The following is a 51,122-nucleotide window of genomic DNA, read 5'->3' as shown; positions in this document are numbered from 1 at the left end:
GCCCCGGCTGCAGTTGCCCTGGCAACCCCAACTCCAACCCCTCCACCCAAGCCCACGCCTACCCCAACCCCCGCTCCCCCTCAGCCCACCGCGACCCCGACTGCGGCACCGCCCCCTCCCACGCCTGTCCCCAGACCTACTCCGACCCAAACTCCACCGCCTGTGGCGGCTGCTCCCTCCCCAAGGCCCACTCCCCCGCCAACTGCAGAGCCCTTGCCCATACAGCCAAGCGAGCGGGTTTCGGATCCCAGCCAATTGGCTCCCGTTCCGCCCGCTCCGCAACCGGTGACAGAGGTTCTTCCCGCCCAGCGGCCCTCTGATTCTTCCCAGTTGGGACCTCCGGTCAGTGCTTCTGCTCCCAGCAATGGGGCCGGGATCCAGGGCAGTGGAGCTAGTGGATTGGCCAACCCCACCCAATCCGCTCCCAATCCCCCCAGTGTGGCAGCGCGGGCCGATGTGGATTGGGGCCCCTGGCTGGCCGCTTTGCAGCGGAAAGTGGAGCAAAATTGGATACCTGGGCAGACCGGTACCTCGCGCCGCACGGTGGTGATCTTTACAGTGGGTCGAGCTGGCGATCTGCAGAGCATTCGCCTGGGGCGCACGTCTGGCAGCCAACAAACAGACGATGCAGCGCTGACGGCTATCCAGAGGGCAGCTCCCTTCCTGCCGCTGCCTGAGGCTTACGAGGGCAACTCGGTGACAATTAATTTCACCTTTGATATCAACGTGCTGGGCCAGTTGACTGTAGGGGGATCCGCCAAGTAAACTACCCGACCCTGACTGCTTCGCGGTACAGAGTAGGCTTTTAGTAGCCCTGCAGTTAGTAAATTAACCACGGACCTCTGGGATGGTTTACGACACCCCCAATCGACCGTTACCAGTGCCTTAAACAACCGTTTCTGGTGTCCGCAGTATTATTATTGTATCACAAGGCAAGTGAAGTTGTGTATTCCTCCCGATACTGACTTAATCTGCGCTGGTGCTGCTTTAACCTCCTTTCGCTGCGTCTGAGAAACTTTGGACACTCTACAGAGTTGCCGTTCTGGTCGGTGTAGAAAGCCTTCCAGCCCAAGTCAATGCCAATAACATTGCCTGTGTATTCTCCCTGCTCCTTGCGCTCCACATCCAAGCAGAACTGGGCATAGTACCCATCTGCCCTGCGTATCACCCGCACCCGATTGATTTTGGAGTTTAGGATATGGTGTCTTGCCTCACCATTGCAGTACAAGGCGAATGTTCCTGCGTTGAAGCCGTCGGTGAACGTGATGGACATGCCGTCAGGAGACAGCTTCCAGCCGGACAGCTTGTACTCGACCGACCGACAGTTCTTCTTGAACTGCGGATAGCCTTTCCTTGGCTCTTTGTTCTTGCAACGGCGGTAGAAGTTGGAGAGGGCAGACCAAGCTCTTTCGGCACTAGCTTGACGGGCGGCAGAATTGAGCTGGCGGGCGAAGGGGAACTCTTTGGCCAAGTCCTTGCAGAGGGAATACAGAACCGCTTTGGTCGCGCCCCGGTTATCCATCCAGTACCGTAGACACTTGTTTTGCACAAACTGCGCAGTGCGAATGGCTTCATCCAGAGCTTGGTACTGCTCTGCTGTGCCGTTGAGCAGCTTGGCTTCTCTGACCAACATATTGCTATTTTAAAGTGCTACGCACCGCTACCGCGAACAGCGTTCCTGAAGGGATAAAACGGTCTGCGCCTTACATCCCTGCCCTCAAGGGCAGGGCTTTACGGCGTTTTTTCGGTAAAACCGCAGGGAGCGCTCCAGGTTGCCGACGCGGATCATAGTGTGGAGAAGGCGCATGGCACAAGCTCCGAGAAATGGGCGATGCTGCACTTATTTTAGTCTTTGACCTTTTAGTCTTTAGACCGCTGAGGATCCCTTGATGAGCCAAACGCCTCTGCAACGCACCCCCTTGTTCTCCCTTCATCAAGCTTTGGGGGCGCGATTTGTCTCTTTTGCCGGCTGGGAAATGCCGCTGCAGTATCGGGGAGTGATAGCAGAACATCGGGCAGTGCGGGAGAGGGTGGGGACATTCGACATTTCCCACATGGGCAAGTTCACCCTCTGGGGGCCGGAGCTGGGATCCCACCTCAGCCGTCTGGTTCCCAGCGATCTGAGCGCCGTTCCTGTGGGATCCGGTCGCTACACCGTCCTGCTCAATCCACTGGGGGGCATTTTGGATGATGTCATCTTCTACCGGCATCCACCGGAGGGTGAGCTGGAGCACTGGAGCGTGATCGTCAATGCAGCTACCCGGCAGAAGGATTGGGATTGGCTCAACCACCACTTCCAAGGGATCCCCGGAGTCAACCTTCAGGATCACTCCGACACTCGGGTCTTGTTGGCGGTGCAGGGGCCGGCAGCCGAACAGGTTCTCCAGCCCTTTTTGGAGGGATCCCTGAAGGCTTTGCGCCGGTTTCAGCACGGTCGGTTTGCCACAGCAGCGGGAACCTCGGGAGAGACTATCTTTGTGGCCCGCACCGGCTACACAGGAGAAGATGGCTTTGAAGTTATGCTCAGCCCCGAAGACGGCATCCGCCTTTGGGAGCAACTAATTCAGGCCGGCGTACAACCCTGTGGGCTGGGCTGCCGCGATACCCTGCGCCTGGAGGCTGCCTTCCATCTTTACGGGCAGGACATGGACGAGAGCACCACTCCCTTAGAAGCCGGCTTGGGCTGGTTGGTGAACAACCCAGGGGACTACATCGGCAAGCCCGCCATCGAAAGCCAACGGCAGCAAGGGATCCCTCGCCACCTGGTGGGGTTTCGCATGCTGCATCCGGCCATCCCCCGCAGCGGCTATGCCATCTACGCTCCCAACTCCCCTGAGCCGATCGGACGGGTAACCAGCGGCACCCATTCTCCCAGTTTGGGCTACGGCATCGGCTTGGGCTATGTCGCTCCGGCTTGGGCCAAGGTGGGATCCCGGCTGGAAATTGAAATTCGGGGACAGCGCCAGCCTGCCGAAGTGGTGAAAAAACCTTTCTACAGTGCTGCGCACCGCTGACGCAAACGGTTACAGGTTCCCGTTAACCCAGGGTTTGGCAGCTTTGGGCGTGGAGTATTCCTGTTGCAGCCGCCGCAATTTCCGCAAGGCCCGCCGCTCAATTTGTCGGACTCGCTCTCGCGAAAGGCCGATGTGCTCCCCAATTTCCCGCAGCGTTAGGCCCCTCGATCCATCCAGCCCATAGCGAGCCACGATCACCTGTCGTTCTCGTTCACTCAGTTGGCCCACCAGCGCGCGGACTTCCTCTCGACGGGCAAGCTGGGTTAGGTGTTCAACAGGGTCGTTGTCTTCATCTGGGATGAAGTGCTGCAGCTCGGTGCCGTCTTCATCCCCTACCCCCACATTCAAGGAACGCATCTCTGCCATGTGGCGGGTGATCAGCTCCCGGTAGTTATCGCCAATATCCAGAGAATCAAAAACTTCTTCCGCTTGGGGACGGGATCCCCTTTCGGCAGATAACTCGCGGTAGCGCCGCTTCACCTGGGAGACCTTTTCGTACATGTGGGCCGGCAGACGGATCATCCGCCCCTTGTTTTGGATGCCCCGGTTCACGCTTTGCCGGATCCACCAAGTGGCATAGGTGGAGAACTTGTAGCCACGGGTGGGATCGAACTTTTCCACGGCGCGGGTGAGGCCGATGGTGCCTTCCTGAATCAGATCCAGAAACGGCAAGCCTCGATTGCGATAGCGCTTGGCAATCGACACCACCAAGCGGAGGTTACACTCCACCATTCGTTTCTTGGCTGCTTCCCCCTGCCGCAGGATCTGCTGCAGCTCTGCTAAAGGGATCCCCAGCCGCTGGCTCCAACCTTCCACAGACTCATGGGGCTGCCGTTGCTCCAAGAGCGTCACCATCCGCTGCACCTGGTGAGCCAGGCGGAGCTCTTCTTCAGCGGTGAGCAACGAGTAGCGGCCAATCGTCTTCAAGAAACGCCCCACCGCATCTTGCAAGTCAAGACTTTCTGACATATCAAACCCCACACCATAAATTCATGTCCTGTCAGAATCTCTACTTCTCCTGCTGCATCGGGCCCTCTTCCTACACACGAAGCTGACCTTTCTGCAAACAGCACCTTATTCATACCAGCGCAAAAGCCTTTTCGTAAAGGCTTTGACTTCGAAAAATCTAATCCAGAACTCGGTGTTTGACTCACTAAATTTATTGAGTCTGGCTCACTAGACTCTATTAGGAGCGTCTAGCTGCCCATTTTGTTGATTAAAAACTCTACTAAAAGGGTGGCCGAGAAATTAACCATTTCATAAGCCTGGATTTAAGGCTTAGGAAAGTTACGAAAGATTGTTCTAAACAATCAACAAGTTTTTGATGCCAAATCAGATTGCTCATAAGCTAAGAAAGCAAATTTTTTCACTCATTTTGTTAGAACTAGAAATGGATATTTCTGTTTGCAGAACTATCGGAAGGGCTTGCTCGGCAGGGAATAGAAAGGTTCATCAGCAGGTTTTTGGAATGCCTTGAGGTGAATTTGGCACGTCATCGCCGGCAATTCCAGCCGGAGACAGACGAGAACAGATCCCTGTGGGACAGATTTTTGCTGCTGCCTCCAAACATAGTGGAGACTATCGTCAATTCTTGACTTTAGACGCTAGATGTAGATCCAAGATTTCTGTGTTACCGAACACGCTAGGCGCGGATGCCTCAGCCTCGGTGCTCCGTACCGCTATCGCGAATGCCGCAGCGCGCGCCTACATAAGAAGGCAGGTCAGGCCAGCCCAGCGACCCTCCAGGCCCAGGTGTGTTGCACTCCTGCGGGAGAAAGGGGGAGCTGCGTTCCGCTCGCTCGACCCACCGCAGGATGGTTTACATTTCTTCCACCACCCCAAGGGCGCTTTATAGTGAGGATCCGGTCTCCATCGATCAAAGGATTGGAAGGGCCATGTCTCACTTCACCACCCTGCAAGTGCAAATCAAAGACGCCGATCTCCTGGAAGAGACTCTGAAGGAATTGGGCTACGCTGTGCAGCGGAATGCCAGCCTGCGGGGCTATCTCTGGAACCGCACCCGTGCCGACTTGGTGATCCGGCAAAAGAATGGCTTCGACATCGGGTTTCGTCGCAACGGGGATCACTACGAGCTGGTGGCCGATCTGTGGGGGGCGGGCATCGATCCCAAGACCTTTCTGGAGCCGATTTTGCAGCGCTACGCCCACAAAAGTTTGCTGCGCTCAGCCCGTGAGCAGGGCTATACCATCGAGGCCGAGGAAGTGCTGGAGGATGGCACCATCCGCGTGGTGGTGGGGCGTTGGCTATAAGCCAGGTTCATCGGGATCTGCCCATGGTAGGTAAGCCTCAGCCGGCTGTCAGAACTGGCCAGGGATCCCGGCCCCAACCTTGGGATCTGGTGTTGGGGGGGCAAACGGCAACCGGGAGCGCCCCGGCCCATGCCTTGGTGTTGGGAGGTATCGAGGGGGCGCGGAGACGACTCACCCACAGCGATGAAGCCGTGCGCTTGGCCACCCTGCCCCAGTTGCTGCAGTACGGGTCGGCGGGCCTGGCCGAACTCATTGAAGCCCTCGCCGGCAATAGCTCTTGGGCAGTCCGCTTGGCAGCTTGGCGGCTGTTGTCTCAGCTAGGCCAGCCGGAGGCAGAACGGGCCTGTTGCACCTACAGCCCCTTTCGCCCGGTGGGGGGAGCGCAAGGGGTGATCGTGGCCTATCGGCGGGGGGAGCGGAACTTTGCCTACGCCGACCTGGAGGGAGTGGATCTGCAAGAGGCGCGGCTAGGGGGCGTTAACCTCTACGAAGCCAATTTGAGAAAGGCCAACCTGCGCCTTTGCAACTTCAACGGCGCCCACCTGCGCCGGGCGGATCTGCGCCAGGCCAATTTGCAAGAGGCCAAGCTAAGCGGCGCCGACTTACAGGGAGCCGATCTGCGGGGATCCGACCTGAGGGGGGTAAAAGTTAGCGGCACCAGCCTGCGGGGATCCCGGCTTTCGGAAGAGACCCACCTAGAAGAACGGGTGCGCCACATCTGGCAGTTGCAGAACTGGGGGGGACAGGGACAGGATTTCTCCGGCCAAGACCTGAGCAAAGCCGATCTGCGAGAACTGGTGCTCTGTCAGATCCGGCTGAGGGGAGCGGATCTGAACCGGGCCGATCTGCGCGGATCCAACCTGGAGGGAGCGGACTTGGGGGGAGCCAACCTACAGCGGGCGGACTTGCGGGGGGCCAACTTGCAAAATGCCGACCTGGAAGGGGCCAATCTCAGCGGCGCCGAGCTGCGTCAGGCCCAGTTTCAGGGGGCTAACCTGCGGCGGGCCGATGTCAGCGGGGCCAACCTAACCCAAGCCAACCTGGAAGGAGCTCAGATCGAAGGGTTAAAGCACAGCGGATCCCGGATTGCCGGCCTGATCTTTCCCGACGGCACCCCGATCAAGCCCTGGTGGTGGTAACAGGTGCCTACCGCTCACCCAATGAGCCAAATCCAAAGGAATCCCAAGATCCCCCGGCAATTGGGCAAACCCGGATCACCATAGGAGTAGAGATACCTATGGGGTACAGCTATGGTTCTGGCAGAACAGCTCTCGACAAAACCGCTCACCGCCGACGAGCTTCGCAAAATGGATGCCTACTGGCGGGCCGCCAACTATCTGTCGGTCGGGCAAATCTATTTGATGGACAACCCGCTGCTGCGAGAACCCCTGAAACTGGAACACGTGAAGCCGCGCCTGCTGGGGCACTGGGGCACCACACCCGGGTTGAACTTCATCTACGTGCATCTCAACCGCATCATCAAACGGGAAAACCTCAATATCCTCTACATCACCGGCCCCGGCCACGGTGGCCCTGCTCTAGTGGCCAACACCTACTTGGAAGGCACCTACAGCGAGGTGTATCCCAACATCGGCCAAGACGCCGAAGGCATGCGCAAGCTGTTCAAGCAATTCTCCTTCCCCGGCGGCGTGCCCAGCCACGTGGCTCCGGAAACCCCTGGCTCCATCCACGAGGGGGGAGAACTGGGCTATGCCCTGGCCCACGCCTTTGGGGCTGCCTTTGATAACCCCGATCTGCTGGTGGCCTGTGTGGTGGGGGATGGAGAAGCGGAAACCGGCCCCTTGGCCGCTTCCTGGCATTCCAACAAGTTCCTCAACCCCATCCACGACGGAGCAGTGCTGCCGATTCTGCACCTGAACGGCTACAAGATCGCCAATCCCACCGTTTTGGCCCGCCTCAGCCGTGACGAGCTGCAAAATCTGTTTGTGGGCTACGGCTACAAGCCCTACTTCGTAGAAGGCTGCGAGCCGGCAGAGATGCACCAGTTGATGGCCGCCACTTTGGACACGGTGATCCACGAGATCCAAGAAATCCAGCAGCATGCCCGCAGCAAAGGGGATCCCACTCGTCCCCAGTGGCCGATGATCATCCTGCGCACCCCCAAAGGCTGGACCGGCCCCAAAGAGGTGGACGGCAAAAAGGTGGAAGATTTCTGGCGCTCCCACCAAGTGCCCCTGGCGGATCTGGCCAAAAAACCGGAGCACCTCAAGGCTCTGGAGGACTGGATGCGCAGCTACAAGCCGGAAGAACTTTTCGATGAAAATGGCCGTCTGCTGCCGGAGCTGCAAGAGCTGGCTCCCAAAGGGGAAAAACGCATGGGCGCTTTGCCCCACGCCAACGGCGGCCTGCTGACGCGGGAGCTGAAAATGCCGGATTTCCGCCGCTACGCTGTCCCTGTTCCCCGCCCCGGCACCACCGAAGCCGAGGCCACGCGAGTGCTGGGGCAATTTTTGCGGGATGTGATGAAGCTCAACCCCCACAACTTCCGCCTCTTTGGCCCCGATGAAACCGCTTCCAACCGCTTGGATGCTGTGTTTGAGGCCAGCGACCGCACCTGGGTAGCTCCCATCTACGATTGCGACGAGCACCTCTCCCCAGATGGACGGGTGATGGAGATCCTCAGCGAGCACGTCTGTCAGGGCTGGCTAGAAGGCTACCTGTTGACCGGGCGACACGGGTTCTTTTCCTGTTACGAAGCCTTCATCCACCTGGTGGACTCCATGTTCAACCAACACGCCAAGTGGCTGAAAACCACCCGTCACATTCCTTGGCGGCGGCCCATCCCTTCCCTCAACTACCTGCTGACTTCCCACGTGTGGCGGCAGGATCACAACGGCTTTAGCCATCAGGATCCCGGCTTTTTGGATCACGTGGTCAACAAAAAGGCCGAAATCATCCGCGTCTACCTGCCCCCGGATACCAATACTCTGCTCTCGGTGGCCGACCACTGCCTGCGCAGCCGCCACTACGTGAATGTGATCGTGGCGGGCAAACAGCCGGCCCTGCAGTACCTGGACATGGATGCGGCCATCAAACACTGCACCCAGGGCTTGGGAATCTGGGAATGGGCCAGCAATGATCAGGGTTCAGAGCCGGATGTGGTCATGGCCTGCTGTGGCGATGTGCCCACCATGGAAACCCTGGCGGCGGTGGACTTTTTGCGGCAGCACCTGCCGGAGATCAAGATCCGGGTGGTGAACGTGGTGAACCTAATGAAGCTGCAGCCGCCCAGCGAACACCCCCACGGCATTAGCGACAAGGAGTTTGTCAGTATCTTCACCCCCGACAAGCCCATCGTGTTTGCCTTCCACGGCTATCCTTGGCTCATCCACCGCCTCACCTACCGCCGTCCCAACCACCACAACCTGCACGTGCGCGGCTACAAGGAGGAAGGCACCACCACCACCCCCTTCGACATGTGCGTTCTCAACCAGGTGGATCGCTTTAACTTGGCCAACGACGTCTTGGAGCGGGTGGATCGCTTCAAGTACCGGCGGGATCACGTCCAGCAGCTTATCCGGGACAAGCTGGTGGAGCACAAGCAGTACATCTGCAAACACGGGGAAGATCTGCCGGAGGTGCGCAACTGGAAGTGGCCCTATTGAAGGGATCCCCACTCAACTAACTTTCGCCTCTGAGCTCTGGCAGGATAGAGTTTTTGAGGGTTTGGAGGTTGAGGGTGTGAGGGGTTCAGAAGGGGTGGATGCGGATACACTTCCCGATCTGGAGGTGGAAGAAACAGAGTGGGGCGGGATGGCGCTCTCGCTGGGGCTGGGTTTAGCCCTCTCGGCCCTTGTGATTGGGATCCGCCCCCAGGTGGTCGTTCCTTTTGGGTTGAGCGCGTTGGGTTCGGCCCTGCTGGGATCCCTGCTCATCCCCGGGTTGCGGCGCTGGAAGGCGGGGCAAGTGATCCGCCAGGAGGGGCCCCAATCCCACCAGAAAAAAGCAGGCACACCCACCATGGGCGGGATCAGCTTTTTGCCCGTGGGGCTACTGGTGGCCGGGATCTGGATCGGCTGGGATCCCCATTGGCTGGCTGTCGCGCTGCTCACGCTGGCCTACAGCTTTGTCGGCTGGCTGGACGATTGGCTGGTGATCCGACAGCAATCCAACAAGGGGTTGTCTCCCCAACACAAGCTGTTGCTCCAGGTGGGAGTTGCCCTTGGGTTTTGTGTCTACCTGGCCTGGCAGGGGATCCCGACCAGTCTGACCTTGCCGGGGATAGGCACCCTCTCTCTGGGCTGGCTGTTCTGGCCCTTGGCCCTGTTTGTGTTGGTGGGCACCAATAATGCCGTAAACCTCACCGATGGTATGGACGGCTTGGCGGCAGGGGTGGTGGCCATCCTGCTGGTTGGGCTGGGGCTCCTTCACAGGGATCCAGAGCTATCGGTGTTGGCTTTCACCCTGAGCGGTGCCTGCTTGGGGTTCCTGGTTCACAACCACCACCGGGCACGGCTGTTCATGGGCGATACCGGATCCCTGGGGTTGGGGGGCGCTCTGGCCGGGTTGGCGCTGCTGGGGGATCAGCTCTGGGCCTTGGCCCTGATGGGGGGAGTGCTGGTGGCAGAGGCGCTGTCGGTGATGCTGCAGGTGGGCTACTTCCAATACACCAAACGCAAAACCGGCACAGGCAGACGGCTGTTGCGCATGTCGCCCTTGCACCACCATCTGGAGCTGGGGGGCTGGTCGGAGGTGCAGGTGGTGGGATCCCTCTATGGGATAACGGCGCTGCTGGTGGGGCTGGGCTGGGCCTGGTGGCACTGGACCGGAATGTGAGTTCGAGCTGGGGATCCACCGGGATTCCAATGGGGGCCTGACCTCAAACGGGTTGTTCGGCGTGGGAAATGGCCACCGGCAGATCGGCCCCCACCCGCTAAGTCCCGGGATCCCTTCTGTTGTGAGGAAAACGCAAAGATTACTGACCGATGTTTGTTCCCTGTCAAATTTCCAACTGAATCTTTTACATTCACCGTTGCAGATCGGGGATCGCTGTAACGTATGGATATGAACTTAAGTTAACATTGCCTTCCCCTGTAACCCAGTTGGAGGCCTCTAAAAGGAGTGTAATCTCATGATGCCGAGTGGCTCCAAAAATTCCGATAGGCCAGCGGCACAGTCAGGGCACAGCGATTTGGTCTCCGACCCGCCGATGCAAGCGGCTCCTTCTCCGGCAGGTGCTGCTGAGCTTTCCTCTGCGCGGCCGTACGTGGTGTTGCACGGCCATTTCTATCAGCCGCCCCGAGAGGATCCCTGCCTCAACCGCATTCAGCGACAGCCGAGCGCCAGCCCCTTTCACGACTGGAACGAGCGCATTTGGGCGGAATGTTACCGCCCCAACGCCTTTGCCCGCGTTCTGGACGACCAAGGACGGGTGGTGCGCATTGTCAACAACTATGAATTCTTGAGCTTTAACTTCGGCCCTACTCTCCTCTCTTGGCTAGAGGAGCATGACATTGAAGTTTACCAACGCATTTTGGCCGGCGACCGCCTCAGCGCTGAGCGGCTGGAGGGTCATGGCAATGCCATCGCCCAAGTCTACAACCACGTCATCCTGCCCCTGGCCAACGAGCGAGACAAGTACACCCAGATCCGCTGGGGAATTGCCGATTTCCAACACCGCTTCGGGCGCCATCCCCAGGGGATGTGGCTGGCCGAAACCGCCATTGATGCAGCAACGGTCACGGCCTTGGTCGAATGTGGGATCCGCTTCGTCATTTTGGCCCCCAGCCAAGCGCAGCGCATTCGCCCCTTGGGACAAACGGAGTGGATCGATGTCAGCCAAGGCCAGATCGATCCCCGCCGGCCCTACCGCTGCTTTACCCCCGACCGGGAGGGGTACTTGGATATTTTCTTTTTCGATGGCCCCATTTCCCGTGACTTGGGCTTTGGGGATATCGTTTACAGTACTTATTCGCTGGCGGAGCGGATCCGTTCCGCTCTGCGCCCGGACAAAGAGGGGGAAGCCTATCTGGTCAACTGTGCCACCGATGGCGAGACTTTTGGCCACCACAAGCGGGGTGTAGAACGCACACTGGCCTATGCCTTTTGCGAGGAATTTCCCCGCCGGGGCTGGCAGGTGGGCAATTACAGCCATTTTCTCAGCCAACATCCCCCCACTTGGGAGGTGCAACTGAAACCGGTCACCGCCTGGAGCTGCGCCCACGGGGTAGGACGGTGGTCGCGAGACTGTGGCTGCGGAGCGGTGGGAGGGTGGCACCAACGCTGGCGGCAACCGCTGCGGGAGGCCCTCAACTGGCTGCGGGATCAGCTGGCCGAGATCTACGAGACGGAGGCCAGAGCCTACCTGCGGGATCCCTGGCTGGCGCGGGATCGTTACATCGAGGTGATTTTGGATCGGGAGCGCTGTGATGCCTTTTTGCAGGAGCACCAAAGCCACCGCCTCACCGCCGAAGATCGGGTGCAAGTGCTGCGCCTGTTGGAGATGCAGCGCTACAGCCAGTTGATGTTCACCAGTTGTGGCTGGTTTTTCGAGGAGCTATCCCGTCCTGAAGGGGTGCAGATCCTGCGTTACGCGGCACGGGCTATCCAGTTGGCGGCAGCAGTGGCGGATGTAAACCTGGAAGAGGAGTTTTTGCAGCGCCTGAGCAAGGCCCCCAGCAACCTCGACCTCTACAGAGACGGCAAGGGGGTCTATTGCGCCTTGGTGCGCCCCAGCTTGATCAGCCCGCAACGGCTGGTGGCTCAGCACGCCATGTTTTCCCTGTTTAACGGGATCCCCCGTTCCCAAGGATATGTGCTGGATCAAGTGGATCAAGAGCGCCTGACGATAGGCGGATCGACGCTGGCCATCGGGCGGGTGAAGCTCACTTTTCCCACCACCCGCGAAGAGCACGATCTAATCTACGCCGTGCTCCACCTTGGCGGCTGGGACTTTCAATGTGGCGTCAAGCCGTTTGCTGGGCGGCGCATCTACGAGCAGATAAAAGCGCGGCTGCTGGCCGGATCCCACAGTCGGATACAGATGATCCTGACCCTGCAAGACCTATTTGGGCCGGAAACCTTCGACTTGAACGCCCTCGACGACGAAGATCGGCAGCAGATGATGCGCTGGCTCACCCAAGATACCCTAGACCGCCTAGGCCAGCTCTACCGCCAAACCTACCTGGACAATTACGGAGTCTTGATGGCCTTTCGGGCCGACGGCCTGCCGATCCCGGAAGAGTTGTTGGCTGCCGCTCAGATCACCCTCAACCAACGCCTGTTGACCAGTTTGCGGGCGATGGAAATGGAAGAGGGCAAGCGGGATCACCTGCTGGAATTGCGGGCAATTGTGCGCGAGGCCGAGCAGTTGGGGTGTCAGTTGCGGCGGGAAGAGGCAGCCCGGGTTCTGGATCGGCTCCTACAGCGGGGGATGTGGCACCTTGCCCACGCTTTTGAGCCGGAGACCTTCGGCGAACAGCTCTACAACCTGGAAGAATGGCTGCAATTGGCTGCAGACCTGCGCCTGCCCATCAACTTGGATCGCCTGCAAGAGCTCTATCTGACAGCGCTGGAGCGTCAAATTGGCCCGCGTTGCCCAGCTTGGCCCCAAGAAGACTGCCGAGACATTTCCGCCGAAAACCTGCACCGCCTCTTACAGGTTGGGCAGCGAATTCGGGTCAACGTCAATGCCTGGCTGCGTCACCTACACCCCCAAAATTAAACCCCCAAGATTAAGTTGAGAGCTCAGTGAACTTTAAAGCCATCGGGATGACAGGATTCGAACCTGCGACCCCTTCGTCCCGAACGAAGTGCGCTACCAAGCTGCGCTACATCCCGACTGACAGGCCCCTTTAACCGCCCGCCGAAGCTCAACAAGTATAGCACGCCGGCTACGGACAATGAGGACAAGGGATCCCCAGCAGAGAAGGGGATCCGATCTGCGCTAAGCTGCAAAAAATCCCCCCTCTCGTCAGCCCGAGTATGAGTCAGTCTAAGGGTTTCCGCAAATCCAAGCCTGAGAAAAAACCGGCCAGCTCCAACACTGCCAAGCGTAAGGAAGCCGCCCAACGGTACGACGAGCTGAAAGCCAAGGGGATGCCGGAGTTCAACATCTTTGCCCGCCGTCGCCAGCCCGCGCCTGGCCAGCCCAATCCTTGGCTGCCGGTGGGATCCCTGGCAGTGGGACGTTCCAGCGCCATTCACCAGGCCATTTTCCAAAATGAGGAAGAACTCAAAAAAGCAGCCGTCAGGCTGTTCCCCCGTCTCGGCAAGGTGAAAGATGACCTGGAGTTTGGGTTTCGCCTCAAGGACAAGGACTTCCAAGACGAGCCGATCCAGGTGGCGATCCGTCCCCAGCCTTCACCCCTTCAAGTCTGGATGGCCAAAATCCGAGGTTGGTTGGGCCTCTCCGGCAAAGGAACCTCCAAAAAAGCTTAGACCGCCGCAAAGGCTCTGGGCAGCCAGCTCAAAATCAGAGGGTTGACCACCTCTGGGCGCTCGTCGTGGGGGCAATGGCCTGTATTGGGAATGGGCAAGAACTGGTAGTCGATCCCTTTCACGTGGTTTTGAAAGCCGCGACCCCGTTGAATGGGCGTCCAGGGATCCCCCTCTCCCCAGAGCACCAACAGCGGGCAGCGCACCTGAGGCAATAGGGCTTTGGGAGTCGGGCCGGGGGGAGCGGTAAGAATCGAGGCAAACACCTGCTGAGCGCCCACATCACAGGAAGGGGCATACAGAATCTCCACCAGCTCATCGGTAATGGCGGCGGGGTTACGGTACACCTGCTTGAGAGTTGCGCGGATACGCTGCCGCTGCCGCACCCGATCGAACAAAAACGGCCCCGTCACCGGAGAAGCCGCCAGAGCGGTGAAAACACTCATGAAAAGGCGGAAAATCGGGCTGAGCTCATGGGAGCGATGGTTCAACCCCCCGGCGCAGTTGAGCAGCACCGCCCCTGCTGTTAACTGGGGATGCCGGGCGGCCATCATCAAGCTGAGCAAGGCACCGATGGAATTGCCGATAAACACAGCAGGCTGCTGAATGTGCTGCTGCCAAAAATCCACCAGCAACTCCGCCCACAGATCCAAGGTGTAGGGGAGGGCAGGCTTGGCCGAGCCGCCAAACCCCAGCAAATCCAGGGCATAGACCCGGTATCCTGCCGCAGCCAGCACGGGGATGTTGTGCCGCCAATGGCCGATGGAAGCCCCAAATCCATGCACCAGGACCAGCGGGGATCCGGATCCCTGCACCACATAGCGAATGGCATGTCCGCGCCAGCTCCAGACTTGGGGAGCAAAAGGAGCAATGGCATCAACCGCAGAACCGGCAGAAGAAGCAGTCAGCACAGCCTGAAAACAGACCCAGTTAAAGATGTAGGTAGAAACTCAGAGCCATCCCTGTTCATCATAGCTTCGGAATGCCTTTGTCTCCCGTCTCTACTGCCCTGCCTGCTGCTGCAGTTGCGGGTTCAGGTGCCGCCGAGGTGGGGTTGGGCCGGTCAACATGGGACGAAAGCATGCTGGACTTCTTGGGATCCCCGCCCTTGGCTGGATGGCATAGCACCCGGGGATCAGCTTTCGACCTCATTTCGACCTCATTATTTTGTAGATTTTGTAGCTCGGCTGGGTTGAGCAGAAAGAGCGCTGGGAAGCGCAACCCGTCCAAGGAGGTCGGAGCCGGAAGCCAGTTGGACAGGTTAAGGTGAAGAGACTGTTAAGATTCTTATGGTTTTGCTGTTGCCAAGGCAACACCGCACCAACTAACATCTCGCTACACTGCGACCGCTCATGATTCATCCTCTGCTGCAACGGCTGCACCAATCCACCCTGACCCCGCTGCGGGATATCCACTGGACGCCGGAATTGTTCGGAATCCTCTTGGTGTACTTTGTGCAGGGGGCGGTGGGGCTGGCACGGCTGGCCACCAGCTTTTACCTGAAGGATAGCTTGGGCCTCAGCCCGTCTCAGGTGGCGGCGTTGATGGGCGTTGCCATGAGCCCCTGGATCCTCAAGCCCCTCTACGGCCTGCTGTCGGATACCGTACCGGTGGCGGGCTATCGGCGTCGTCCCTACCTCTTGTTGTCAGGGCTTCTGGGGTGTGGGGCTTGGCTGGGGATGGCCCTGTGGGCACCGACGGCTGGTCTGGCCACTCTGTGGATGGTTTTGGGATCCCTGGCGGTGGCGGTAGGGGATGTAATCGTAGATTCGCTGGTGGTGGAGCGGGTACACGGCAGTGACTGGGCGGGGACGGGCACGCTGCAATCTTTAACTTGGGGAGCAACGGCCTTGGGATCCCTGCTCACCGCCTATTTGGGAGGAGCGCTCTTGGCTCATTATCCGCCGCAGGTGGTGTTTGGCCTGACAGCCTTGTTGCCGTTGTTCATCGCTCTGGCAGCTTGGGTTATCGCCGATCAACCGGTGGTGTTGTCTCAGGGCTGGGATCCCTTGCAACAACAGGTGGGGCAGGTGTGGCGGGCGCTGCGGCAACCCAGCATTTTGCTGCCGGTGCTGTTTGTGTTCGTTTGGCAGGCCACTCCCAGCGCCGATGCGGCTCTTTTTTACTTTGTCACCAACGATCTCGGCTTTGGGCCGGAATTTTTGGGTCAGGTGCGCTTGGTTACCAGCATCGCCAGTTTGCTGGGGGTAGGGATCTTCCAGGTGTATCTGCGGCGGATCCCACTGCGGCCCCTGTTCGGCTGGATGACGGTGATCTCGGCAGGGTTGGGCCTGACCAGCCTCATCTTGGTCTATCACCTCAACCGGGATTGGGGCATCGACGATCATTGGTTTAGCTTGGGGGACAGCCTGGTGCTGACGGTGGCAGGACAAATTGCCTTTATGCCAGTGCTGGTCTTGGCCGCCCGCCTCTGCCCCCCTGGGATCGAGGCCACCCTCTTTGCTCTGCTGATGTCGGCCTTTAATTTGGCGGGGTTTCTCTCCCAAGAGCTGGGATCCCTGCTGATGCATGGGCTGGGGGTAACGGAGACCGATTTCAGCCGGCTGGGGCTGCTGCTGATCCTGACCAACCTTTCTACCCTCTTGCCCCTGCCGTTTTTGGGCTGGCTGCCGGAAGAGAGCATAACCCTTGGCGGAGCAGAACTGGAGGCGGAAGCTCATGCCTCTCTGGAATCCTTTCTGCGGGATGTGCAGGCAGAAGAAGCGGAGACAGCCTTGGCGATGGAAGGGGTCTCTCTGGCCGAAACCGACCCAACCTAAAGAGACTCTGTCTGGCCTCGGGAAAGGCATACAGCCTCGGTGTCCAGCCGCTAAGATGGAGGGATGAGCTGGGTAGCCCCCACAACTCACTCGGATCTTTCACTTCAGGAGGGGACCGTGCTTCATCGTAGGATCTATCAACTCAGCCGCGAAGGCAAGGATGTGTGGATCTATCTGCGGGATCAGGGACGCTGGCTGGAACGGGCCAAGATCCTCGATATCGAAGGGGACACCATCCTAGTTCGCTACGAGACAGAAGATGAGGAGGAGATCTGCTCCTGGGAGGAGATGATTCGTCTGGAAAGCATTGGAGCTGTTGCTCAGCGCCTTTCCACCATTCCCAAGGGGATGCTCAGCACGTCAGATTTGCTCACCTCAGAAGACTGCCCTCCGGCTGAATTGCTGCATCCGCCACTGTTGCCTACCGAAGGAGAAGATCATCCCAGCGGCGAGCGCCTCGTGGAGGATTACTACCTGGATCGGGAGGCTCCTGCCGAGCTGCCGGTGCGCTCCAGTGGGGAAGATCTCAAACGGGCGGATCGTGCCCGACACGATGCTGAAGGCACGGATTGAGTTCTCCGTTTGCCAGAGCGGCGCAGAAGAGCGCTTGACATCCTCAGGTTCAGACGCCAGCTCAGAAGCCTAGAGGTGGATGGCCCGGCCACGGCCAGAAAAGTTCTCTAGAGTTCACCTTGGCAGATGAAGGGGATCCCAAGGGCGGGATCTACTTTGCCAGGCCCTCAGTTGTGCAGGGTCGGATGGTCAGTGGGCCGTAGAACTCCTCTTGGCACAGCTCCACCTGAGAGCGGGCAGCCATTAGCAGCAATGACCAGAAGACTTGAATGGGGTGAATGGTCCCGCTGCTGCCGTTTTGATAGCTTTTTTGGCAAAAGTGTTGCTGGAGATCGACAAAGCTGATCTGGGTCAGACCCTGCTGCCAAAGCTGAGCCAGCAGAGATTCTAGCTCGGCGGTGGTTTCCAAAAGGTTTTCCGGGTGGGCTAGCTGAGTGATGGCCGACAGCGCTTGCTGGCGAGAAATCCGTTGGGCCAGCGGCTTTGGGGCAGCTTCGGGCTGGTGTTCCAGCAGGGTTTCCAGCTCTTGCAGGTGGGCGATGAGTTCTTTGAGGGTGATGGGCCGGGTACGTTGAAGACGGGGTGCTGCCCTGGGTTGCAACACGCGATCCAAGTGCGCCAAAGACCAGCTTGGCCAGGGATCCACTTCTACCTCCACCGGGCTGGGCTCACTTTCTTCTGCTTCTGGTTCTGCCAAAGCCATCGCCTTAAGATAGACCAACATGGCAGCGTGGAGCAGGGCTTGTCCCGACTCAGACAGGTCATGGCTGCTGCTGGTGGGAGCCATACGGGCCAGAAAGCGATCGATAACCTCGATGACCTGCACATCCCAGGGATCGATCTCGCCTCGTTCTGCCAAATCAATGAGCAGAGCAATTGCCTCTTCGGTCGGTGAGTAGGCCATAGCACCCCACAGCTCCCTGACCCTTACTGTAGCCCTCAGGCCGGATCCCGGCTATCTCTAGCCATCTCCCATGCCGATCCGAATCCTCTGGCTCAATCGCTGACGTGGTAATATAGAGATCCTGCTCTAGTCGATAGCTGCTAGAGTGGTATCTGCGGGCGGTTAGCACAGTGGTAGCGCACTTCCTTCACACGGAAGGGGTCACAAGTTCGAATCTTGTACCGCCCATACCCGCAAACCTGCTCCTGCAGCGAGCTTCAACAGTCCAAGTCCTTCTCCTGGAGGAGAGATACAGGCGGCTAGCAACGACTTTTTCCGCCCCGGGGTCTCCCTGAAGCGCGCCTTAGGGAGAGGGCTAATGGCTGTTGAGAACAACTCCGCTTGAGCTTCCAGCGTCTTTGCTGCCAGGCCAGTGGAGAAAGGGAAGAATGGTAGCCTAATAAAGGGTAGGGTTGAGGCCATGCAAGAATTTCGTCCCGCTAACGCGATCAGAAACCTTCGCTTCATACTCCTGGGCTTGTGGATCTTGAGCCTGCTCGTTCTCCTCATCCAAAACTGGGGATCCCCGGCAAGGGTTGTGGTGGGTGGGCAATCGGGATCCCCGCTTCCTCTATCGTTGGTGCTATTGGCCTCTTATGGGGCAGGGATGGGGCTGGGATTTTTGTATGTAGGCTCCTGGCGATTGCACGACCGGGTGTTCCAGCGACAGGCCATCCGTAAGTTAACTCAGTTGAGCGACCGAGTTCGCTTTTTGGAAGCCCAGCTGATTCCCCCCGACCACTATTTGCCCCAAGATCTGCCGGAGTACGAGCCGGATCCCCAAGCAGGCCGCTATTCCTATTCCAATATCCCGCCGGAACGCATTCGCGATCCCGCTCCTGAGGACGACGATGCGGCAGTAGCTCCCAACTGGCGGATTGTCCAGCGGCCCTACGCCGACGAGGAGGAGGAAGGATGGGATTCCTAAACTGGTGGAAATCGTCTGCCGCTCCTGCGTCTGAGCCCGACCCCCGCCCTGAACCGCGGGGACAGAACAACTATCTGCTCATCGTCCTAGACAGTTGCCGCTTCGACAGCCTGCTGGCGGCCAACCCCAAGCACTTGCTGAAGTTGGGCCCTCTGGAAAAGCGCTGGAGCTACGCTTCCTGGACGGCCCCTGCCCATTACAACCTGCTCATGGGCCTGCTGCCCCACACCAGCCCCATCCACGTTTTTGCGTCCGAGCACTACAAGCAAGATTATCTGCGCTACAACGAGCGGCTCGGCACCCGGCAACCCATTGAGTTCAAGCATCTGCTGCCTCATCTCTATTTGCCGACGCTGCTGAAGCATCAACTGGGCTACACCACCCACGCCATGGTCTCCATGCCGGTGCTCAACCCCAGCACGCTGCTGAATCGGGATTTCGATTCCTACCGCCTCATGCCCCAGCACAACGATATGGCGGCCATGGTGGAACAGTTGCGCTTCGAGCCGGATCGCCCCAGCTTTTACCTGTTAAACGTGGGCGAAACTCACTATCCCTACGCGCTGCCCGATGAGGATCCCAGCTTGTGGCCCCGCATCTCGGGGGTCAATGGGGTGTTGAAGCGGCTGGATGAAGGAGAAGAGGACGGGATCCCCTTTTTCGATTCGGCCCAGTTGGAAGAGCTACGGCAGCGACAGATCCAGGCGGTGCGCTACCTGGATGGGATCTTTGAACAGCTGTTCGACCTGGTTCCCAAAAACACCTACATCACGGTTACAGCCGATCACGGCGAACTGTTTGGGGAGGGAGGCTACTTCGGCCACGGCCCTATCCACCACGAAAAAGTGCTGGAGGTGCCTTTTATCGAGGGCAAGATTCGCTAGGATGAGGCCCTCACCCCCAGCCCCTCTCCCTGAGGACAAGGGTGGCCATCGATAGCCCAGCAACTGGGCTTACCAGGATTGAGCCTCTGTTTGCCTGCCGGTTAACGCGATCGCCTGAATCGCATGGGCAGAGCCTCTTCCCTTTTGGAGCAGCTAGATCTGCTGGGTCTCCGGCTTGGGCAGGGTAGGATCCCGGCGGGGTTCGCCGTTGGCGCTACTCGGACGGAGCCCTTGCGGGGATCCTTTTACACCGGAACCCAACCCATCTTCGGCGGCCAGGTCGGCAGAGCGGGCGATCTCGTAAAGGCTTTTCACCACACTGCTGAGGGGAATGGCGACGATCACGCCCAGGATGCCCCCCAGTTGCGCCCCCACCAACAGGGCAATCAAGATCCACACTGGATTTAGCCCGATCAGCTCTCCCATCAGGCGGGGGGCGATGACCCGATCCTTCACCTGCTGCACGATCAGGGAAACCAGCACCACTTTAAGGCTGAGCCAAATGTCCTGAAAGGCCAGCAACACCGCCGCCGCCCCAATGCCAATCACCCCCCCCACCAGGGGGATGACCTCCAGCAGGCCGATCAGCAGGCCAAACAGGAGCCCGAAAGGTACCCGCAAAAACCCAAAAACCGGCACCAGCATCAGGGCCATGATGAACCCCAACACCAACTGGCTGATGAGGAAGTTCTGAAAGCTGAGGGCTAGGGCTTCGCCAATGCGCGGCCCCCAAGGTTTGGGGAAGAGGCTGAGCAACCCCTGCCAGAACTGGCCCCCGTAGAGCAGCATGTAGAGGGCCAACACCAGCACCAGCACCAAGTCGATCACCTGGTTGAACGTACCCAGAAGGAGATCCAGGGATTGGCCGGCAATTTTCTCGGCGCTGGCCTGCAGGCGGTTGAGAAGGGTATTGACCAGCTCCGTCTGGCCAAGGTTGATGTTGCGCTCGGCGGCCCAAAGGCTAATCTGGTCGAGCCAATTTTGTAAAGTATCCACCCAATCCGGGATCCGCGCCCCCAGCTGCACCACTTGCTTGGCCAAGACCGGCACCACGGCGATCCCCACCAAGACCAGCAGCACCACCGAGAGAGCAAAGACCAGGGTGACCGCCAAACCTCGACTGACCCGATAGCGCCGCAGCACCTGCACCGGGTAGTTGAGCAAAAAGGCCAGCACCGCCGCTGTCAGGATGGTGGTGAGCAAATGCCCAAACAGCCGACCCACCTGTATGGCCAGCCAGCCGCTGATGACGATCAAGATCCAGGTGAGCAGCAACCGCTGCAAGGGTGAGAAGCGATTCATGCCGGAGCCATCCCCAAGGGATCCCAAAGCGCTTAAAAACCCAGGATGCTATACCCACTATCCACGTAGATCACCTGGCCGGTAATGCCGCTGGCCAGGTCGCTGGCCAGAAAAGCCGCCACATTGCCCACCTCTATTTGAGTGACATTGCGCCGTAGAGGAGCTTTCTCCTCCACAGCATGCAGCATGGCATGAAAATCGGAAATGGCCGATGAGGCCAAGGTGCGGATCGGGCCGGCAGAAATGGCGTTCACCCGGATCCCGGCAGGGCCCAGCTCGGCAGCCAGGTAGCGGACACAGGTTTCCAGGCCCGCTTTGGTGACGGCAGCCATGTTGTAGTTGGGCACCACTCGCACTCCTCCCAAGTAGGTCAAGGTGAGGACACTGCTGCCGGATCTCAGTAGGGGCTTGGCAGCCCGGCAGAGGGCAATCAGGGAGTAGGTGCTCACATCCATGGCCAGGGCAAACCCCTCCCGCGAGATATCGCTGAAGTTGCCGCTCAGCTCCTCTTTTTTGACATAGGCCAGGCAGTGAACCAGAATATCGACCTGACCCCATTTTTCGGTTACCCCCTGAAACAGATCGCTGATCTGCTGATCGCTTTGCACGTCGCAGGGGAGGAGAAAATCTGGCTGCAAGGGATCCGTGAGTTGCTGAACTTTGGTTTTGAAGCGATCCCGCTCGTCCGGCAGATAGGTAACCCCTAGGCTGGCCCCCGCTTTGTGCAGTTGCTGAGCAATGCCCCAGGCAATGGAGCGCTCGTTGGCAATGCCGGTTACCAAGGCTTTCTTTCCCGTCAGCTGTAGCATGGCAAAAAAAGTAGGGGTGTATTCCTTTCTATCCTCCCACAGGTGGGAGCTGGGGCTGGGAGAAGGGATCCCAGGCACTCCTGAACTCCCGTTAAAAAGGCCCGGCTTCCACAATGAAAGTCCTTTTGGTTGAAAAGGAATATTGTCTGCTGGATCTCCGCAGCCCTGTTACCCGTGCCGAAATCATCGAGCACCCGTGGTCGTTGGAAGATACCTCCCTCAACCGGGCTGATAGGTGGAAGCAACGTGCAGTTCCTTGAGCTGCTTCGCCTCAACGCTGGAAGGAGCGCCGGTGAGCAAACATCGCGCCTGCTGGGTTTTGGGAAAGGCGATGACATCCCGGATGGAATCTTCCCCGGCCAGCAACATCACCAGCCGATCCAGGCCGTAGGCAATGCCGCCGTGGGGCGGGGTGCCATACTCAAAGGCTTCCAACAAAAAGCCAAACTTGTCCCGCGCCTGTTCGGGGGTGAGGCCAATCGCTTGAAAAACCTGCTCCTGAATTTCCCGCTGGTAAATCCGCAGGGATCCCCCTCCTACTTCCACGCCGTTCCACACCAGGTCATAAGCCTGGGCCCGCGCCGTTTTCAGGTCGGCCAAGTCGTCGGGGTGGGGGGCGGTAAAGGGGTGGTGCAGGGCTTCCAGGCGATTTTCTTCGGCGTTGAACTCAAACATGGGAAAGTCGGTGATCCAGAGGAGATTCAAGGCGTTCTCTGGGATCAAACCCAGCTCCTGGCCCAGGTGCAGCCGCAGCCGGCCCAAAGACTCGTTCACCACTGCCGCCGGCCCTGCCCCAAACAGCAACAGATCCCCTGGCTTGGCCTGGGTGAGATCCAGCAACCGCTTCTCCTGCTCGGGGCTCAAGCTCTCTTTCAGGGCGCCGATGGTATCGAGGCTGTCGGGCCGCACCCGGATAAAGGCCAAGCCGCCCGCCCCATACTGGGTGACCAGCTTGAACAGATCCCCGCCTGGTTTGATGCGGGTGTTGGAGATCTTTTCATCGCCGCCGGGCACTGGCAGGATTTTGATCAAACCGCCCTCAGCCAGCACTTTGGCGAAGACTTTGAATCGGGATCCCTGAAACACCTCCGAAACATCCACCAACTCCATCCCAAAGCGGGTGTCAGGCTTGTCGGAGCCGTAGCGGGCCATGGCCTCGGCATAGGTCAGGCGCGGGAAGGGACGGGGCAGGTGGATCCCTTTGACAGTTTTGAAGATATGGCAGATCAGTCGCTCGTTGAGCTCCAGGATCCCTTCTTGATCCATGAAGCTCATCTCCATGTCCAACTGGGTGAACTCCGGCTGCCGATCCGCCCGCAGATCCTCATCCCGAAAGCAGCGGGCGATCTGGTAGTAGCGATCCACGCCAGCCACCATCAGCAGCTGCTTAAAGAGCTGGGGCGACTGCGGCAGGGCAAACCACTCGCCGGGGTTGACGCGGCTGGGCACCAGGTAGTCTCTGGCCCCTTCTGGGGTGGAGCGGGTGAGAATGGGAGTCTCCACCTCGACAAAGCCCTCCTCGTCTTCTAGGAAACGGCGGATGGCCTGGATGACCCGGTGGCGCAGTTGCAGGTTACGGGACATGCGCTCCCGCCGCAAATCCAGGTAGCGATAGCGCAGGCGGATCTCTTCTCGCACTTCCTCTGCTTCTTCTCCCGAGACGCTGAAGGGGAGCTGCTTGCCGACTGGACTGAGCACTTCCAACTGTTCGGCGTAGATCTCGACCTCGCCGGTGGCCAGGCGAGGGTTGAAGGAGTCGGGGGGCCGTTGCTGGACAGTTCCCGTTACCCGCACCACATATTCGTTGCGCACTTCCCCCGCCAGTGGATATGACTGCGGAGTTTTCTGCGGATCCGCCACCAGTTGCACAATGCCAGAGCGATCCCGCAAATCCAGAAAGATCACCCCCCCGTGGTCGCGGCGGCGGTCGATCCAGCCGTAGAGGGTGACGGTCTGGCCAATGTGGGCCGGGCGGACTTCGCCACAGTAGAGGGTGCGGGCCGGGCGATGGATGGCAGCAGGCATGGAAGAGGTGAGAGAACAAGGGTCTGAGCCCCTATCATACAAAACTCAGACCTCCTGCCTCGACTCAGCTTCTCAAGAGCAGTCAGGGGATCCGCCCAGGGCTACCACAATCGTGCAGGTGTTGTGGCGCATCATGGCAACGTAAGTTTCGGCGCCGCTGCCTGGCTCCCCCAAAGAATCGGAGTACAGCTCCTGTTCCGCTACCTTGACTCCCGCTTCAGCGGCCACCGTTTGGATCAGGGCCGGGTTGAGGGTGGTCTCGGCAAAGACAGCCGGCACCTGTAGAGCGCGGATCTCGGCCACCAACCGGGCCACAGTCTGGGCGCTGGGCTGTTCTTCGGTGCTGATCCCCAGCAGGGATCCCCCCATTTTCAGGCCGTAGGCTTGGGTGTAGTAGGCAAAGGCATCGTGAGTGGTCACCAAAACCCGGTTGGGAGGGGGGATGGTCTGAATTTGCTCCCCAATCCAGGCATGAAGCTCCTCCAGCTCTGCTCGATAGGCAGCAGCATTGGTTTGGAAGAAGGTCGCCTCGCCAGGCACCTGTTCCGCCAGCTCTTGGGCGATGCGCTCCACCATGCGGATGACGTTTTCCACATTGCCCCACACGTGGGGGTCGGGAGTGGGGATCCCGTCCTCCTCATTGGTGACGATGGGATCGAGGATCTCGGCCAAGGCAACCCGCCGCGCCTGTTGGGCTGTGGCCTCGATGAGACGCATCAACCCCGGCTCCAGGTTGTAGCCGTTGTAAAACACCAAGTCTGCCTGCTCTAGGGCCACCCCATCCGCCGGCGTTGGCTCGTAGACATGGGGATCCATTCCCGGCTGCAGCAGGCTGGTGAGCTGGATGCGATCTTGGCCCACCTGCTCTACCCAATCGGCGATCAACGTAGTGGTAGCCACAACGCGGGGACGCGCCCATCCCGAACCGGCCAAGGCCAGAAAACTGCCGTTCCCGTCAGCGAGACAGAGTCCTATTGCCAAGCCGAAGGCTGCTACCCAACGGCGCCGCCCCCAAAGGAAGACAAGACTTTTGATCATCGTTTCATGGTTTAGATGTCCCTTTAGGGTACACTGGACTTACCGAAAATGAAAACAAAATGAAAAAGCAACTTCCTCCTCTCCCTCTTGGTCCGGCCAGGGGATCCCTGGTGGTGCGGGATCTGACGGTGCGTTACGGCAGCCTGCAGGTGCTGCAAGGGATCCAAGCTGAAATCGCGCCGGGCCGCCTCACGGGCATCCTTGGGCCCAACGGAGCCGGCAAAAGTACGTTTCTCAGAGCGCTGCTGGGGTTGGTGCCGCTGGAACGGGGGGAAGTGCGCTACGGTGGGCAAGCGCTGTGGGGAGAGCAAGTGGCCTATGTACCCCAGCGCTCGGCCATCGACTGGTCGTTTCCCGCCACGGTGTGGGATGTGGTGTTGATGGGGCAGGTGAGAGCTGCTGGCTGGTTTCGCCGCATCGGGAAAAAGGGGCAGCAGCGGGCTGCTCAAGCCCTGGAGCGGGTGGGGATGGGGGCCTACCGGGATCGCCCCATTGGAAAGCTGTCGGGGGGACAACAGCAGCGGGTGTTCCTGGCGCGGGCCTTGGCGCAAGAAGCGGAGATCTACGCCCTTGACGAACCCTTTGCCGGGATCGACCAGCCCAGCGAAGCTATTTTGTTCCAGGTGTTGCGGGAGCTGGCAGATGCCGGCCACATCGTGATGGTGGTGCACCACGATTTGGGGCAGGCCCGGGCCTACTTCGACGAAGTGCTCCTCCTCAACCGTGTCTTAATTGCCCAGGGATCCCCGCGGGAGGTGTTGCAGCCAGCGGTGTTGCAGCGGGCCTATGGCCGAGCCCTGCTGCTGGACTCAGCTGCCTAGGGAGAGTTTGAGGTCAACAACGTTATGGAATGGCTCTGGCACAGCCTGGCGGATCCCTTGAGTTTTGCCTTCATGCAACGGGCTCTGCTGGTGGCGGTGGCCGTCGGCATTCTCTGTGCCGTGGTGGGCAGCTATCTGCTGGTGCAAAGCTTGGCCCTCCTGGGGGATGCCATCAGCCATTCGCTGCTGCCGGGCCTGGCCATTGCCTACATGCTGGGCCTCAACCTGTTTGTGGGAGCCTTTGTGGCCGGTCTCCTCAGCGCCCTCTTAATTCAATGGATCCGCTCCGCCAGCCCCCTCAAGCCGGATGCAGCCATGGGGATCGTCTTTTCGGCCTTTTTTGCCTTGGGGATCCTGTTGATCACTTTGATCCAACGGCGGGCTCGCATCGATCTCAACCACTTCCTCTTCGGCAACCTCCTGGGGGTGAATGCTGTCGATGTGCTGACAGTGGTGGGCATCACCCTTTTGGTGTTGGGTTTGGTGGCCCTCTTCTTCAAGGAATTGACCTTTTACAGCTTCGATCCCTTGGGGGCCAAAGCAGCCGGCCTGCCTACCGAGCGGCTGGGGTGGGGGCTGATGGTGCTCACTTCCCTGACGTTGGTGGCCAGCATGAAGGCAGTGGGCGTGCTCTTAGTGTTGGCCATGCTGATCACGCCAGCGGCAACCGCCTATCTGGTGGTGCCTCGATTGCACCAGGTGATGCTGTTGGGATCCCTATTTGGGGTGAGCGCCAGCCTGCTGGGGATGTACGCCAGCTACTACCTCAATGTGGCCTCCGGCCCGGCCATCGTCCTGGTGGCCTCCGCCTGGTTTAGCCTGGCCTTTCTGGGCAGAGTGTTCTCAGGAACGCGCTAGAAACCAGGGATCGCGGGTTGGGATCCCTGGCTCAAACCTCATCTGAGAAAGGGTAGATGCATGTTAACTCAAAAGCGGGAAGAGCGGCCATCCCGACCGCCTGCGCTGGTCTGCCGAGGCAACGCCTTGTTGACCCTCAGATCCCGGCCCATCCAAGTAGCGCCATCCAGCTCGTCGATGGCCTTTTGCTCATCGGCTTCGTTTTCCAGTTCCACAAAGGCAAAACCTCGCTTACGGCCAGTCTCCCGATCCACCGGCAGCTTAATTTGCTTAACGGTGCCGTATTCGGCGAACACAAGTCGCAGGTCTTCTTCGCTGGCCTTGAAGGACAAATTACCTACAAAAATGGTCATGGTGTAGCAAACTCCGAACCTTACCCTTTAGCGTTCAGTTCGGAGGCTCACCTGGTTAAACCATTCGCTCAATCCGAACCTCATGCCAACCACATCTTAGTCTTCCCAATGGCATTTGCAAAGCTATTCTTGCAGCTTTTTGTCCGAGAATTGGGAGAAGCTTTTGTAGCAAGATGGAAACTCAGGATCCTAACCTTCATGGGCGATTGCTTTGGCCCAACGGTTGGCGTTTGGGAGTGCCGGGAGAGCGGGGATAAGGAGGCGGCGTGGGGGCTACTTTCTCCAGCAGTAGGCAGTGGCGCACCCCACGGCTGCGGGGTGTGGTGAAGGCTTCTACATGGATCAGTTTTCCGCCCAGGAGCTCAAGGGCCTGCTCCAAAGTTTGGGCTTCTGCCTCGGTCCAATGGCCGCGATAGAGGATGGCGCGTCCCCCCACCTTGAGCAGAGGCAGGCAATACTCGGCGCAGGTCTCCGCCGAGGCCAGGGCCCTGGCCAGAGCAATATCATAGCTGCCCCGTTCCTGCGGGTCTTGCCCCCAAATTTCGGCCCGCTGAGCCACTGCCCGCGCTTGGGTGAGGGAGAGCCTTTGCAAGGTGTCCTGTACAAAGGCAATCTTGCGTTGGGTGCTGTCCAGCAGGGTAAAGCGGGTTTGGGGCAGGGCAATTTGGGCCGGGATCCCTGGAAACCCTGCCCCGGTGCCGATGTCGATCCCCCGCCAGGGCTGAGCTTGGATTGCCTCCCAGGATCCCAGCAGGCGTAGGCCCCGCAGCGAATCCCACAGGTGTTTCTCCCAAAAGTCGATGGGATCGGTGATGCGGGTCAGGTTCTGGGTTCGGTTTCCGGCCATCACCAGCGGATAGAGCTGTTGCAGTTGTTGCTGCTGCTGTTCAGAGGGCTGCCAACCCAGCTCCGCCAGCCAGCTTTCCCACAGCGTCTTGAGCTGTGGGGGCTCAGAGGAAGAAGCGTCAGCCTTCTTCATCCCAGGGATCCCAGTTTCAATCCAGCGGGGATGGCTCTGTCGGCCCAGCCTTTCAGCTCTTGGGTCAAGCCCTGCAAAGAACGGTCGGTGCCCAGCAGCTCTTGGTTTAAGCAAACCAACTCCTGCAAATCCAGCTCCTGACAGCTGGCCCAATCTTCCGCCAGCAAGTTAATCGGCTGCGGCTGAGCCTGAAGCAACTGATGAGAGGCCAACTCCAGCTCTACATTCAAAAGCACCTGCTCCAACCGCTCTACCCGCTCCTGCATTTGCGCCAGCAGGGCTGCCAACTGCTGACAGCAATGGTGAACCCGCTGAGCATAGACCTTGAGCGGCAGGGTCAGCGGCAGCAACGACTCAGACAACAGTTGAATCAGGTGCTGGGCCTCCAGTTCTTCCAGTTGCAGGTCTTGCCAAATGGCGTGGTAAAGATGGAGCGAAAGACGACAGGTTTCCAGGCGCTGGTAGCAGGGCTGTAATACAGAACCGCGCAGCTCCTGCAGATAGTCGGCCCACAGTTGCCCAGCCTCTACTACCCAACCTGTCTGGAAAAAACTCCACCCCTGGGCCAACAGCCAACTGATCAACAGGCCCGCCAACAATTGGTTTTTTTGTCGCAACAGGAAAGGCGAAAGGTGCTCTCCCCAAACGGCTAACCCCAGCCAGATCAGGGCAGCCAAAGTCAAATGGGGCAAGCTGATCATCTCGGCCAACAGCTGGGCAGACCAGCGCTGGCGCAGCATCCAGATCACCCCGGCGCCCAAGCTGTACAGCCCTCCCCCCAACAGCGGGATCAACACCAGCCACAGGGGTTGTCCCCTCCACAGGTGCGATAGTGACCCATCTTCGCCCAGCGCATCCCAACTGAGCAAGTACAAAGCCAGCAGAGCCAAAACCACGACCCAGCCCTGCTGTCGCTTGAGACGGCGGGCTAGAAGACGACGGCGGCGGCGCAGATAGGTTTGAAAGGACTCGGCAACAATCGACATAAAAAAATGGCACTGCGGATCCCTACCAATACCCCCACCGGCCTGGAGCGCTCCTTCACGATCATAAGTCTTAACTTTGCTAGGTCATCTGGCTTCTGTATTGCGTTGTTGGCGGGAGTCATGCCCAGCCGGTGGCCAGCTTTTTCAGGGGCTCATCAGGCGGTTTTTCGGCGAGACTCCTCCGAGAAGCGCTGTTTTCTCGGCAAGCCTGACAGAGGCTTTTTAGAGCAGGCAGCCGCGTGCAAGCTCTCCACCCCTGTTACCATGGAAGAGCCCTTAATGTTTCTTTCGTATCCATCGTAGCCATAGCCAAGCTAGTCTCTTGGACCGGCTTTTTTATTGTGCACTGTGCCAGGTTTTGTGATCCCTTCTGCATCTCCTCCCAGTTCCGGCCTTTCCCCCCTCGAAGTGCAGCGCCAGATGATCGTCATTCTCGATTTTGGATCCCAGTACTCTGAGCTGATTGCCCGCCGCATTCGCGAAACCCACGTCTATTCGGAAATCCTTTCCTATCGCACCACTGCTGAGCAACTGCGGCAACTGCAACCGCAGGGCATTATCCTCTCCGGGGGCCCCAACTCGGTGTATGAGCCAGCCGCTCCGGTGTGTGACCCCGAGATTTGGAACCTAGGGATCCCGGTTCTGGGGGTGTGCTACGGCATGCAACTCATGGTGCAGCAGTTGGGGGGCAAGGTGGAAGCAGCCCAGAAGGGGGAATATGGCCGTGCCGCTCTGCACATTTTGGATCCCACCGACCTGCTCACCAACCTGCCGGAAAACAGCATCATGTGGATGAGCCACGGGGATTCGGTTACCGAACTGCCGCCGGGCTTTCACACCTTGGCCTCTACCGACAACACCCCCTGTGCCGCCATTGCCGATCCAAGGCGTCGTCTCTACGGGGTGCAATTTCATCCGGAGGTGGCCCACTCAGAGGCTGGCGCCTTTCTCATCCGCAACTTTGTCTATCACATCTGCGGTTGCGAGCCCACCTGGACAACGGCAGCTTTTCTGGAGGAAGCCATTCGAGAGGTACGTGCCCGTGTGGGCAATAAGAAGGTGCTGTTGGCCCTCTCGGGGGGGGTAGACAGCTCTACTTTGGCTTTTCTGCTGCACAAGGCCATCGGCGACCAGCTCACCTGCGTGTTCATCGACCAAGGGTTTATGCGCAAGGACGAGCCCCAGCGGCTGCTGCGCCTTTTCCAAGAGCAATTTCACATTCCCGTCCACTACGTGGATGGCCAGGAGCGGTTTCTCCGGCAGTTGCAGGGGGTTACCGATCCCGAAGAAAAACGCAAACGAATTGGGGCAGAGTTTATTCGCGTGTTTGAGGAAGAATCCCAGCGGCTGGGTCCTTTTGAGTACTTAGCCCAAGGCACTCTCTACCCAGACGTGATCGAGTCTGCCAATACCCATGTGGATCCGGTTACTGGAGAACGCATTGCCGTCAAGATCAAAAGCCATCACAATGTCGGCGGCCTGCCCGAAAATCTGCGCTTTAAGCTGGTAGAGCCTTTGCGCAAGCTCTTCAAAGACGAGGTGCGGCAACTGGCCCGCTCTTTGGGTCTGCCGGAAGAGATTGTGGGCCGCCATCCTTTTCCGGGGCCGGGGCTGGCCATCCGCATTGTAGGCGAGGTTACCAAAGAACGGCTGGAAACCCTGCGAGAAGCGGACATGATCGTGCGGCAGGAGATCAACCGCTCCGGCTACTATCCCAAACTTTGGCAAGCCTTTGCCGTGCTGCTGCCAGAGGTGCGGTCGGTGGGGGTGATGGGGGATAAGCGCACCTATGCCTGCCCGGTGGTGGTGCGGCTGGTTACCAGCGAAGACGGTATGACCGCCGATTGGGCGCGAGTTCCCTACGACCTCTTGGCCACCATTTCCAACCGCATCGTCAACGAGGTGCCCGGCATCAACCGCGTGGTTTACGACATCACCTCCAAGCCCCCTGGCACCATCGAGTGGGAGTAGGCGGGATCCCTTGCGTCTGGCCTCGATTCCCGGCTGGATCGATGGCTACCTATGGCCAGCTTCCGGCAGGGAATAGGAAGGGCTTGAGCTGAAGGGCTGAGCGGCTTGGACTTCCATTCGGGCCAAAGTCGTAGCGGCATCCGCCAGTTGCAGAGCAAGGTTGGCACGGCTAATCGGATCCCGGGCATTCCAGAGATCCTGTCCCAAACAAAACACCCGATAGCGAAAGGCTTTGATCGAGCGCGATGGGATGACCTTGACAGTCATGGCTACAACCTCTTCTCCACAGAGACGTGAATAGTCAGCAGAACCCGCTCGGGCTCAAGGTAAACAAATGTTACCAAAACAACCTCGTCCTCAGAGGCAATACTGACCGGGCAGGTGGCTTTCGGGGGTTCCACCCGTTCATGCCGTACCCCCACAGTGTATTCTCCAATCGGCAGGTCATCAAATCCAGCGTCCGCATAGATCAACTCAATGGTTTCTTCTGCAATCAACTGCCCCTCTCGCTCCAGGAAACTGAGAAAAGGGATCCCATCGATGGAGGTGAGCGCGTTGTTGGCCTGGTTGCGGATCATCACGAAGATGTCGGACATGGAGGGTGCGCCATCACCTCAGGGGTTTATGATCGAGGGTGCTGGAATGTAGCCCGACTTTCTTTAGCCTGGACTGCCGCCAAGTCCTGATTCAGCGACCAAACCCTTGACCCCGCGTGGCCGGGCGGGCAAGACAGGCTTGGAGTTTTTTCCGCAGCTGGGCTGTATCGAGGCGCTGACCGATGAGCACCAACTGGTTTTTGGGCTGGCGAGGCCACTCATCGCTGCTGAGGGTATAGCGCCGACCGCTGAGGTGAAAGATATGTCGCTCTGGGCTTTCCTCGAACCACAACACCCCTTTGGCACGAAAGACTGCATCGGGCAACTCGTTGAGAAAATTTTGGAAAGCATCCAAAGAGAAGGGCTGATCGCTCTCAAAGGCTAGGGAGTTAAAGCCGTCAGCCTCGATGTGGCTGTGATGGGAGTGGTGGTGGTCATGATCGTGCTCATGGTCATGGTGGTCGTGACTGTCGTGATCATGGGCTTCTTCTTGGGGCAAGGAACTGGCCTGAAACAAATCGGTATCCAAGATTAGCTCCAGGGGAACTGCGCTGTTGACGGTGCGCAAAATGCGGGCATCTTCTTTGATCTCGCGGATGCGTTTTTCCAGACGCTCGATCTCGGCTTCCTCGACCAAATCGATTTTGTTGAGGAGAATCACATCCCCATAGGCAATTTGGCTGTAGGCCACGTTGCTGTTGAACAGATCGGGGGCAAAGTTGGTGGCATCTACCAGGGTGATAATCGAGTCTAGCCGCGTCAGATCTCGCAATTCTGGCCCCAAAAAGGTGAGGGCCACCGGCAAGGGATCCGCCAATCCCGTAGTCTCCACCACCAGGTAGTCGATCTTGTCGGAACGTTCCATCAACCGCAACACGCTTTCGGCGATGTCGTCCCGGATGGTGCAGCAGATGCAGCCGTTGTTCAGCTCCACCAAGTCTTCTTCGCTGGAGACGATCAGCTCCGCATCGATGCTGATCTCGCCGAACTCGTTGACCAGCACCGCTGTGCGCATCCCTTTCTGGTTGTTGAGGATGTGGTTGAGAAGGGTGGTTTTCCCACTGCCCAAAAAACCTGTGATGATGGTGACAGGTAAGCCTCGCTTAGGCACTTCGATGGTTGCGGTCATAGAGTGGCAGCGATCCGAATAGAGGAAACTCTTCCACTTTACCCTCATTGCCCTTGTCCCCTGAGGCCGGGTGAACCTCTCAGATGCGGTCGGTAGAGCCTTTGCGCCTCGGCATTGGCGGCGTCGCCAGTGTGGCCCTGGCTCTCCCAACTCGGCGGCCTCTCTCTTTCTGGCTTACTCTTCAGGGTCAGATTGCTTCCTCTAATCCCCTGGCCCTGAAAGTAGGGTTATTTCGATTCAAACTGGGACAATGCACCCAACACCTAAAACGTTGAACGCAGGGGGCCAGAGAGCTGTTCTCAGTGGCCCACGGGTCTCACCCTAACCTGAAGTGACTATTGATAACATCCCTAGGTAGACTATAGTGCTGACCCACCCCAGCTTGGCCTGTCGGGATGCCTACCTGTCCTGGGTTACTTCCACCTGGTTGCCCGGCTCTAGGCTGACGCGGAACTGTTGTGCGCCTGCCGGCAAGGGATCCGGCGGTAGCTCCGGCAGGTCGGCAAATGGGGTTTCGGCTCGGCGCTCCCGGGCCAGCGCATCCTCCGGCTCGGCAGCCAGCAGGGATCCCGTCCTATCCACCGTTACCCGGTAGACCAAGCTCTCTGGCCAATCGGGGGGAGACTGCCACTGCTCTGCCAAAATGTCTCGCAGACGGGAAAGGGGATCCGCCCCTGCTGCCTCTCTTCCCGCTGTTGGGTCAGATTCTTGGAGGGATGTGGCCAAAGGCTGCGATTGACCCGTCAAGGCAGGGATGGTGAGCTGCTCTTGCGGGGAAGGGGAACCTGTGGGATCCCTAGGGGGGCGACTGGCCCAGATCCCAACACCGGCCACAACTGCGATCCCGCCCACCAGCAGGGCCGCGATCCCAGTGGGCTGTCGATACCAAGCCAGCGTCACCGGAGTTCCCAGATTGGCCAGTTGGGGAATGTCATCCGCCACCTGGGAGAGGTTCTCCAGCAGGTCGTACAACTGCGTCATCGACAAATCCACCTGCGCGATGCGATCTTCCCCTTGGCGCACCGTGAGGCGATGAAAAATAAAATCAAGCGGACGGATGGCCACGGTACCGCTGAAGGTTCCCTTGGGTTCCCCACTCAAGTGGGATCCCACGTAGCGGTCGATTACGGTGATCAAATCGTTGAGCCAAAGGTTATCTCCGTGTAAGGTTTTGACCGTTTCCCCCTGGCGGATTTCCAACTGACACTCGAAGCTGCGCTGGATGGCTTGCAGCGGCGGCGTTGCAGAGGAGTCTGAAGAATTGGAATCGGCAGGGGCTTCTCCCCGTACAGTCAGCGTAGAAGTGGGTTGTTGATAGGTGTGGCTAATCAGGGTGAGGCTGGGCATGGCAACTGCGGGCGAACAACACGGGTAGAGGGCTACAGAGGCGATAACAGAGGTGATAATTGACAAACCTGCCTCAAGAAGAGGGTGAGGTATCGGGGCCGGAGCTGTGGGCTACCCCCTCTTCTTCCAGATCGCTGCCGGCAGGCAAATCCATCTCAGGACGGCTGAGCAAGGCTTTCCACAGGCGCTGAGCGCCTTTCGGGCTACTGTAGAACATCAGCTCAATCAAGATGCGCAGGGCCAGCTCGGTGAGGCTATTCTCATCGCGCACGTCCCCATCCACCATGCGGCTGCGGTAGTGAGAGAGGAATTCATCCAAGTAATCTCCCACCAGCGGCTGACGGAAGGGGCTGAGCTCTTGATCGACAGCGGCTTCCAGTTGCTCCAAGGTGCTGCGGATACGGGCTTGTTGCTGAGCAGCCAGATAGGCAATCACCATCACCAGGGCGCGGGCCTCTTCGATATCCACCTTTTTGCGCCCACCGCTGCTGCGGCGCAAGGGGTTAGCATTGCGCAGTCGCCAGAGGGTCACCCGGTCGCCAATCTGCTCTTCCAAGTTGAGGGCTTTGGCTGCGGCCAGAACCGCTTCGGAACTTTCTCCGCTCAGGGACTCCAACCCCAGCAGTAGCAAGTCCAACTGGGCTTTGATGGTACCGGTGGCTGTGTTCAGGCCAACGGGCCGACTGTCTAACTGAATGTGCTTGTGTTCCACCGTCACGCTGTCAATGGGAGCTTTGGGTTTCGACGAAACTCTATGATCTCCTGTCCAAGCCAAACCTGCAACCTACCTCCCTGCGCTCTAGTCTAAAAGACTTTGGGCATGCTAGACTGCTCGCCAGCCTGCCGAGAGTTGAGCTCTCAGGGTTCTTCCCCAAAACGGGGTAACTCTGGATGCATCTTAGACCAATAAGAATGGGTTTTCTGGGCCGGTTTCTGTTTCGGCAACACCCCTACTCCTAGCTGAACTTGGGCTTTTGGACTCAGGGGGATGGCTACTTATAATGGGGAAAGCAGCTGCTGCCTTGGCCTTTAAGAGCTAAGTGACTACCCACCTTCATTGAGTTTCCCTTTTGTTGACACCAGCGACTCTAGGTGCAGCTTGATTCATCATGGCCTCTTCTGCTCGCTGCAGTACTCAGCCTGTCCCTGTTCACTGGGTCTTGATCTTCAGGGATCGATTGGGGCAGAGGGGGGTTGTTCTGGATAGTATCTATTACTCAGTGGGACGGTCTAAAGACAATCATATTCGCCTTTACGATCCCTGCGTCTCTCGGAAACACGCTTCCCTCATCCGCATCCCAGGTTCAGGGCCAACTGCACAGGGATCCCTGCAGTACAGCTACATGGTATTCGATGGCAGTCCGGGATCCAGGCCCAGCACCAATGGCCTATTCGTCAACGGAAAACGGGTTTTGTCCCATCGCCTTCAGCTTCTAGATAAGATAAGGTTTGGGCCGAACGTAACAGCAATTGTGGAGACAACGGATCGACTCAGCCCGGAAACCCTAGCCAAGTTATTGCAGCCTCTGGATGCTGCTAGCTCTACATCCCCATCCACCTTTGATTTTAATAAAGACACGGAGCCGAACCCGGAAAACCTGGCTCAGCCAGAGGAAGAGGATTTCACTGTTGCCTAAGCCAACCCAACCAGTCTTCTGAATCCTCCTGTGCCCCCCATCCCACCTGCTCTGAGCGGCTACTGGCAAAATGCCTTTGACCTAGAAGACCATCTGGGATCCTTCCTGGGCCTTGCGGCTGCCGATCTGCGGGAGAGGCTGCGGGCAGGGCAGCAGCAATTGGCGGAGTTGGGCCGGCGAGACTTTGGCTGGGATCGGGCAGATGCGTTTTATCGGGATCAGGTGAGATCCGCCTATCTGCTGGATTTGGCGGCTTGGCACCTGAGCAGCACCGACTACATCGGCGATACCTTACGCCTGGTGGCGGATCATGCCCGCGGGTTGGTGTTGGATTTTGGCGGCGGCATCGGCACCCATGCTATCGGGGCGGCCCTCTGCGCAGCGGTGGATCAGGTGATCTTCTGGGATATCAACCCCATCCATCGGCAGTTTGTGCAACGGCGGGCGGAAAAGCTGGGCTTAACCGAGCGCATCCACTGTCCAGAAAACTTCCCAGAAGAGATCTTTTTTGACACGGTCATCTGCTTCGATGTGGTGGAACATCTGGCGGATCCGGCAGCGCAGTTGCGGCAGTTTTACGACTGGCTCAAGCCGTCAGGTAAGCTTTTGATCAACTGGTACTTTTTCAAGGGGTTTAACGGCGAGTTTCCTTTTCACCTGGACGACCCGCAAAAGGTAGAGCAATTCTTTCAGGTGCTGCAAAGCTGTTTTTTGGAGGTGTTTCACCCCTATTTCATTACCGCCCGCTGTTACCGCAAGTGGGATAAAAGCTGAGATTGGAGAAAACCAAGGTGCTGCGCTATTTGCGGATACTGTGGCTGTTTTGGAGCACCTCAATCGCGGCAGAAATGGAGTACCGTGCCAATTTTTTCTTTGCCAGCCTCAGCAGTCTGGGTGGCTTGGGATCCGCTCTGTTTGGGCTGTCGTTGTTTTACCAGCAGGGGCACCGGCTGGGCGGTTGGAGTTGGCCGGAAGCCCTCATCGTGTTGGGGGTGTTCACCATTCTGCAGGGGGTGTCGGCCAGTCTCTTTAACGTCAACCTCAATCGCATTGTGCAGCAGGTGCAGGAAGGCACCTTGGATTTTGTTTTGCTAAAGCCAATAAGCAGCCAGTTTTGGCTGTCGGCCAGGGTGTTTTCCCCCTGGGGCCTGGTGGATATCGGCTTTGGCCTGTTGCTGATTCTCTACGCCGGGATCCAGCTCCATTTGCCTGCTTGGGCCTATGCTCTGGGGCTGTTGCCTCTGCTGCTGGGGCTGATCATCCTCTACAGCCTCTGGTTTATGTTGGGAGCCACCAGCATTTGGTTTGTGAAAATCTACAACGTCACCGAGGTGCTGCGGGGCCTAGTAGAGGCAGGACGATTTCCGATAGTGGCCTATCCGGTGGCCTACCGCGTGTTTTTCACCTTCGTCGTGCCGGTGGCTTTCCTGACCACCATCCCGGCGGAGACTCTGCTGGGGCGAGCCCAATGGCCGTGGCTGCTGGGATCCGCTCTGCTGGCGGCAGGGCTGTTGTGGGGATCCCATCTCTTCTGGCGCTTTGCCCTGCGCTTTTACACCAGCGCTTCCAGTTAAAGTCTGGGCCAAAAAGCTTGGATCCCACGCATCCGAGTTTCCAGGAGTTGAGTAATTTCTACAGACGCGCCCCATGCGCTGCCATCGCAGAGAACAACTGCCTTCAGTACAAGGCAGAGGGAATCGCAGAGTTCTCTGGGTTGAGGGCAAAAAAGTTTTCACTGCAGCGCTTTGCAGCCACAGGCTCTGTGGTTTAGGGGGGCTTGTCTGTCAGTGGTTTTGATGGTCTGTCGATCTTTTGAGGAGCCTGTTCAATGCACAAACACACAAGCTTTGTAGCAGCATCTGTGATAGCCGGCAGTTTTGCTCTCTTGGGCTGTGGCAGCAGCACTTCGTCTTCGATGATGCCTTCCCAAGCGGATTTGGTGGCTTTGAGCAGCGGCAACCGCCTCACCTTTATCCGCTCTGCCGATGCCTTTGTGCAGGGATCCCTGACGGTAACAGGAGTGAACGGCAACCTCATTGGTATCGATGTGCGTCCTGCCAACCGACTGCTCTATGGACTCACCGACACCAGCATCCTTTACACCATCAACTTGCAGACCGGTGCCGCTACCGTAGCCAGTACCCTGTCAGCGCCCTTTACGGCGGGCATGCTTTCTGGCATGGACTTCAACCGTTCCGCAACTCATGGTCGTTTATTTCACCGCCCAGGATGAACTAAACAACCGGTTGCTTCCTGCTTCTACGACCCTTACCTAGCTGAGCTTTTGACCCAACCCCGGCAGAGGAATCTCCACAGGCGCGACTTCCCCCAGAACTTGAGGTAGAGTTAGCAAAGCTAACTAGATCGGTGGTAACAAAAACCGTAGCTGCCGTCAACTTGCCGTGAACCTAGAACCGCTCAAATAAACGATGATAAAAACAGCAGCTGCTGTTAACCCCCCAACGATGGGGTTCAGGTGCCCATTGGCCCTCTGGGGGTGAACTTCGGCCCTATGGGTGGGTTTGACATCCGTACTGCTGATGGAGTGGATACCGGCTTTGCCATCGGCGGCTCCACCTTGTATCGAATTGACCTAAACACCGGTCGGGCCACATCCCTGGGCACCCTGCCGGGTGGGCCGTTCTTTGGCTTGGCCGCCCTCTAGGAAAGCCGATTCCCATTTGCCTATCTAAATTAAATTAAATCAAGGTTAATCAACATTAATCAATGTTTTGGATTCATTGATTTGGAACCAATTGTTGGAATCGTTTTGAGATCGTTGCTGCTGTTGATCCTTGACCCGGCCCGATCCCAGCTCAGGATTGGGCCTTCTATCTCCCCTTAGCTCGGGGTTGACCTCCGCCTATGCAGACGATAAATTATGAGAGCCGCTGCCCTGCTTGGATTACTCTGGGCGATGCTTGTGCCTCTGCAGTTTCTTTCTCTTTTCCATCCCGTTTCCTCTTCCCACTCATGAAGATCGAGGGTGACAAAGCTGAGGAATCCTGCAGGAAAAAACCGATGCAGAGGTGTTTGCAGCCCTAAAAGCAGGCCGGTCACAAGCTCTGGCCATTCTCTACGACCGACATGCCGGCTTGGTGTACGGAATTGCCTGCAAAATGCTGGGCAGTACTGCCGAAGCCGAAGATCTCACCCAGGATATTTTTTTGAACTTGGCTCGTTCCTCCTTTGATCCCAGACGGGGATCCCTGCGCACCTACCTGAGCATCTTGGCCCGCTCTCGCTGTTTGGATCGGCTGCGCTCTTGGCGGAATCGACAGCGCTCCTTGAAACGGGGCAGAGTGGAATTGCAGGGTAGTCCTGCTGCGGATCCCACCTTGGAGCAGTTGGCCCAAGCGGAACGGGTGGCCGAGGTGCAAACGGCTTTGGCCGAGTTGTCCGAAAGTCAGCGGCAAGTCTTGAAGATGGCCTATTACGAAGGCATGAGCCAAACGGAAATTGCCAAGCAACTGGATCTGCCTTTGGGAACGGTCAAAGCCAGAGCCCGGCGGGCTCTGCTGCGGCTGCGCGAGTTGTTGGGAGGCCCCTCATGAAAGCCGAATCTGTGTCTCCCGAAGAACTGCAACTGTGGCTGGCAGGCTATGTGCTGGGGGATCTCTCCCCGGAAGAGGCCGACCGGCTGGAGGCATTGCTCAAGCTGCGCCCGGAGCTGCACCGAGAACTGCAGGCTTTGCAACAGGCATTGGAGACAGCCTACGGCGTGGAGGAAAAGCAACCTCCCCCCGCCCTGCGGGCTTCTCTGTTGCAGGCGCAGGCAGCCCAACCGATGCGCACCCCCGCCTGGATTGCCAAGGGATCCCGTCTCTGGCAACGGGGCTTGGGGGCGGTGGCCGCAGGCTTGATCGTCGCTTTGGGGCTGGGGAACCTCTACCTGTGGCGCAGGCTGCAGCTAGCCCAGACGCAAGGGATCCCTGGCGAGGTGTTGACCTATGAATTGCAGCCGACTGCGGAGAACCTGGCCGGCTCGGTCAAGCTTGAGGTGGATCCCCAGCGCCTGCAAGGGCGATTGGTGGCCCAAGGGTTGCCGCCTTTGCCGGAAGGCCGGGTCTATGCCCTGTGGGTGGTGCTGGAACCGGAGGCGCCCTTTACCACCGATAGGGCGGGGGCCGTTCTCGTGGCAGCTTTTCCGGTGGATGAAACAGGAAATCGCCAACAGGAGCTGCGCCTACCGCCGGTGTTTGAATCTACAGAATGGGTGCGGGCTGTGGCCATTACCGAAGAGGATGGCAATCGTCCCCAAGAGCACCAGGGATCCCCTTTGTGGATTTCCGGCTAGGGATGGATTGGCGTGGCCCGATGGCACAAGTAGGCGATTGTGATGCAGATGGATGTCAACCCAGTCTTGTGACCAAGGCAGAAGGCCTTAAGATAAAAGTCGCCACCCCAGCGAAGAACTTGGAGGCCACCCCATGGGCGAAGCGAAGCGCCGTAAAACCCGCATCAGCCAAGATCCCGACCAAGAGCTGGTGTTTCCCAACCTCAAGGATATTCCCCTCACCAAAGGGCAAGCTCGCGCCATCTACAATTGGACAACCCGTGGCGCTTGGGCAGGCATCATTCTCCTGGCCATCATTTGGGTGGTGATCCGATTTGTAGGGCCTGCCTTGGGCTGGTGGCATCTGGTCGGCTAGCCGGCCGGATCCCCTCTAGCATCCTTTGGAGTTTCCGTCTATGCGCTCTTATCTGGCAGCCGCCATTCAAATGACCAGCATTCCCGATCTGGCCAGCAACTTGCAGCAGGCGGAAGAGTGGATCGACTTTGCAGTGCGCCAGGGATGCGAGCTGGTGACGCTACCAGAAAACTTTGCCTTCATGGGGCCGGAAGCCGAGAAAGCCCGCCTTGCTCCTGAGATTGCGGAGCGGGCGGAGGAGTTTTTGGCCAAGATGGCCCAGCGTTACCAAGTATTTATTTTGGGAGGAGGGTATCCTGTGCCGGACGGGCAGGGCAAAGTTTACAATACCGCTGCCCTCTACAGCCCCGATGGCAAAGAGCTGGCCCGTTATCGCAAAATTCACCTGTTCGATGTGAATTTGCCCGACGGCAATACCTACCGCGAGTCGAACACGGTGGTCAGCGGAGATGAGGTGGTCACCTGCGAGCAAGAGCAACTGGGGAACCTCGGTTTGTCGGTCTGCTACGACGTACGCTTTCCAGAGCTGTACCGATCCCTGGTGGATCGCGGAGCCCAGATTTTGCTCATCCCTGCCGCCTTCACGGCCTACACGGGTCGGGATCACTGGCAGGTTTTGCTGCAATGCCGGGCCATTGAGAACACCTGTTACGTGATAGCCCCCGCCCAGGTGGGCACCCACTACGAGCGGCGACAGTGTCACGGCCATGCCATGATCGTGGACCCCTGGGGGACTATCTTGGCGGATGCGGGTGGCGAAAAACCGGGGGTGGCCATTGCTGAAATTAACCCAGAGCGTTTCCAGTTGGTCAGGCGGCAGATGCCTTCCCTACAACACCGTCGGCTGGCCTGCACCGTCACCCGCTAGGGATCCGCTATGCCTTGGCCCCCCCTGATTCTCTACAGCAAACCCGGCTGCCACCTCTGCGAGAGCTTGGTGGAGAAGTTGCGGCAGATCCCCGAAATCCGTGATCTGGAAGTCCGCGACATCACCTCCAACCCGAGTTGGTGGGAGCAATACCAACTGGAAGTTCCCGTGCTCACTCTGGCAAGGGATCCCGAGCGACCTTTGCCACGTCCTTCCCCTCGGCTGACGGTGAGCCAGTTGCGGGCTTGGCTTGAGAAACAGCTCCGTTGAATTTCTCCTGCTGTTGCCGGAGCTTTCTCTGCCATGCCTATGGAGAGAGCAGCGATTCGCTGCGGGCGGTGTAGCCGGCTTGACGCAGGGCTTCAACGGCGGCTTGGGCATTGTTAACCCAAAATTGGGATCCCATTCTCACCCAAAGGGTATGGGGATGGGCGGTGATGGCAGCCACGACAGGAATGCGATTTTCTTCTTTAATTTCCGAGCGTTGGCGAGCGATTAGCGTCTGTAAACGGTATCGATCCTCCAGTGTCCCAGCAGAGTCGAGAGGGATCTCCACCGTTACCCAACTAACAGATTCAATCGGTTGTAAATCTTCCACAATCAGTTGCACCTGTTCATCCCGCTGATCCACTTTGGCCCAAACCAATAGCCGTTGATCCACCTCCAGGCAACCGCGCAAACGTTCATAGGTTTTGGGGAAGATCACTGCTTCACAACTGCCGGTGAGATCTTCCAGTTGCAAAATGGCCATGCGATCCCCTTTCTTGGTTGTGACATTTTTAATGGCAGTCACCAGGGCGAGAACGCCCACAGAGGCATCGGCTGCGCAGCCGCCCAAGTCAGCTAGGTTTACAGGGGCCAGCAGCCGCGCTTGCTCCTGAATGCGCCGCAGCGGATGATCCGAGACATAAAACCCCAGCAGCTCCCGTTCTAGCCTCAACTTTTCCTGAGGTGGAAAATCTTCAGTAGCCGGCCCACGCGGAGCCTCCACAAATCCATTGCCGGCGCTGCTATTGCTCCCCAATAGATCGAACAAGCTGGCTTGGCCGATGGCTTTGGACTTGGCCCGATCCGCGGCCCAACTGAGGATTGGATCCAGATCGGCAATCAACTGCTTGCGATTGCTGGAAATTCGATCAAAGGCACCGGCATGAATCAGCGCTTCGATGGCGCGACGGTTCACAATACGCAGATCCACCCGCTCACAGAAATCGGCCAGAGAGGTAAAGGGGCCATCAGCTTGACGGGCAGCCAAAATGTTTTGAATGGCCCCCTCCCCTACATTCTTCACTGCCCCCAGACCAAACAAAATGCTGGATCCCTGGGGAGTAAAGTCCATTCCAGAACGGTTGATATCCGGCGGCTGAATTTGGATCCCAATTGACAAGCAATAGGTAATGTAGCGCTGTACCTTGTCCTGATCTCCCCCCACAGAAGAGAGCAAGGCTGCCATATATTCCGTTGGGTAATTGGCCTTGAGGTAAGCTGTTTGAAAAGTAATCAACCCATAGGCAGTAGAATGCGATTTATTGAAGCAATACTCGGCGAAAGCAACCATTTGATCAAACAATTCTGTGGCAACTTCTTGGCTTACACCCCGCTTGGCTGCCCCCTGCACAAATTGCTCGCGGTGTTTCTCCATCTCGGAGACTTTCTTTTTCCCCATCGCTCGCCGCAGCAGATCGGCTTGGCCTAAGGTGTATCCGGCCATGTCTTGGGCAATGCGCATGATCTGTTCCTGGTAGAGGATGGCTCCGTAGGTATCCTGAAGAATGGGCTTGAGGAGTTCGTGGGCATAGGTTACCGGTTTGCGACCGTGCTTGCGATCGATAAAGTCGGGGATCATTCCCGTATCCAATGGGCCTGGCCGGTACAAGGCCAATACTGAAGAAATATCTTCCAGGTTGGAAGGTTTGAGCTCCCGCACCACCTGCTTCATGCCAGAAGATTCCAGTTGGAAGATCCCTTCCAGCTCTCCCTTTTCCAAAAGCTGGTAGGTTTTCTTGTCGTCTAGGGGTAGGTTATCCAGATCTATATTGACGCCATTGTGTTCTCGAATCAGTTCCACTGCCCGCTGAATCATCGTCAGGTTGCGCAGACCCAAAAAGTCCATCTTCAGCAAGCCCAAAGACTCGATATCTTCCATCGAGTACTGGGTGATAATTTGGCCTTCATTGTTGTACTGCAGAGGCACGATCTCATCTAAGGGATCCTTAGCAATCACCACACCGGCAGCGTGAACCCCGAAGGTTTTGTTGGTGCCCTCCAACAAACGTGCCAGCTCGATCCAGCGGTGGGTGGTTGGGTCTTTCTCGTATTTTTCTTTGAACTCTGGAGCGGGAGTATCCTCGCCAATCATCTCTTCCAATTTTGCGGGCTTGCCTCGGGATACCGGGATCAATTTCGCCATTTTGTCGGCTTCTGAGTAGGGAATGTCTAAGACTCGACCGACATCTTTGAGAATGGCTTTAGAGGTCATGCGGTTAAAGGTGATGATCTGGGCGACTCGCTCTTGGCCGTATTTGCGGGTCACATAGTCGATCAGCTCTCCCCGCCGCTCGATGCAAAAATCCGTATCGATATCCGGCATCGATTGACGTTCTGGATTGAGAAATCGCTCAAACAGTAGGCCGTATTTAACCGGGTCAATGTTGGTAATTTGTAGGGCATAGGCCACCAGGGATCCTGCTGCCGAGCCTCGCCCCGGCCCCACCGGGATCCCCTGCTCGCGGGCATAGCGAACGTAGTCCCAGACCACCAGGAAATAGCTGGAGAAGCCCTTTTGTTGGATGATGTTCAGCTCAAAGCGCAGGCGCTCCTGGTAGTTTTGGGGGATCTGATCCGGCTGAGCAACACCGCAGCGCTTCGCCAGCCCCTGCCAGGCCAATTCTGTGAGATAGCTATCGGCAGAATGGCCCGGTGGAACCGGGTAGTCGGGCATGCGCATTTCCCCAAATAGGTCATAGCCCTCGATCTTTTCCAGCACCTTCAGGGTGTTGGCGATGGCCTCGTCAATCACCTCCTGTTCCAAATGGTCACGGCAGAGACGGCGCATCTCTTCTGGGCTTTTCAGGTATTCGGTTCCGGTGTAGCGAAGGCGATTTTTTTCAGTAAGGGATTTGCCTGTTTGAATGCAGAGCAGCGCATCGTGGGCCTCTACATCCCAGCAGGAAATAAAATGGCTATCGTTGGTGAGGATGATCGGGATCCCCAATTCGCGGGCGATGCGCACCAACTGCACATTGACAAAGCGATCTTCTTGATAACCGTGATCCTGAATCTCGATGTAATAATCATCCCCAAACTGCTCTTGGTACCAAGCGGCAACTTCACGGGCAATTTCTGGCCGCCGCTGCAAAATAGCTTGAGGCACTTCTCCTGCCAAGCAGCCGCTGGTGACGATCAGCCCTTCTTTGTATTGCACCAAATACTCTTTGTTGATGCAGGGGCGAGAGAAAATCCCTTTCCCTTGAATGCCATGTAGATGGGAAATGGTGGTTAGCTTCACTAAGTTTTTGTAGCCCTGGGTGTTTTTGGCCAGAACCACCTGGTGATACTTGGGGTACTTGCGGCTTTTATCGCGGATATCGCCGTTGATCACGTACATTTCATTGCCGATGATTGGAGTAATCCCTTTGCTTTTACACAGTTTCACCAGCTCTAACGCCCCATACATGACACCGTGATCCGTCAGGGCCAGCCCCGGCAAACCCATAGCGACCACCTGCTCGATCAGACGCGGCAATTGGCTGGCGCCATCCAAGAGGCTGTATTCGCTGTGGAGATGCAAAGGAACAAAAGACATGGCAACGCTATGGATAGTGGGATCCCTTTAACCTTAACTCAGCGTGTCCATTTCTCGACTGCCTGCAGATGCCGCTACAGTAAAGTCAGCTGATGTTTTTTCCCTTTTCTTGAATCTATGGATGCTCCCATTCGCCTCACCCAGTACTCCCACGGCGGTGGCTGCGGCTGTAAAATTGCCCCGGCCCTGCTGCAACAAATTCTTAAGGATGTGCCCCTGCTATCCCCAAATCCGGCTTTGTTGGTGGGAGCTGAAACCAGCGATGATGCGGCTGTCTATCAACTAAACGACCACCAAGCCCTAATTTTGACCACCGACTTCTTCATGCCGATTGTGGATGAGCCGGTGGATTTTGGTCGGATCGCGGCGACCAATGCCCTTTCCGATGTCTACGCGATGGGGGGCACTCCCATTCTGGCTTTGGCGGTTTTGGGCATGCCGGTCAATACCCTGCCGATGCAGGCCATCCAAGGGATCATGGCCGGAGGGATCCAGGTTTGCCAAGAAGCCGGGATCCCTTTGGCAGGGGGGCACTCCATCGATTCGCCGGAGCCCATCTTCGGCTTGGTGGCAGCAGGTTTGGCCCATCCACACCACATTCGCCGCAATGCCACGGCCCAAGCCGGGGACGATCTGATCCTGACCAAGCCGCTGGGGATCGGGGTGATGACCACCGCTCTGAAAAAGGGTCAGCTCAGTGCGGCAGGCTACGCGGAAGTTTTGCAGGTGATGACCCAGCTGAATCGCATCGGCTCGCAACTGGCTCGGCGACCGCAAGTTCACGCCATGACGGATGTAACAGGGTTTGGCCTGGTGGGACACTTGCTGGAAGTCTGTCGCGGCTCGGGGGTGGGGGCCAGTTTGGATCTGGCTTCCATTCCGTTTTTGGCAGAAGCGCTCTCGCTGGCAGAGGCGGGGATCTTTCCAGGGGCGGCTCGTCGCAATTGGCAGGGCTATGAGGGGGTACAGGCAGAATCCCTGCCCGAGTGGCAGCAACTGCTGCTGGCAGATCCCCAAACCAGCGGGGGCTTGCTGGTGGCGGTGGATCCCGGCTACACCTCAGATCTTTTGCAGGAGCTGCACAGTGCCGGCTACCCCTACGCCCGTCGCATTGGCCGCTGCCAAGCCGGAGATGCCGACAATATTAGAATCCATGTTACCGGCGAGATCATCCCCAGCCCATCGGCAGCCTGAAGAAGACCCTCTGGCAATGCTCGCAACACAAAGTCTCGATAGAGGGCTCAATATGAAGATTGCGTCAAGCAGCTCTGAGAAAGTTAAAGATCCCATGTGAGGCAAGGGAAGGTTGAGATATCCTAAAATCTATGAGCGAGCTTCCCCCCAGCCATAGTCTGGTCCAGCGAGTCGAGCCTGGCCAATTGATCCGCACCCTCAGCAGTGGTCAATTGCTGATGGTGGATCCACAACGGCACAACGCCCTGATCATCTGCAAGACGTTTCATGCCGAGTTTGCCGGGCCAGGCGCTGCGGTGGGGGGGCCCTTGGATGTGGAGTCCGGCGGCGTTGTCCCGATTGGGGATGTGGTTTTGCTGCATCCGCAAGACCACCAAGAGCGGCAAAGTGCCTATGCCAAGCGGCTGCACTGGATGCGTTGGCTACAGCAAATCACCGACAATCCTTTGCCGGCCCAGCGGGCGCGGGTTTTGCTCTTTAGCTTAGAGGAATTTTTCTCTGCGGATTTGGTTAGCCAATTGCCCGATGACATTTTGGCACGGCTGGTGGGGGTGCTGCCCCAGACGATTGCTGCGGTGCGGATGGAGATGACGGCCCTCTACAGCCCCAGCTATTCCTTGGCAGGCTGAGCTTGTCTTGGACTGGGGAAGGGACTCGTCCTGCCAGCATGAATCGGTGACACCTTGCAGCCCTCTCTGCAACTGGAACAAGACACGATCAGCTACACTGCTGGCATTTGGTTCAACTGGACTCGACTGGAATCTCTGCCTTATGCAGTGGTGGAAACGGCTTCGCCGCAATCGATGGGCCCAAGTAGGAGCTTACATTCTCCTTGTTTTCTACGCCTGCGCCATTTTTGCCGAGTTTGTTGCCCCCTACAGCCCGCTGGAATCGCAGCCGGGGGGATCCCTTCTGCCGCCCACCGCCATTCACTTTTGGGATGAATCGGGCGCTTGGATTGGGCCCCACGTTTATCCAACCCGCCAGGGGCCAGTGGATCTGGAAACGGGAGAACGCCCGCTCTTGGTGGATACCAGCCGTCCAGCCGGGATCCGCTTGTTTGTGGCCGGTACTCCCTACCGTTGGTTGGGGTTGATCCCCTCCAATCGGCATCTGTTCGGCACCGTCCCGCTGCGGCCTGTTGCAGAAGCAGGACAAGTGGGATCGCAAATCAGCGAAGAGCCCTCTGTGGCACGGCTACACCTGCTGGGCACAGATGATCAAGGTCGGGACTATTTCAGTCGCTTGGTCTATGGCGGGCGCGTCAGCCTGTTTATCGGCTTGGTGGGCATTGGCATCTCTTTCCCCATTGGTCTGCTGGTGGGGGCCATATCCGGCTACCTTGGGGGCTGGGTGGATACGCTCCTGATGCGCTTGGCAGAGGTGTTGATGTCGATTCCGACGCTGTATCTGCTGGTGTCGCTGGCAGCGGTGTTGCAGGTGAATCCGCTGACCGGGGTGCCCTTCAGCAATGCCGAGCGCTTCTTGGTGATTGTGGTGATCCTCTCTTTTGTGGGTTGGGCGGGCCTAGCCAGGGTGATTCGTGGGCAGGTGCTGTCCTTGCGAGAGCGGGACTTTGTGCAGGCAGCGCGGGTAGCCGGGGCTGGATCCCTGTATCTGCTGGTGCGGCATATTTTGCCCCAGACAGCTACTTATGTGGCGATCTCGGCAACCTTGGCGGTGCCCGGCTACATTGCGGCAGAGTCGGTGCTGAGCCTCATCGGGTTGGGGATCCAACAGCCGGATGCCTCTTGGGGCAACATGCTCTCGCTGGCCACCAACGCTTCGGTGATCATCCTACAGCCCTGGCTGGTGCTGGCCCCAACGCTGATGGTGGTGCTGACCTCTCTATCCTTTAACCTGCTGGGGGATGGTTTGCGAGATGCCCTCGATCCTCGGGAAGGGTGAGCTGCTTCCCCATTGCGCCGAGTGAGGGGAATGGAGTGGCCTGCAAATCACCGCTTTCCGTCGGGATAGAGCCGGTTTAGACCCTTGCGAGCCTTAGCATGGACATCCAGGGTGGCATCCATTTTCAGGATCTGCCGGTAAACTTGCTCGGCACGAGCCACTTCCCCTTCCCGTTCCAACTTTTCTCCTAGCTTGAGCAAGTTTTGGGCTGAGAGATCTGCCCAAGGATTCTGTTCGGCTGTTGGCTCCTGCAGTTGCCGCAGCTCTTCTAGGCGCTCTTGCACCATCGGTCGTAACAGCCAAGAGTCATCCAGATCCAAAACCTCTCGGTAGTAGCGCTGGGCCTCTTTAAAGTTCTTTTGCTCGTCGTAGGCTTCCGCCAGTTGTAGCGCCAGTTCCGCTGTGGGCTGATCCTTAAACTGGCGATGTAGTTGGTTCAGTCGCCGCACAAAGGGGGATCCCTGCTGCGGGTTTTTCAAATCCGGGGCGTGCTGAACCGGCAGATAGTCGTCCCTCTCCGCCGATGGTTGAGGGGAAGGGGCAGGCTCTGCAGCTTGAGGTCGAAGGGGCGCTTGGCGGCTGATGCTTTTGGGATCGATGGGGGTGGGCTTGTAAACCCAAATCGGCTGATCCGGAGGAGATGCGGGTGGGGTTGGGCGTGGGATCGGCTGCGGCAAGGGAATGGTCTTGCGATCCGGCGGTTCAGGAGATGGCTGCTTCAGCTCCTCAAGGGTGCTGGGAGGTTTGGGGGCCTGAAATTGAATCGCTTTGGGAGTCTCCCTGCGCTCTTGGGCCAATTCTCGGTACAGAGCGGCCAATTGAAGGTAACCCGCCTCCTCGTAGGCGGTGGCCAGCCAACGGGCATTCTCTGGGCTGGGATCCGCACGATAAGCTCGCCGGAGCAACTGCAAAGCAGTGCCGTAGTTGCGCTCTCGAATGGCTGCCTGCCCCAAACTGGCTGAGCTGGCCCCGGTCGTATCGCTAGCCATAGGTTTCCGTCATGCCTCGCTGTGCGCCGATGATAGATCAGTTCTCCCTAGCCAGCCACCTGGGGCAACCTTTGCGACTGGATCCCTTGGCCTTAGCATACCCTTGCCAAGCTGAACGTTGCTTGCCTAGAAGGGTCTCTCTGGAATTGGGTGGCAGACTTCTTTGCCGATACTGATCCGACAATTTGAGAGGACAATTTGATTATTACTGATTATTAAGACATTGAGATCTGGATGTGAGGTCGACTTTCAAGCTAGCTTGTGATCAAGCCTCGAGCAGCGACAGGTTCCGGCGCAAACATGATTCAACAGTTTCGAGAGCGGTACCCTATGGGCAGTTTGCTCACCGATCTGTTGCGTGTGGAAGAAGGGATCTACATTGTCAAAGCCCAGGTGATGGTCAACAATACGGTTCTGGGCAGTGGTATTGCCGGCTCCAACACAGTAGAAGAAGCGGAAGATGCTGCACTGAAGCGCGCCCTGAACCACGCAGGATTCGGCCATCCCACAACTGCATTAAGCCTGGGTGTGGACACTGCTAGGGTGCCTTATCTGCCAACTCCTGAGTTGGCCAACGGACACGCTCAGTCTTCCCCTGCTTCTCCAGCCCCCGAGTCGATAGGGATCCCTGCAAAGCCAAGTTCCCCAGAGCTGCCCGGTCTAAGTGAGCCGGCGGCCTATGGGGATGACCTATCGGACATCATTGCCCAAACGGATGTGGAGATGCAGCGCATTGGCTGGGGCCGCAAGGAAGGACAAGAGTTTTTGGAACGTCGCTTTCAGAAGAAATCTCGCCACCAACTAAGCGACGCCGAGCTGCGGGAGTTTTTGCGCTACCTAAAACAGCAGCCCTCCCGCCTCAGCAGCGAACCCCGCTTTTGAAGTCTTCTCGGCCTTGCCGCCAAGATCTCGGGATCTGGAGATCTGGCAACTCCTATCTTCCAACTAGGGTTGTTCCGAGCCCGTTCAAGTAGCCTCTGACCCTTGCCCCCGGCCCCTCTGGAAGGGGGAGTTGGGAATCAAGCCAGCCAACTGTTTTACTGCTAGTTGGCTGCTACTTGGAATAAGCCCGTTCTACCGTCGGTGTCTTGCTGCTGCTGAAGCTAGGGCGCACCTACAATCACGCTGGTGTCTTCCATTTGCTTCACGACCGTTTCTCCCCCTTCCGAGAGCACAACCCGTCGCTCTGGCACCGATACTCCGGCCACCTTGGCGGTTTGGTAGTTTTGCCCGGCCTGCACCACAGCGGGAATGACACCTGGGCCAGAAACCAGAGCAAAGGACTCGCCGCCGATCTGTATCATCCCGGAAACCTGTACACTGCGGGCAAACGCAGCTGGGTCGGGGGTAGGCGTTGGGATCGGGGTGGCCACGGCTACAGGCGCTCCATTGCCGTCGCCAGGAGGGGGCAAAACCGGAGGTGGAGGCAGGGGCGGCAGGACAATCTGCGGTTCAGGAGCGCGAATGTTCTGGGGCACAAAGGGATCCACACGGCCAGCCCCACTCAAGGCCCGCTGGGTTTCCTGCTCTCGATCCACTGGCGGGATCAGGCTAGAGGCAGCTTGGGTAGCCTGCAGAAGGGAGGGCACCGGCGGCGGGGGTTGATCGGGGGCGGTCTGGCCAAAGCCGGCAGGCAAGTTCACCGTTTGTTGGCGGGCGAGAGCTTGCATCTGGCTGGCTCCGCGGGCCAAGGTGGCGCTCATATCCTGTTCCCAAGTCCCTGCAGCATTCAGCCGCATGATCACAGGGCTGGTTCCCCCCCGAGACTCCACCCAAATTTCCGCTTCTGTGTCGCTCAATCGCCGCGAGCTGAGGATCCGGGATCCCGGAGGCAAGAGGGGCCGAAGCGCCAGTTCGGCCTCAGGAACAGCCTGTTCGTTGGCCAGAGCCGGGAACCAACGGGGGGCCAAAAACGCAACGCCCCCTGCCAACAGCAGGCCGGCTACAAGAAAGCAGGACAATGGGCGAGCAGGCAGCGATTTCAGCATAGAGACCACCGGGAGAGCATGACTCTAGTCAATAATAAGCTCAACTATACTGAAAATAATGTATAATATGTTCAGTAC

At 58.2% G+C, this 51,122-nt stretch carries 47 protein-coding genes, 2 tRNA genes and 2 pseudogenes; 31 read left to right on the top strand and 20 right to left on the bottom strand.

Features of this window, described 5'->3' with window-relative positions:
* Together NW839_RS03220 and NW839_RS03215 are read left to right on the top strand one after the other, a co-directional pair.
* The coding region (locus NW839_RS03220) for a hypothetical protein (RefSeq protein WP_414380468.1) at positions 1-320 on the top strand (320 nt) is incomplete at its 5' end.
* A gap of 10 nt (positions 321-330) precedes the next feature.
* Positions 331-765, top strand: a complete 435-nt coding sequence (locus NW839_RS03215) for an energy transducer TonB (protein WP_414380466.1) — start codon at positions 331-333, stop codon at positions 763-765.
* Between the two features lie 160 nt (positions 766-925).
* Here NW839_RS03215 and NW839_RS03210 read toward each other — a convergent pair whose 3' ends face one another.
* Positions 926-1,633: an RNA-guided endonuclease InsQ/TnpB family protein gene (locus tag NW839_RS03210; RefSeq protein WP_011432770.1), complete on the bottom strand. Its 708-nt coding sequence runs from the start codon at positions 1,631-1,633 to the stop codon at positions 926-928.
* A 256-nt stretch (positions 1,634-1,889) separates the two neighbouring features.
* On the opposite strand from NW839_RS03210, the gene gcvT reads away from it, so the two are divergent.
* Positions 1,890-3,014, top strand: coding sequence for a glycine cleavage system aminomethyltransferase GcvT (gene gcvT, locus NW839_RS03205; protein WP_414342709.1), 1,125 nt, complete (start codon positions 1,890-1,892; stop codon positions 3,012-3,014).
* A 9-nt stretch (positions 3,015-3,023) separates the two neighbouring features.
* Here gcvT and NW839_RS03200 read toward each other — a convergent pair whose 3' ends face one another.
* Entirely contained in the window at positions 3,024-3,983 is a 960-nt protein-coding gene (locus NW839_RS03200; RefSeq protein ID WP_011432772.1) for a sigma-70 family RNA polymerase sigma factor, read from the bottom strand.
* Between the two features lie 926 nt (positions 3,984-4,909).
* Between NW839_RS03200 and NW839_RS03195 the strand changes: the two genes are divergently transcribed.
* The 5 genes from NW839_RS03195 to NW839_RS03175 all read left to right on the top strand — a co-directional run bounded on the left by NW839_RS03195 (position 4,910) and on the right by NW839_RS03175 (position 12,968).
* Positions 4,910-5,284, top strand: coding sequence for a DUF1257 domain-containing protein (locus NW839_RS03195; protein ID WP_011432773.1), 375 nt, complete (start codon positions 4,910-4,912; stop codon positions 5,282-5,284).
* 23 nt (positions 5,285-5,307) lie between these two features.
* Positions 5,308-6,423 (top strand): pentapeptide repeat-containing protein, encoded by a 1,116-nt coding sequence (locus NW839_RS03190; RefSeq protein WP_414349866.1) that lies wholly within the window; start codon positions 5,308-5,310, stop codon positions 6,421-6,423.
* 111 nt (positions 6,424-6,534) lie between these two features.
* On the top strand, positions 6,535-8,910 hold the full coding sequence (locus tag NW839_RS03185; RefSeq protein ID WP_414329861.1) for a phosphoketolase: 2,376 nt from the start codon (positions 6,535-6,537) through the stop codon (positions 8,908-8,910).
* Between the two features lie 148 nt (positions 8,911-9,058).
* Positions 9,059-10,081, top strand: a complete 1,023-nt coding sequence (gene mraY, locus NW839_RS03180) for a phospho-N-acetylmuramoyl-pentapeptide-transferase (RefSeq protein WP_414349887.1) — start codon at positions 9,059-9,061, stop codon at positions 10,079-10,081.
* 295 nt (positions 10,082-10,376) lie between these two features.
* The gene (locus NW839_RS03175) at positions 10,377-12,968 is read left to right on the top strand and encodes a DUF3536 domain-containing protein (protein WP_414349867.1); all 2,592 of its coding nucleotides are present in this window, start codon (positions 10,377-10,379) and stop codon (positions 12,966-12,968) included.
* Positions 12,969-13,010: 42 nt separating this feature from the next.
* Here the strand turns inward: NW839_RS03175 and NW839_RS03170 are convergent.
* Positions 13,011-13,084: transfer RNA gene (locus NW839_RS03170), tRNA-Pro, on the bottom strand.
* Positions 13,085-13,228: 144 nt separating this feature from the next.
* Between NW839_RS03170 and NW839_RS03165 the strand changes: the two genes are divergently transcribed.
* Positions 13,229-13,684, top strand: coding sequence for an HHL1-like protein (locus NW839_RS03165; protein WP_414349868.1), 456 nt, complete (start codon positions 13,229-13,231; stop codon positions 13,682-13,684).
* Here the strand turns inward: NW839_RS03165 and NW839_RS03160 are convergent.
* Positions 13,681-14,592, bottom strand: coding sequence for an alpha/beta fold hydrolase (locus tag NW839_RS03160; RefSeq protein WP_414349869.1), 912 nt, complete (start codon positions 14,590-14,592; stop codon positions 13,681-13,683). The genes NW839_RS03165 and NW839_RS03160 overlap by 4 nt on opposite strands.
* Before the next feature lie 441 nt (positions 14,593-15,033).
* Here NW839_RS03160 and NW839_RS03155 point away from each other — a divergent pair, with 441 nt between their 5' ends.
* A complete protein-coding gene (locus tag NW839_RS03155) occupies positions 15,034-16,461 on the top strand; it encodes a folate/biopterin family MFS transporter (RefSeq protein ID WP_414349870.1) in 1,428 nt (475 codons plus the stop codon).
* Between the two features lie 117 nt (positions 16,462-16,578).
* Positions 16,579-16,869 (top strand): annotated as a pseudogene (locus tag NW839_RS03150) (DUF6679 family protein); the annotation flags it as partial.
* Positions 16,870-17,185: 316 nt separating this feature from the next.
* Here NW839_RS03150 and NW839_RS03145 read toward each other — a convergent pair.
* Entirely contained in the window at positions 17,186-17,938 is a 753-nt protein-coding gene (locus NW839_RS03145) for a segregation/condensation protein A (RefSeq protein WP_414349871.1), read from the bottom strand.
* A 156-nt stretch (positions 17,939-18,094) separates the two neighbouring features.
* Here NW839_RS03145 and NW839_RS03140 point away from each other — a divergent pair.
* The 3 genes from NW839_RS03140 to NW839_RS03130 all read left to right on the top strand — a co-directional run bounded on the left by NW839_RS03140 (position 18,095) and on the right by NW839_RS03130 (position 19,789).
* Positions 18,095-18,166 (top strand) — tRNA-Val (locus NW839_RS03140).
* 298 nt (positions 18,167-18,464) lie between these two features.
* Complete coding sequence (locus tag NW839_RS03135; protein WP_414349872.1) at positions 18,465-18,905, top strand: hypothetical protein; 441 nt, start codon at positions 18,465-18,467, stop codon at positions 18,903-18,905.
* On the top strand, positions 18,893-19,789 hold the full coding sequence (locus NW839_RS03130) for a sulfatase-like hydrolase/transferase (protein ID WP_011432786.1): 897 nt from the start codon (positions 18,893-18,895) through the stop codon (positions 19,787-19,789). The genes NW839_RS03135 and NW839_RS03130 overlap by 13 nt, the downstream gene beginning before the upstream one ends.
* A gap of 153 nt (positions 19,790-19,942) precedes the next feature.
* On the opposite strand, the gene NW839_RS03125 is transcribed toward NW839_RS03130, so the two are convergent.
* The 4 genes from NW839_RS03125 to NW839_RS03110 form a co-directional block, all read right to left on the bottom strand.
* Complete coding sequence (locus NW839_RS03125; protein WP_414349873.1) at positions 19,943-21,091, bottom strand: AI-2E family transporter; 1,149 nt, start codon at positions 21,089-21,091, stop codon at positions 19,943-19,945.
* 32 nt (positions 21,092-21,123) lie between these two features.
* On the bottom strand, positions 21,124-21,900 hold the full coding sequence (gene fabI / locus NW839_RS03120) for an enoyl-ACP reductase FabI (protein ID WP_011432788.1): 777 nt from the start codon (positions 21,898-21,900) through the stop codon (positions 21,124-21,126).
* 219 nt (positions 21,901-22,119) lie between these two features.
* Positions 22,120-23,925, bottom strand: a complete 1,806-nt coding sequence (gene aspS / locus NW839_RS03115; protein ID WP_011432789.1) for an aspartate--tRNA ligase — start codon at positions 23,923-23,925, stop codon at positions 22,120-22,122.
* 72 nt (positions 23,926-23,997) lie between these two features.
* On the bottom strand, positions 23,998-24,963 hold the full coding sequence (locus NW839_RS03110; protein WP_414349874.1) for a metal ABC transporter solute-binding protein, Zn/Mn family: 966 nt from the start codon (positions 24,961-24,963) through the stop codon (positions 23,998-24,000).
* A 59-nt stretch (positions 24,964-25,022) separates the two neighbouring features.
* On the opposite strand from NW839_RS03110, the gene NW839_RS03105 reads away from it, so the two are divergent.
* Together NW839_RS03105 and NW839_RS03100 are read left to right on the top strand one after the other, a co-directional pair.
* Positions 25,023-25,784: a metal ABC transporter ATP-binding protein gene (locus tag NW839_RS03105; RefSeq protein ID WP_414329141.1), complete on the top strand. Its 762-nt coding sequence runs from the start codon at positions 25,023-25,025 to the stop codon at positions 25,782-25,784.
* Between the two features lie 24 nt (positions 25,785-25,808).
* A complete protein-coding gene (locus tag NW839_RS03100) occupies positions 25,809-26,642 on the top strand; it encodes a metal ABC transporter permease (RefSeq protein WP_011432792.1) in 834 nt (277 codons plus the stop codon).
* A 68-nt stretch (positions 26,643-26,710) separates the two neighbouring features.
* Here NW839_RS03100 and NW839_RS03095 read toward each other — a convergent pair whose 3' ends face one another.
* From NW839_RS03095 to NW839_RS03085, 3 genes are all read right to left on the bottom strand, one after another.
* Positions 26,711-26,995 (bottom strand): RNA recognition motif domain-containing protein, encoded by a 285-nt coding sequence (locus NW839_RS03095; RefSeq protein WP_011432793.1) that lies wholly within the window; start codon positions 26,993-26,995, stop codon positions 26,711-26,713.
* A gap of 196 nt (positions 26,996-27,191) precedes the next feature.
* A complete protein-coding gene (rsmG, locus tag NW839_RS03090) occupies positions 27,192-27,974 on the bottom strand; it encodes a 16S rRNA (guanine(527)-N(7))-methyltransferase RsmG (RefSeq protein WP_414341738.1) in 783 nt (260 codons plus the stop codon).
* Complete coding sequence (locus NW839_RS03085) at positions 27,971-28,960, bottom strand: hypothetical protein (protein ID WP_414341740.1); 990 nt, start codon at positions 28,958-28,960, stop codon at positions 27,971-27,973. The genes rsmG and NW839_RS03085 overlap by 4 nt, the downstream gene beginning before the upstream one ends.
* A gap of 420 nt (positions 28,961-29,380) precedes the next feature.
* Here NW839_RS03085 and guaA point away from each other — a divergent pair, with 420 nt between their 5' ends.
* Entirely contained in the window at positions 29,381-30,931 is a 1,551-nt protein-coding gene (gene guaA / locus NW839_RS03080; protein WP_049749628.1) for a glutamine-hydrolyzing GMP synthase, read from the top strand.
* Positions 30,932-30,976: 45 nt separating this feature from the next.
* Here guaA and NW839_RS03075 read toward each other — a convergent pair whose 3' ends face one another.
* The 5 genes from NW839_RS03075 to NW839_RS03055 all read right to left on the bottom strand — a co-directional run bounded on the left by NW839_RS03075 (position 30,977) and on the right by NW839_RS03055 (position 34,721).
* The gene (locus NW839_RS03075; RefSeq protein WP_011432797.1) at positions 30,977-31,198 is read right to left on the bottom strand and encodes a hypothetical protein; all 222 of its coding nucleotides are present in this window, start codon (positions 31,196-31,198) and stop codon (positions 30,977-30,979) included.
* Between the two features lie 2 nt (positions 31,199-31,200).
* On the bottom strand, positions 31,201-31,527 hold the full coding sequence (locus NW839_RS03070) for a hypothetical protein (RefSeq protein ID WP_238376924.1): 327 nt from the start codon (positions 31,525-31,527) through the stop codon (positions 31,201-31,203).
* A gap of 91 nt (positions 31,528-31,618) precedes the next feature.
* Positions 31,619-32,656 carry a CobW family GTP-binding protein gene (locus NW839_RS03065; protein WP_414349875.1) on the bottom strand — a complete coding sequence of 346 codons (1,038 nt, stop codon included), beginning with the start codon at positions 32,654-32,656 and terminating at the stop codon, positions 31,619-31,621.
* A gap of 399 nt (positions 32,657-33,055) precedes the next feature.
* A complete protein-coding gene (locus NW839_RS03060) occupies positions 33,056-34,069 on the bottom strand; it encodes a DUF4335 domain-containing protein (RefSeq protein ID WP_414349876.1) in 1,014 nt (337 codons plus the stop codon).
* 7 nt (positions 34,070-34,076) lie between these two features.
* Positions 34,077-34,721 (bottom strand): DUF3038 domain-containing protein, encoded by a 645-nt coding sequence (locus NW839_RS03055; protein WP_414341745.1) that lies wholly within the window; start codon positions 34,719-34,721, stop codon positions 34,077-34,079.
* A 391-nt stretch (positions 34,722-35,112) separates the two neighbouring features.
* Between NW839_RS03055 and NW839_RS03050 the strand changes: the two genes are divergently transcribed.
* From NW839_RS03050 to NW839_RS03005, 10 genes and pseudogenes are all read left to right on the top strand, one after another.
* Complete coding sequence (locus NW839_RS03050; RefSeq protein WP_011432802.1) at positions 35,113-35,640, top strand: FHA domain-containing protein; 528 nt, start codon at positions 35,113-35,115, stop codon at positions 35,638-35,640.
* Positions 35,641-35,670: 30 nt separating this feature from the next.
* The gene (locus NW839_RS03045; protein ID WP_414349877.1) at positions 35,671-36,414 is read left to right on the top strand and encodes a class I SAM-dependent methyltransferase; all 744 of its coding nucleotides are present in this window, start codon (positions 35,671-35,673) and stop codon (positions 36,412-36,414) included.
* Positions 36,415-36,431: 17 nt separating this feature from the next.
* The gene (locus NW839_RS03040) at positions 36,432-37,214 is read left to right on the top strand and encodes an ABC transporter permease (RefSeq protein ID WP_414349888.1); all 783 of its coding nucleotides are present in this window, start codon (positions 36,432-36,434) and stop codon (positions 37,212-37,214) included.
* A gap of 341 nt (positions 37,215-37,555) precedes the next feature.
* Positions 37,556-37,873, top strand: a complete 318-nt coding sequence (locus tag NW839_RS03035; protein WP_414380464.1) for a DUF4394 domain-containing protein — start codon at positions 37,556-37,558, stop codon at positions 37,871-37,873.
* Between the two features lie 234 nt (positions 37,874-38,107).
* Positions 38,108-38,305 (top strand): annotated as a pseudogene (locus NW839_RS03030) (DUF4394 domain-containing protein); the annotation flags it as partial.
* A 364-nt stretch (positions 38,306-38,669) separates the two neighbouring features.
* Positions 38,670-39,194 carry a sigma-70 family RNA polymerase sigma factor gene (locus NW839_RS03025; protein WP_414349879.1) on the top strand — a complete coding sequence of 175 codons (525 nt, stop codon included), beginning with the start codon at positions 38,670-38,672 and terminating at the stop codon, positions 39,192-39,194.
* Positions 39,191-39,937, top strand: a complete 747-nt coding sequence (locus tag NW839_RS03020; protein WP_414349880.1) for an anti-sigma factor domain-containing protein — start codon at positions 39,191-39,193, stop codon at positions 39,935-39,937. Before NW839_RS03025 ends, NW839_RS03020 begins: the two co-directional genes overlap by 4 nt.
* A 133-nt stretch (positions 39,938-40,070) precedes the next feature.
* Positions 40,071-40,292, top strand: a complete 222-nt coding sequence (locus NW839_RS03015; protein WP_414349881.1) for a DUF2839 domain-containing protein — start codon at positions 40,071-40,073, stop codon at positions 40,290-40,292.
* Between the two features lie 40 nt (positions 40,293-40,332).
* Positions 40,333-41,160 carry a carbon-nitrogen hydrolase family protein gene (locus tag NW839_RS03010; protein WP_011432809.1) on the top strand — a complete coding sequence of 276 codons (828 nt, stop codon included), beginning with the start codon at positions 40,333-40,335 and terminating at the stop codon, positions 41,158-41,160.
* Between the two features lie 9 nt (positions 41,161-41,169).
* Positions 41,170-41,430, top strand: coding sequence for a glutaredoxin family protein (locus tag NW839_RS03005; RefSeq protein WP_414329232.1), 261 nt, complete (start codon positions 41,170-41,172; stop codon positions 41,428-41,430).
* A 37-nt stretch (positions 41,431-41,467) separates the two neighbouring features.
* On the opposite strand, the gene NW839_RS03000 is transcribed toward NW839_RS03005, so the two are convergent.
* Positions 41,468-44,965 carry a DNA polymerase III subunit alpha gene (locus NW839_RS03000; protein ID WP_414349882.1) on the bottom strand — a complete coding sequence of 1,166 codons (3,498 nt, stop codon included), beginning with the start codon at positions 44,963-44,965 and terminating at the stop codon, positions 41,468-41,470.
* Between the two features lie 117 nt (positions 44,966-45,082).
* On the opposite strand from NW839_RS03000, the gene selD reads away from it, so the two are divergent.
* The 3 genes from selD (at position 45,083) to NW839_RS02985 (ending at position 48,067) form a co-directional block, all read left to right on the top strand.
* Positions 45,083-46,159: a selenide, water dikinase SelD gene (gene selD / locus NW839_RS02995; protein ID WP_414349883.1), complete on the top strand. Its 1,077-nt coding sequence runs from the start codon at positions 45,083-45,085 to the stop codon at positions 46,157-46,159.
* Between the two features lie 131 nt (positions 46,160-46,290).
* Positions 46,291-46,788 (top strand): hypothetical protein, encoded by a 498-nt coding sequence (locus NW839_RS02990; protein WP_414329228.1) that lies wholly within the window; start codon positions 46,291-46,293, stop codon positions 46,786-46,788.
* Between the two features lie 142 nt (positions 46,789-46,930).
* A complete protein-coding gene (locus NW839_RS02985; RefSeq protein ID WP_414349884.1) occupies positions 46,931-48,067 on the top strand; it encodes an ABC transporter permease in 1,137 nt (378 codons plus the stop codon).
* A 47-nt stretch (positions 48,068-48,114) separates the two neighbouring features.
* Here NW839_RS02985 and NW839_RS02980 read toward each other — a convergent pair whose 3' ends face one another.
* Positions 48,115-49,056, bottom strand: coding sequence for a hypothetical protein (locus tag NW839_RS02980; protein ID WP_414349885.1), 942 nt, complete (start codon positions 49,054-49,056; stop codon positions 48,115-48,117).
* Between the two features lie 300 nt (positions 49,057-49,356).
* Between NW839_RS02980 and NW839_RS02975 the strand changes: the two genes are divergently transcribed.
* Positions 49,357-49,938 carry a hypothetical protein gene (locus NW839_RS02975; RefSeq protein WP_414349886.1) on the top strand — a complete coding sequence of 194 codons (582 nt, stop codon included), beginning with the start codon at positions 49,357-49,359 and terminating at the stop codon, positions 49,936-49,938.
* Positions 49,939-50,159: 221 nt separating this feature from the next.
* Here the strand turns inward: NW839_RS02975 and NW839_RS02970 are convergent, their stop codons facing one another.
* Complete coding sequence (locus tag NW839_RS02970) at positions 50,160-51,044, bottom strand: hypothetical protein (RefSeq protein ID WP_414329850.1); 885 nt, start codon at positions 51,042-51,044, stop codon at positions 50,160-50,162.
* Positions 51,045-51,122: the final 78 nt, after the last annotated feature.

This window comes from Synechococcus sp. R5-15, assembly GCF_047462035.1.
Classification (GTDB): domain Bacteria; phylum Cyanobacteriota; class Cyanobacteriia; order Thermostichales; family Thermostichaceae; genus Thermostichus.
This window is presented reverse-complemented; position numbering and strand designations above follow the sequence as displayed.

Coding starts and splice junctions, on each gene's coding strand:
- NW839_RS03210 (WP_011432770.1), bottom strand. CDS start 1,633: ATGTTGGTCAGAGAAGCCAAGCTGCTCAACGGCACAGCAGAGCAGTAC.
- gcvT (WP_414342709.1), top strand. CDS start 1,890: ATGAGCCAAACGCCTCTGCAACGCACCCCCTTGTTCTCCCTTCATCAA.
- NW839_RS03200 (WP_011432772.1), bottom strand. CDS start 3,983: ATGTCAGAAAGTCTTGACTTGCAAGATGCGGTGGGGCGTTTCTTGAAG.
- NW839_RS03195 (WP_011432773.1), top strand. CDS start 4,910: ATGTCTCACTTCACCACCCTGCAAGTGCAAATCAAAGACGCCGATCTC.
- NW839_RS03190 (WP_414349866.1), top strand. CDS start 5,308: ATGGTAGGTAAGCCTCAGCCGGCTGTCAGAACTGGCCAGGGATCCCGG.
- NW839_RS03185 (WP_414329861.1), top strand. CDS start 6,535: ATGGTTCTGGCAGAACAGCTCTCGACAAAACCGCTCACCGCCGACGAG.
- mraY (WP_414349887.1), top strand. CDS start 9,059: ATGGCGCTCTCGCTGGGGCTGGGTTTAGCCCTCTCGGCCCTTGTGATT.
- NW839_RS03175 (WP_414349867.1), top strand. CDS start 10,377: ATGATGCCGAGTGGCTCCAAAAATTCCGATAGGCCAGCGGCACAGTCA.
- NW839_RS03165 (WP_414349868.1), top strand. CDS start 13,229: ATGAGTCAGTCTAAGGGTTTCCGCAAATCCAAGCCTGAGAAAAAACCG.
- NW839_RS03155 (WP_414349870.1), top strand. CDS start 15,034: ATGATTCATCCTCTGCTGCAACGGCTGCACCAATCCACCCTGACCCCG.
- NW839_RS03145 (WP_414349871.1), bottom strand. CDS start 17,938: ATGGCCTACTCACCGACCGAAGAGGCAATTGCTCTGCTCATTGATTTG.
- NW839_RS03130 (WP_011432786.1), top strand. CDS start 18,893: ATGGGATTCCTAAACTGGTGGAAATCGTCTGCCGCTCCTGCGTCTGAG.
- NW839_RS03125 (WP_414349873.1), bottom strand. CDS start 21,091: ATGAATCGCTTCTCACCCTTGCAGCGGTTGCTGCTCACCTGGATCTTG.
- fabI (WP_011432788.1), bottom strand. CDS start 21,900: ATGCTACAGCTGACGGGAAAGAAAGCCTTGGTAACCGGCATTGCCAAC.
- aspS (WP_011432789.1), bottom strand. CDS start 23,925: ATGCCTGCTGCCATCCATCGCCCGGCCCGCACCCTCTACTGTGGCGAA.
- NW839_RS03110 (WP_414349874.1), bottom strand. CDS start 24,963: ATGATCAAAAGTCTTGTCTTCCTTTGGGGGCGGCGCCGTTGGGTAGCA.
- NW839_RS03105 (WP_414329141.1), top strand. CDS start 25,023: ATGAAAAAGCAACTTCCTCCTCTCCCTCTTGGTCCGGCCAGGGGATCC.
- NW839_RS03100 (WP_011432792.1), top strand. CDS start 25,809: ATGGAATGGCTCTGGCACAGCCTGGCGGATCCCTTGAGTTTTGCCTTC.
- NW839_RS03095 (WP_011432793.1), bottom strand. CDS start 26,995: ATGACCATTTTTGTAGGTAATTTGTCCTTCAAGGCCAGCGAAGAAGAC.
- rsmG (WP_414341738.1), bottom strand. CDS start 27,974: ATGAAGAAGGCTGACGCTTCTTCCTCTGAGCCCCCACAGCTCAAGACG.
- NW839_RS03085 (WP_414341740.1), bottom strand. CDS start 28,960: ATGTCGATTGTTGCCGAGTCCTTTCAAACCTATCTGCGCCGCCGCCGT.
- guaA (WP_049749628.1), top strand. CDS start 29,381: ATGATCGTCATTCTCGATTTTGGATCCCAGTACTCTGAGCTGATTGCC.
- NW839_RS03075 (WP_011432797.1), bottom strand. CDS start 31,198: ATGACTGTCAAGGTCATCCCATCGCGCTCGATCAAAGCCTTTCGCTAT.
- NW839_RS03070 (WP_238376924.1), bottom strand. CDS start 31,527: ATGTCCGACATCTTCGTGATGATCCGCAACCAGGCCAACAACGCGCTC.
- NW839_RS03065 (WP_414349875.1), bottom strand. CDS start 32,656: ATGACCGCAACCATCGAAGTGCCTAAGCGAGGCTTACCTGTCACCATC.
- NW839_RS03050 (WP_011432802.1), top strand. CDS start 35,113: ATGGCCTCTTCTGCTCGCTGCAGTACTCAGCCTGTCCCTGTTCACTGG.
- NW839_RS03035 (WP_414380464.1), top strand. CDS start 37,556: ATGATGCCTTCCCAAGCGGATTTGGTGGCTTTGAGCAGCGGCAACCGC.
- NW839_RS03020 (WP_414349880.1), top strand. CDS start 39,191: ATGAAAGCCGAATCTGTGTCTCCCGAAGAACTGCAACTGTGGCTGGCA.
- NW839_RS03015 (WP_414349881.1), top strand. CDS start 40,071: ATGGGCGAAGCGAAGCGCCGTAAAACCCGCATCAGCCAAGATCCCGAC.
- NW839_RS03010 (WP_011432809.1), top strand. CDS start 40,333: ATGCGCTCTTATCTGGCAGCCGCCATTCAAATGACCAGCATTCCCGAT.
- NW839_RS03005 (WP_414329232.1), top strand. CDS start 41,170: ATGCCTTGGCCCCCCCTGATTCTCTACAGCAAACCCGGCTGCCACCTC.
- NW839_RS03000 (WP_414349882.1), bottom strand. CDS start 44,965: ATGTCTTTTGTTCCTTTGCATCTCCACAGCGAATACAGCCTCTTGGAT.
- selD (WP_414349883.1), top strand. CDS start 45,083: ATGGATGCTCCCATTCGCCTCACCCAGTACTCCCACGGCGGTGGCTGC.
- NW839_RS02990 (WP_414329228.1), top strand. CDS start 46,291: ATGAGCGAGCTTCCCCCCAGCCATAGTCTGGTCCAGCGAGTCGAGCCT.
- NW839_RS02985 (WP_414349884.1), top strand. CDS start 46,931: ATGCAGTGGTGGAAACGGCTTCGCCGCAATCGATGGGCCCAAGTAGGA.
- NW839_RS02980 (WP_414349885.1), bottom strand. CDS start 49,056: ATGGCTAGCGATACGACCGGGGCCAGCTCAGCCAGTTTGGGGCAGGCA.
- NW839_RS02975 (WP_414349886.1), top strand. CDS start 49,357: ATGATTCAACAGTTTCGAGAGCGGTACCCTATGGGCAGTTTGCTCACC.
- NW839_RS02970 (WP_414329850.1), bottom strand. CDS start 51,044: ATGCTGAAATCGCTGCCTGCTCGCCCATTGTCCTGCTTTCTTGTAGCC.